51 protein-coding genes and 6 pseudogenes are annotated in these 56,161 nt (G+C 72.7%); 41 read left to right on the plus strand and 16 right to left on the minus strand.

Features of this window, described 5'->3' with window-relative positions:
* Window positions 1-1,140 (plus strand): cation:proton antiporter (locus ACIA6B_RS30000; RefSeq protein WP_396778507.1); only part of this gene is annotated, 1,140 nt, incomplete at its 5' end.
* Window positions 1,141-1,344: 204 nt separating this feature from the next.
* On the plus strand, window positions 1,345-2,673 hold the full coding sequence (gene nhaA, locus ACIA6B_RS30005; RefSeq protein ID WP_396778509.1) for a Na+/H+ antiporter NhaA: 1,329 nt from the start codon (window positions 1,345-1,347) through the stop codon (window positions 2,671-2,673).
* Window positions 2,674-2,941: 268 nt separating this feature from the next.
* Here nhaA (ACIA6B_RS30005) and ACIA6B_RS30010 read toward each other — a convergent pair whose 3' ends face one another.
* Window positions 2,942-3,529 (minus strand): MarR family winged helix-turn-helix transcriptional regulator, encoded by a 588-nt coding sequence (locus tag ACIA6B_RS30010; RefSeq protein ID WP_396778511.1) that lies wholly within the window; start codon window positions 3,527-3,529, stop codon window positions 2,942-2,944.
* 14 nt (window positions 3,530-3,543) lie between these two features.
* Between ACIA6B_RS30010 and ACIA6B_RS30015 the strand changes: the two genes are divergently transcribed.
* Both ACIA6B_RS30015 and ACIA6B_RS30020 read left to right on the plus strand, forming a co-directional pair.
* Window positions 3,544-4,347, plus strand: a complete 804-nt coding sequence (locus tag ACIA6B_RS30015; RefSeq protein ID WP_396778513.1) for a potassium channel family protein — start codon at window positions 3,544-3,546, stop codon at window positions 4,345-4,347.
* Complete coding sequence (locus ACIA6B_RS30020) at window positions 4,340-5,440, plus strand: PP2C family protein-serine/threonine phosphatase (protein WP_396778515.1); 1,101 nt, start codon at window positions 4,340-4,342, stop codon at window positions 5,438-5,440. The genes ACIA6B_RS30015 and ACIA6B_RS30020 overlap by 8 nt, the downstream gene beginning before the upstream one ends.
* 30 nt (window positions 5,441-5,470) lie before the next feature.
* On the opposite strand, the gene ACIA6B_RS30025 is transcribed toward ACIA6B_RS30020, so the two are convergent.
* Window positions 5,471-7,159 carry a serine/threonine-protein kinase gene (locus ACIA6B_RS30025; RefSeq protein ID WP_396778517.1) on the minus strand — a complete coding sequence of 563 codons (1,689 nt, stop codon included), beginning with the start codon at window positions 7,157-7,159 and terminating at the stop codon, window positions 5,471-5,473.
* A gap of 225 nt (window positions 7,160-7,384) precedes the next feature.
* Between ACIA6B_RS30025 and ACIA6B_RS30030 the strand changes: the two genes are divergently transcribed.
* Genes ACIA6B_RS30030 through ACIA6B_RS30040 form a run of 3 tightly spaced genes read left to right on the plus strand, consistent with a single transcriptional unit; the run spans window position 7,385 to window position 8,530 of the window.
* Complete coding sequence (locus ACIA6B_RS30030) at window positions 7,385-7,654, plus strand: BON domain-containing protein (protein ID WP_396778519.1); 270 nt, start codon at window positions 7,385-7,387, stop codon at window positions 7,652-7,654.
* Between the two features lie 34 nt (window positions 7,655-7,688).
* A complete protein-coding gene (locus ACIA6B_RS30035; RefSeq protein WP_396778521.1) occupies window positions 7,689-8,060 on the plus strand; it encodes a DUF1330 domain-containing protein in 372 nt (123 codons plus the stop codon).
* Window positions 8,061-8,098: 38 nt separating this feature from the next.
* Window positions 8,099-8,530 carry a hypothetical protein gene (locus ACIA6B_RS30040; RefSeq protein ID WP_396778523.1) on the plus strand — a complete coding sequence of 144 codons (432 nt, stop codon included), beginning with the start codon at window positions 8,099-8,101 and terminating at the stop codon, window positions 8,528-8,530.
* Window positions 8,531-8,547: 17 nt separating this feature from the next.
* Here ACIA6B_RS30040 and ACIA6B_RS30045 read toward each other — a convergent pair whose 3' ends face one another.
* A complete protein-coding gene (locus ACIA6B_RS30045; RefSeq protein ID WP_396778525.1) occupies window positions 8,548-9,756 on the minus strand; it encodes a DUF2254 domain-containing protein in 1,209 nt (402 codons plus the stop codon).
* A 309-nt stretch (window positions 9,757-10,065) separates the two neighbouring features.
* Between ACIA6B_RS30045 and ACIA6B_RS30050 the strand changes: the two genes are divergently transcribed.
* Entirely contained in the window at window positions 10,066-10,749 is a 684-nt protein-coding gene (locus tag ACIA6B_RS30050; protein ID WP_396778527.1) for a peptidoglycan-binding protein, read from the plus strand.
* Window positions 10,750-10,890: 141 nt separating this feature from the next.
* On the opposite strand, the gene ACIA6B_RS30055 is transcribed toward ACIA6B_RS30050, so the two are convergent.
* Both ACIA6B_RS30055 and ACIA6B_RS30060 read right to left on the minus strand, forming a co-directional pair.
* Window positions 10,891-11,571 carry a hypothetical protein gene (locus ACIA6B_RS30055; protein WP_396778529.1) on the minus strand — a complete coding sequence of 227 codons (681 nt, stop codon included), beginning with the start codon at window positions 11,569-11,571 and terminating at the stop codon, window positions 10,891-10,893.
* Window positions 11,572-11,678: 107 nt separating this feature from the next.
* Window positions 11,679-12,965 (minus strand): low temperature requirement protein A, encoded by a 1,287-nt coding sequence (locus ACIA6B_RS30060; RefSeq protein WP_396778531.1) that lies wholly within the window; start codon window positions 12,963-12,965, stop codon window positions 11,679-11,681.
* A gap of 138 nt (window positions 12,966-13,103) precedes the next feature.
* On the opposite strand from ACIA6B_RS30060, the gene ACIA6B_RS30065 reads away from it, so the two are divergent.
* The 22 genes and pseudogenes from ACIA6B_RS30065 (at window position 13,104) to ACIA6B_RS30170 (ending at window position 34,417) form a co-directional block, all read left to right on the plus strand.
* Window positions 13,104-13,538 carry a phage holin family protein gene (locus tag ACIA6B_RS30065; protein ID WP_396778533.1) on the plus strand — a complete coding sequence of 145 codons (435 nt, stop codon included), beginning with the start codon at window positions 13,104-13,106 and terminating at the stop codon, window positions 13,536-13,538.
* Between the two features lie 52 nt (window positions 13,539-13,590).
* Window positions 13,591-13,996: pseudogene (locus ACIA6B_RS30070) on the plus strand (ChaB family protein).
* Window positions 13,997-14,045: 49 nt separating this feature from the next.
* Window positions 14,046-15,260 (plus strand): cation:proton antiporter, encoded by a 1,215-nt coding sequence (locus ACIA6B_RS30075; protein WP_396778535.1) that lies wholly within the window; start codon window positions 14,046-14,048, stop codon window positions 15,258-15,260.
* Window positions 15,261-15,606: 346 nt separating this feature from the next.
* Window positions 15,607-16,188 (plus strand): annotated as a pseudogene (locus ACIA6B_RS30080) (cbb3-type cytochrome c oxidase subunit I); the annotation flags it as partial.
* 68 nt (window positions 16,189-16,256) lie between these two features.
* Complete coding sequence (locus ACIA6B_RS30085) at window positions 16,257-16,607, plus strand: NADH-quinone oxidoreductase subunit A (RefSeq protein ID WP_396778537.1); 351 nt, start codon at window positions 16,257-16,259, stop codon at window positions 16,605-16,607.
* Complete coding sequence (locus tag ACIA6B_RS30090) at window positions 16,598-17,755, plus strand: hypothetical protein (protein WP_396778539.1); 1,158 nt, start codon at window positions 16,598-16,600, stop codon at window positions 17,753-17,755. The genes ACIA6B_RS30085 and ACIA6B_RS30090 overlap by 10 nt, the downstream gene beginning before the upstream one ends.
* Before the next feature lie 38 nt (window positions 17,756-17,793).
* Window positions 17,794-18,675 (plus strand): NADH-quinone oxidoreductase subunit H, encoded by an 882-nt coding sequence (locus ACIA6B_RS30095; protein ID WP_396778626.1) that lies wholly within the window; start codon window positions 17,794-17,796, stop codon window positions 18,673-18,675.
* A gap of 1 nt (window position 18,676) precedes the next feature.
* Window positions 18,677-19,198, plus strand: a complete 522-nt coding sequence (locus tag ACIA6B_RS30100; protein ID WP_396778541.1) for an NADH-quinone oxidoreductase subunit J — start codon at window positions 18,677-18,679, stop codon at window positions 19,196-19,198.
* A gap of 8 nt (window positions 19,199-19,206) precedes the next feature.
* Window positions 19,207-19,500 carry an NADH-quinone oxidoreductase subunit NuoK gene (gene nuoK, locus ACIA6B_RS30105; RefSeq protein ID WP_369700202.1) on the plus strand — a complete coding sequence of 98 codons (294 nt, stop codon included), beginning with the start codon at window positions 19,207-19,209 and terminating at the stop codon, window positions 19,498-19,500.
* Window positions 19,497-21,416, plus strand: a complete 1,920-nt coding sequence (locus ACIA6B_RS30110; RefSeq protein WP_396778543.1) for a proton-conducting transporter membrane subunit — start codon at window positions 19,497-19,499, stop codon at window positions 21,414-21,416. The genes nuoK and ACIA6B_RS30110 overlap by 4 nt, the downstream gene beginning before the upstream one ends.
* A gap of 3 nt (window positions 21,417-21,419) precedes the next feature.
* Entirely contained in the window at window positions 21,420-22,901 is a 1,482-nt protein-coding gene (locus ACIA6B_RS30115) for a NuoM family protein (RefSeq protein WP_396778545.1), read from the plus strand.
* Entirely contained in the window at window positions 22,898-24,310 is a 1,413-nt protein-coding gene (locus ACIA6B_RS30120) for an NADH-quinone oxidoreductase subunit N (protein WP_396778546.1), read from the plus strand. The genes ACIA6B_RS30115 and ACIA6B_RS30120 overlap by 4 nt, the downstream gene beginning before the upstream one ends.
* A gap of 110 nt (window positions 24,311-24,420) precedes the next feature.
* Window positions 24,421-25,914, plus strand: coding sequence for a potassium/proton antiporter (locus tag ACIA6B_RS30125; RefSeq protein ID WP_396778548.1), 1,494 nt, complete (start codon window positions 24,421-24,423; stop codon window positions 25,912-25,914).
* A 55-nt stretch (window positions 25,915-25,969) separates the two neighbouring features.
* The gene (locus tag ACIA6B_RS30130) at window positions 25,970-26,152 is read left to right on the plus strand and encodes a hypothetical protein (protein WP_396778550.1); all 183 of its coding nucleotides are present in this window, start codon (window positions 25,970-25,972) and stop codon (window positions 26,150-26,152) included.
* 15 nt (window positions 26,153-26,167) lie between these two features.
* The gene (locus ACIA6B_RS30135; RefSeq protein ID WP_396778552.1) at window positions 26,168-26,659 is read left to right on the plus strand and encodes a DUF421 domain-containing protein; all 492 of its coding nucleotides are present in this window, start codon (window positions 26,168-26,170) and stop codon (window positions 26,657-26,659) included.
* 152 nt (window positions 26,660-26,811) lie between these two features.
* A complete protein-coding gene (locus ACIA6B_RS30140; RefSeq protein ID WP_396778554.1) occupies window positions 26,812-28,578 on the plus strand; it encodes a thiamine pyrophosphate-dependent enzyme in 1,767 nt (588 codons plus the stop codon).
* Window positions 28,575-31,652 (plus strand): FAD-binding and (Fe-S)-binding domain-containing protein, encoded by a 3,078-nt coding sequence (locus tag ACIA6B_RS30145; protein ID WP_396778555.1) that lies wholly within the window; start codon window positions 28,575-28,577, stop codon window positions 31,650-31,652. The genes ACIA6B_RS30140 and ACIA6B_RS30145 overlap by 4 nt, the downstream gene beginning before the upstream one ends.
* The gene (locus tag ACIA6B_RS30150; protein ID WP_396778557.1) at window positions 31,649-32,737 is read left to right on the plus strand and encodes an enolase C-terminal domain-like protein; all 1,089 of its coding nucleotides are present in this window, start codon (window positions 31,649-31,651) and stop codon (window positions 32,735-32,737) included. Before ACIA6B_RS30145 ends, ACIA6B_RS30150 begins: the two co-directional genes overlap by 4 nt.
* Before the next feature lies 1 nt (window position 32,738).
* Window positions 32,739-33,098 (plus strand): hypothetical protein, encoded by a 360-nt coding sequence (locus ACIA6B_RS30155; RefSeq protein WP_396778559.1) that lies wholly within the window; start codon window positions 32,739-32,741, stop codon window positions 33,096-33,098.
* Window positions 33,095-33,535, plus strand: coding sequence for a PPC domain-containing DNA-binding protein (locus ACIA6B_RS30160; RefSeq protein WP_396778561.1), 441 nt, complete (start codon window positions 33,095-33,097; stop codon window positions 33,533-33,535). The genes ACIA6B_RS30155 and ACIA6B_RS30160 overlap by 4 nt, the downstream gene beginning before the upstream one ends.
* A gap of 116 nt (window positions 33,536-33,651) precedes the next feature.
* A complete protein-coding gene (locus ACIA6B_RS30165; protein ID WP_396778562.1) occupies window positions 33,652-34,119 on the plus strand; it encodes a hypothetical protein in 468 nt (155 codons plus the stop codon).
* 31 nt (window positions 34,120-34,150) lie between these two features.
* On the plus strand, window positions 34,151-34,417 hold the full coding sequence (locus ACIA6B_RS30170; RefSeq protein ID WP_396778564.1) for a transcriptional regulator: 267 nt from the start codon (window positions 34,151-34,153) through the stop codon (window positions 34,415-34,417).
* A gap of 60 nt (window positions 34,418-34,477) precedes the next feature.
* Here the strand turns inward: ACIA6B_RS30170 and ACIA6B_RS30175 are convergent, their stop codons facing one another.
* Complete coding sequence (locus tag ACIA6B_RS30175) at window positions 34,478-36,244, minus strand: glycoside hydrolase family 15 protein (protein WP_396778566.1); 1,767 nt, start codon at window positions 36,242-36,244, stop codon at window positions 34,478-34,480.
* 150 nt (window positions 36,245-36,394) lie between these two features.
* Here ACIA6B_RS30175 and ACIA6B_RS30180 point away from each other — a divergent pair, with 150 nt between their 5' ends.
* Window positions 36,395-37,408: an SDR family oxidoreductase gene (locus ACIA6B_RS30180; protein ID WP_396778568.1), complete on the plus strand. Its 1,014-nt coding sequence runs from the start codon at window positions 36,395-36,397 to the stop codon at window positions 37,406-37,408.
* Between the two features lie 108 nt (window positions 37,409-37,516).
* Here ACIA6B_RS30180 and ACIA6B_RS30185 read toward each other — a convergent pair.
* A pseudogene (locus tag ACIA6B_RS30185) lies at window positions 37,517-39,069 on the minus strand (phytoene desaturase family protein); the annotation flags it as partial.
* A 67-nt stretch (window positions 39,070-39,136) separates the two neighbouring features.
* Window positions 39,137-39,673, minus strand: a complete 537-nt coding sequence (locus ACIA6B_RS30190; RefSeq protein ID WP_396778570.1) for a DUF421 domain-containing protein — start codon at window positions 39,671-39,673, stop codon at window positions 39,137-39,139.
* 562 nt (window positions 39,674-40,235) lie between these two features.
* Here ACIA6B_RS30190 and ACIA6B_RS30195 point away from each other — a divergent pair.
* Window positions 40,236-40,472 carry a hypothetical protein gene (locus ACIA6B_RS30195; protein WP_396778572.1) on the plus strand — a complete coding sequence of 79 codons (237 nt, stop codon included), beginning with the start codon at window positions 40,236-40,238 and terminating at the stop codon, window positions 40,470-40,472.
* A 98-nt stretch (window positions 40,473-40,570) separates the two neighbouring features.
* Window positions 40,571-41,860 (plus strand): ArsB/NhaD family transporter, encoded by a 1,290-nt coding sequence (locus ACIA6B_RS30200; RefSeq protein ID WP_396778574.1) that lies wholly within the window; start codon window positions 40,571-40,573, stop codon window positions 41,858-41,860.
* Between the two features lie 3 nt (window positions 41,861-41,863).
* Here the strand turns inward: ACIA6B_RS30200 and ACIA6B_RS30205 are convergent, their stop codons facing one another.
* The 6 genes and pseudogenes from ACIA6B_RS30205 to ACIA6B_RS30230 all read right to left on the minus strand — a co-directional run bounded on the left by ACIA6B_RS30205 (window position 41,864) and on the right by ACIA6B_RS30230 (window position 47,062).
* Window positions 41,864-42,310, minus strand: a complete 447-nt coding sequence (locus ACIA6B_RS30205; RefSeq protein WP_269691005.1) for a CBS domain-containing protein — start codon at window positions 42,308-42,310, stop codon at window positions 41,864-41,866.
* 69 nt (window positions 42,311-42,379) lie between these two features.
* A complete protein-coding gene (gene nhaA, locus ACIA6B_RS30210; protein ID WP_396778628.1) occupies window positions 42,380-43,663 on the minus strand; it encodes a Na+/H+ antiporter NhaA in 1,284 nt (427 codons plus the stop codon).
* A gap of 109 nt (window positions 43,664-43,772) precedes the next feature.
* Window positions 43,773-44,144, minus strand: a complete 372-nt coding sequence (locus ACIA6B_RS30215) for a hypothetical protein (RefSeq protein ID WP_396778576.1) — start codon at window positions 44,142-44,144, stop codon at window positions 43,773-43,775.
* A gap of 153 nt (window positions 44,145-44,297) precedes the next feature.
* Window positions 44,298-45,118: pseudogene (locus ACIA6B_RS30220) on the minus strand (S-methyl-5'-thioadenosine phosphorylase).
* Between the two features lie 38 nt (window positions 45,119-45,156).
* Window positions 45,157-45,639, minus strand: coding sequence for a hypothetical protein (locus tag ACIA6B_RS30225; RefSeq protein WP_396778578.1), 483 nt, complete (start codon window positions 45,637-45,639; stop codon window positions 45,157-45,159).
* Window positions 45,640-45,694: 55 nt separating this feature from the next.
* The gene (locus ACIA6B_RS30230; RefSeq protein ID WP_396778580.1) at window positions 45,695-47,062 is read right to left on the minus strand and encodes a molybdopterin-dependent oxidoreductase; all 1,368 of its coding nucleotides are present in this window, start codon (window positions 47,060-47,062) and stop codon (window positions 45,695-45,697) included.
* 115 nt (window positions 47,063-47,177) lie between these two features.
* Between ACIA6B_RS30230 and ACIA6B_RS30235 the strand changes: the two are divergent.
* A pseudogene (locus ACIA6B_RS30235) lies at window positions 47,178-48,240 on the plus strand (NAD-dependent epimerase/dehydratase family protein).
* A 26-nt stretch (window positions 48,241-48,266) separates the two neighbouring features.
* Here ACIA6B_RS30235 and ACIA6B_RS30240 read toward each other — a convergent pair.
* Entirely contained in the window at window positions 48,267-49,679 is a 1,413-nt protein-coding gene (locus ACIA6B_RS30240) for a hypothetical protein (protein ID WP_396778582.1), read from the minus strand.
* Window positions 49,680-49,822: 143 nt separating this feature from the next.
* Between ACIA6B_RS30240 and ACIA6B_RS30245 the strand changes: the two genes are divergently transcribed.
* The 3 genes and pseudogenes from ACIA6B_RS30245 to ACIA6B_RS30255 all read left to right on the plus strand — a co-directional run bounded on the left by ACIA6B_RS30245 (window position 49,823) and on the right by ACIA6B_RS30255 (window position 51,995).
* Window positions 49,823-50,497 carry a glycosyltransferase family 2 protein gene (locus ACIA6B_RS30245; RefSeq protein ID WP_396778584.1) on the plus strand — a complete coding sequence of 225 codons (675 nt, stop codon included), beginning with the start codon at window positions 49,823-49,825 and terminating at the stop codon, window positions 50,495-50,497.
* Window positions 50,494-51,141, plus strand: a pseudogene (locus ACIA6B_RS30250) (TIGR04282 family arsenosugar biosynthesis glycosyltransferase); the annotation flags it as partial. The gene ACIA6B_RS30245 and the pseudogene ACIA6B_RS30250, both read left to right, overlap by 4 nt.
* Window positions 51,142-51,350: 209 nt before the next feature.
* Window positions 51,351-51,995, plus strand: a complete 645-nt coding sequence (locus ACIA6B_RS30255) for a class I SAM-dependent DNA methyltransferase (RefSeq protein ID WP_396778630.1) — start codon at window positions 51,351-51,353, stop codon at window positions 51,993-51,995.
* Between the two features lie 174 nt (window positions 51,996-52,169).
* Here ACIA6B_RS30255 and ACIA6B_RS30260 read toward each other — a convergent pair whose 3' ends face one another.
* Window positions 52,170-52,982 carry a hypothetical protein gene (locus tag ACIA6B_RS30260; protein WP_396778586.1) on the minus strand — a complete coding sequence of 271 codons (813 nt, stop codon included), beginning with the start codon at window positions 52,980-52,982 and terminating at the stop codon, window positions 52,170-52,172.
* A gap of 179 nt (window positions 52,983-53,161) precedes the next feature.
* On the opposite strand from ACIA6B_RS30260, the gene ACIA6B_RS30265 reads away from it, so the two are divergent.
* The 4 genes from ACIA6B_RS30265 (at window position 53,162) to ACIA6B_RS30280 (ending at window position 56,056) form a co-directional block, all read left to right on the plus strand.
* A complete protein-coding gene (locus tag ACIA6B_RS30265; protein WP_396778587.1) occupies window positions 53,162-53,950 on the plus strand; it encodes a hypothetical protein in 789 nt (262 codons plus the stop codon).
* Window positions 53,951-54,173: 223 nt separating this feature from the next.
* Window positions 54,174-54,653: a class F sortase gene (locus tag ACIA6B_RS30270; protein ID WP_396778589.1), complete on the plus strand. Its 480-nt coding sequence runs from the start codon at window positions 54,174-54,176 to the stop codon at window positions 54,651-54,653.
* 60 nt (window positions 54,654-54,713) lie between these two features.
* Entirely contained in the window at window positions 54,714-55,328 is a 615-nt protein-coding gene (gene sigK, locus ACIA6B_RS30275; RefSeq protein WP_396778591.1) for an ECF RNA polymerase sigma factor SigK, read from the plus strand.
* Entirely contained in the window at window positions 55,325-56,056 is a 732-nt protein-coding gene (locus ACIA6B_RS30280) for an anti-sigma factor domain-containing protein (protein WP_396778593.1), read from the plus strand. The genes sigK and ACIA6B_RS30280 overlap by 4 nt, the downstream gene beginning before the upstream one ends.
* The last annotated feature ends 105 nt before the right edge of the window (window positions 56,057-56,161 follow it).

Below are 56,161 nucleotides of genomic sequence, written 5' to 3' on the forward strand. Positions count from 1 at the left end.
GAGCTGGCGCTGTTCGCGGTGCTGTTCACCGACGGGATGCGCGTCGGTTGGGCCGACCTACGGTCGGCGTGGCGGCTACCGGGCCGGGCCCTGGGCTGGGGACTGCCGCTGACGTTGCTCGTCACCGCGGTGCTGGCCCACTATGTCGCCGGGCTCGACTGGCCGGAGGCGCTGCTGGTCGGGGCGATCCTCGCCCCCACCGACCCGGTCTTCGCCGCCGCGCTGGTCGGCAACGACAAGGTGCCCGCCCGGCTGCGGCACCTGCTCAACGTCGAGTCCGGCGTCAACGACGGTCTCGCCCTGCCCTTCGTGGTGGTGCTGCTGGCGGTCGCGGCCGGCTCCGACGACCTGCATCTAAGTGAGTTGGGCACCGAGCTGGCGGTGGGACTGCTGATCGGTGTGCTGGTGCCGCTGGCCGCCATCGCGCTGGAGCGCACCCGCTGGTTCGCCGCCTCCGCGGCGTACGCCCCGCTCAACGGGGTGGCGATCGGGCTGCTGGTGCTGGCGCTGGGCAAGGCCACCCACGGCAACCTGTTCCTCGCCGCGTTCGCCGCCGGCATCACCGTGGCCACCTTCGGGCCCCGGGAGCGGGCCGCCTTCGAGCACTTCGGGGAGAACGTCGCCGAACTGCTGAAACTCGCCGCGCTGCTGGTGTTCGGCGCGCTGATCTCGCCTGCGTTCCTCGGGGAGATCTCCTGGACCGGCTGGCTCTTCGCCGTCCTGGCCATCGTGGTGGCCCGACCGGTGGCGCTGTGGATCTCCTTCCTGCGCTCCGGGCTGGGCCTGCGGGAACAGGCCGCCGCAATGTGGTTCGGCCCGAAGGGCTTCGCCTCGGTCGTCTACGGGCTACTGGTCCTCGAATCCGGCATCGCCGCCGGCGACGAGGTCTTCCACCTCGTGGCGCTGACCATCGTCATCTCGATCCTGGCGCACTCCTCCACCGACGTCGTGGTCGCGCGGGCCTTCGACGAATCCCGCGAGACACCCGCCTGGCACGGCGTGCTGCGCCGGATCGGACACGCCCGCCGCCCGGCGGTGACGCCACCACCCCGAACCGACCGGACGGACCGCGAGAGCCGGACCGCTCCGGTCACCGGCTCCCACGGCAACGGACCCGACGATCCCGCCGAGCCGAGGTGACGCCGATCCGGTGGCGACCGCTGGGCAACGAGGACGCCGGCCGGTGGCCTGCCGCAGGGCGCCGGAGACGACCGTTCGGGCGGGCGGCGGCTGCCTGACCGGCGAAGATCGATACGTCCGGCGCCGGGGCGGATAGGCTGGTCACGGTGTGCCGGGAAGCCTGGTCGGCGAGGTGATGGTCCCTGCCTGCCGACGAGGAGTTCCGTGTCTGACGCCGACCGCCGCAGCACCAGCCTGTTCGCCCGCCGCTCGTGGAGCGAGACCAGCCGCATCTCCACCATCCTCCGAAAGGAAACCGTCGGTGGCGCCCTGCTACTGGTGGGGGCGGTGCTGGCGCTCCTCTGGTCCAACTCACCGTGGGCGGAGAGCTACCACTCCCTGCGCGACCTGCGGGTCGGGCCCGCCGCGCTGCACCTCGACCTCAGTCTCGCCACCTGGGCCGCGGACGGCCTGCTGGCGATCTTCTTCTTCGTCGCCGGGCTGGAACTCAAGCGCGAATTCGTCGCCGGTGACCTCCGCGATCCCCGCCGCGCGGCCATACCGGTCGCCGCCGCGGTCGGCGGAGTGGCGGTGCCCGCGCTGCTGTTCGTCCTGATCACCGCCGACGCGGGGGAGGGCGCCGCGCGGGGGTGGGCCGTCCCGACCGCCACCGACATCGCCTTCGCCCTCGCCGTGCTCGCCGTGGTCGGCCGGATGCTGCCCTCGGCGCTGCGGACCTTCCTGCTCACCCTGGCCGTCGTCGACGACCTGCTGGCCATCATCATCATCGCCGTGTTCTACACCTCCGACCTGTCCATCGGGCCGCTGGCCGGGGCGCTGATCCCGCTGGCGGTCTTCGGCCTGCTGGTGCAGCGCCGGGTGCGCTCCTGGTGGCTGCTGCTCCCACTGGCGGCTGCCACCTGGGTGCTGGTGCACGAGTCCGGCGTGCACGCGACAGTCGCCGGGGTGCTGCTCGCGTTCACCGTCCCGGTCGTCCGCAGCGCCGCAGCCGGCGGTCCGGACGCCGGACCAGGGCTGGCCGAGCACTTCGAGCACCGGATCCGGCCGCTCTCCGCCGGGGTGGCGGTGCCCGTCTTCGCCTTCCTCGCCGCCGGGGTGACCGTCGGCGGCCTGGCCGGGCTGACCACCGCGCTCACCGACCGGGTCGCGCTCGGCATCGTGGTCGGCCTGATCGTCGGCAAACCGATCGGCATCATGGCCGCCACCTGGCTGGCGTCGCGCGTCACCCGAGCCGACCCGGAAGACGGCCTGAACTGGTACGACGTGCTCGGCTTGGCGCTGCTCGCCGGCATCGGGTTCACCGTCTCCCTGCTCATCGGCGAACTCGCCTACGGCCTCGGCAGCGAACGCGACGACCACGTCAAGGTCGCGGTACTCACCGGATCGCTGCTCTCCGCGCTGCTCGCGACCGTCGTCCTACGCGCCCGCACCCGGGTCTACCGACGGGTCCGCGAACTGGAGACCACCGACCGCGACCAGGACGGCGTGCCGGACATCTACCAGCCACGGCCCGGCCAGGCGTCGGGACACTGAACCGGACCGCCGCCGGGCGGCCGGTACGGCGGAACGAATCGACCCGACGACGACGGCAGGACCACCGCGAGGCGGCTTTGGCCGGCCCGAGGGGGCAAGCGCGAAGAGGTGCCAATCATCCTCGGTGCTCCGCACGTGGCGGTAGCGACCGTGCTGATCGCGATCATGACCCCTACCGCCGCCCGCCCCGCCCTTGGCGCGGTCACCGACGCTGACCGATGACCCTGAGGCGCAGGAGCGCGCTCAGGGCTGGTCGGCTGTGGCGTGATCAGCCCGCCGGGCTGCTGTGGTGGTCGAGTTGCATGACGATCGCGCTCGGTCGACAGGGGACCGGGTCAGGACCGGCCTCGCGGTGGGCGCTGTCCGCCCAGGTCCGCCACCACGTGTCCTCGGTCGGCTCGCCGGCGGCCGCCACGAGGGCGCCGATCAGATCCGTTTCGGTCGTGGCACGGACCGTATCCGCGGCGCGGACGAGGTCGCGGATCCGTTCGGTCCGCCCACGGACCACCTCCCCGACCAGGTCACGCCCGGCCCCGGTGAGGGCCAGCCAGGCCACCCGCCGATCGGTGGTGCCCTGCCGCCGGGCCACCAGGCCGCGGCGGACCAGACGGTCGCAGGTGCGGGTCGCGGTCGACGGGTGCACCGCGAGGGCGGCCGCGAGGTCGACCGTTCGAAGCGGTCCCCGTGCGGCGAGCAGCACCATCGTGCGGTACTGGGAGAGGGTCAGCTCCGTGTCGAGGCCGGCCAGCGTCCGTGCGGTGAAGCCCACCAGCACCCTGCTCAGCGCGGCCAGACCGTCGACGAGCGCCGACTCGGGCTCCGTCGCCGGCGCGTCGGGCGGGACGTAGAGTTCCACCACACAATGGTTGCATGGGTGCAGGAAAGGCGGTGGGGACGGTGTCCGGCCAGCGCGACGGATCCCGGCAGCGGGCGACCGGGCGCTGGGAGCAGCTCAGCGCCGCCCCGCTGACCCTGCTGTCCGTGGTCTTCCTCGCCGCGTACGCCTGGCCCATCCTCGTGCCGCAGCTACCCCACCGGTGGGCGGTCGCCTGCGAGGTGACCGGTGTGGCGATCTGGCTGCTCTTCTGGGCCGACCTGCTGGTACGGCTCGCCCTCGCCGGTGACCGGCTGCGGTTCCTGCGCACCCACCTGTTCGACCTGACCGTGCTCGTGCTGCCGTTCCTGCGTCCGCTACGGGCCCTCCGACTGGTCACCGTCGTGCTGAACCTGACCCGGCGCACGACCGACTGGGCCCGTGGCCGCCTCGCCCTGTACGTCAGCGCCACGACCGTGCTGCTGGTGGTCGTGTCGGCTCTGGCAGTGCTGGACGCGGAACGGGGCGCCCCGGACGCCTCGATCACCTCGTTCACCGACGCCCTCTGGTGGTCCGCGGTGACCATCACGACCGTCGGGTACGGCGACCTCTACCCGGTGACCACGGCGGGCCGGCTGGTCGCGCTCGGCCTCATGGTCGGCGGGATCGGCCTGATCGGTTTCGTGACCGGGTCGCTCGCGACCTGGATCGTCGAGCGGGTCGCCGACCGGAACCGACCGGAGCCGGCCACCGCCGCCGACGTCGCGGCCCTGCGGGACGAGATCGCCGCGCTGCGGGCGGTGCTGGACGCAAGATCTTCCGCCGCCGGGAGGCATGATCGGCTCGTCGTCGATGACTGAGCCGGGGCGCTCCGCCGAGTCGGTTCACCGGTCGTGGCTCGGACTGCCTGCGGCGTTGGCGTTCATCGCCGTCGTGCTGCTGGTCGACGTGGCGGCCGCCGCGCACGCCGTCCTCATCGGTTTCCTCGCCCTGGCCCCGCTGCTGGCCGCCGCCGTGGACACCCCGAGGCGTACCGCCGTCGCGTCCGCCGCGGCGACGGTCGCCGCCGTCCTGGCCGGGCTGCCCAGTCAGACCCTGGGCAGCCTCGACCACGTCCTGCGCGTGGCGGTGGTGACAACGGTGAGCGTCGCGGCGCTGTACGTGGCCCGGGCTCGCACGCTGCGCGAGGAGCGGATCCGCCAGATGAGCGAGATCGTGCGGGTCACCCAGAAGGCCATCCTGCGGGAGGTCCCATCCAGGGTCGGCGCCGTGGCGCTGGGAGCCCGGTACGTCTCCGCGCAGCGGGGCGCGGGGGTGGGCGGCGACCTCTACGAGGTGGTACCGGGACCGGACCGGCTGCGCGTCATCATCGGCGACGTGTGCGGCAAGGGACTACCGGCGGTGCAGCTCGCCTCTGCGGTGATCGGCGCGTTCCGTCAGTCCGCGATCGTGCGTGACCGGCTGGAGCAGGTCGCCATCGACCTCGACGCCCTGGTCGCCCGGGAACCGAAGCCGGCCTACGGGTTCACCTTCGTCACAGCGGTCCTGCTGGAGGTCCGTGGACCGGACCTGTGGGTGATGAGCTGCGGACATCCCATGCCGCTACGACACCGGCCCGGGCGTACGCCCGTCGTGCTCGACGAGCGCGAGCCGGACCGGCCGCTGGGGCTGGGTGGCCGGCGCAACCCGCCGACGCGCCACACCTGGGCGACCGGTGATCGTCTGCTGCTCTACACCGACGGGCTGATCGAGGCGCGTGACGCCGGTGGCCGGTTTTTCCCGCTCCCGCTCCTCGACCGGCCGCTGTCCGCTCCGTCCCTGTCCAAGGCGCTCGACGCGGTCTGGCGCGCGGTGCGGACCCACGTCGACGGTGAGCACCGCGACGACCTCGCGTTGCTGCTGATCGAGCGGCTGCCGGTCGACGACGACGAGGTCGGCCGTGGCGGTCGGTGACGGTTCGTCTCGTCCGCCGAGGGTGAGCGGTCAGGCAGAGGCGTCGGCGTCGGTGGATGCGGGGGCGCCGGACGGGGTGGGGGAGACCGGCGTGGCCGATGTGTCCGTGCCGGGTGCGTCCGTGGCGGGTGGGGACGAGGGGGTGGCGGGCGGGCTCGTGGTCGGGTCGGATGCGGTCGGGCTGCCCGTCGGCTCGGGGGTGGATGTCGACGGCGTGACGTGACCGGTGGGTCTTGCGGTCACGTGTGGTGGAGTCGCCGGAGTCTCGACCGTGCCTGGCGCGGGCGGTGTCGTCGTGGGCGCGGTGGTTCGGGGTGTCGTCGGTTCGTCGGTCCGGACAGGCGGTACGCGGGTGGTCGGCGTGCTCGTCCGCCGGTCATCGGCGTCCGCGATGGTGACCAGTGCCGACGACCTGCGGCACGGCACGCCGGCGAGCGTGAAGCCGTCCGGGCCGGCCCCGGCGGGCTCGGTGTAGGTTCCTCGCAGCGGCACCCGGAGCAGCGACGAGGATTCCAGCGGGACGGGCAGCCGCACCAGCCGCCCCGACTGCCGCGCGTCCATCGGCGTGTCCAGGTGCTGGCCGGGCGACAGCCGGAACCGCAGCACGGGCCGGTCCGTCGGCTGCCTCCCAGTCACCTCGACGGCCACCTCGGCGTCGAAGGTGCCCCGGGCACGTTCGGCCGAGTACGTGACGGTGCAGCCGAAGGCCGCGCTCGGCGTCGCCTCCGACGCGCCGTAGGCGTCCTGCGTCGAACCGGAGCCGGGAAGCTGGGCGACGAGCACCGCGCCCGCCAGGACCGCCGGGAGACCGCCCACCAGGGCCGCGCGCCGCAGCGGTGTCCGGCGGCGGCTCCCGGGCAGGACGGGAGCCGTGGGCCGAAGGTCCGGACGAGCACCGGCGGCTGGCCGCACCCGCACCACCTCGGGAAGGGCCGTGGTGGCGAGCACCCGCGCCATGGTGTCCGCGCTCGGCCGCCGGCCGGGATCGTGCGCGAGGCAACGGCGCCGCAGCTCTTCGACTGCCTCGGGCACCCCCTCGATCCGCAGCGTCGTCTCGTGATCGCGGCGGTCGGCCCGATCCGGGCGGGCGGGGGCCTGCCCGGTGAGGCATTCGGTGAGTAGGAGGCCGAGGGCGTAGATGTCACATGCGGGTGCGGCGGGCTCGCCGCGCAGTTGCTCCGGTGCCATGTAGGAGGGCGTACCGCGGATCTCGCCCCGGCCGTCGACGGTGGCGGAGCCGGCGGAGAGCGCCACGCCGAGGTCGACCAGTTTCGCGCCATCGGGCGCGAGCAGCACGTTGCCCGGCTTGACGTCGCGGTGGACCAGCCCGGCCCCGTGGACCGCGGCGAGCCCGGCCGCCACGTCCGCGCTGATCTGGCCACCGGTGGGCCACGCCAGCGCGCCGGTCCGGCGCAGCCGGTCGGCGAGGGTCTCGCCGTCGACGTACTGCAGCACCAGGAAGGGCACGCGTCGCAGCCCGGACAGCCGGGCCTCGCCGTAGTCGTAGACCGCGGCGACGTTCGGGTGGTCCAGCCGCGCCGCGGCCCGCGCCTCGCTGCGTACCGCCCCGCGCCATCTGCGGTCCTCCGCCGGGCCGGGGGCGAGCAGCTTGACCGCGACGGTCCGGTCGAGCAGTTGGTCCACCGCCTGCCAGACCACGGCCGACCCACCCCGGCCAACCTGCCGCACCAGTCGGTAGCGTCCCGCCAACACCCGCATCGGGCACCCCCTCACGGTGACTCCCGGCCGCGCAGCCCACGCGGCGGCACGACCGCCCTCCTAGCCGGGGCCCCAGCAGGAAAAACGACGGCCGGCGCGGGGCGGGGCGGTTCACGGCAAGGTGTCACACGGGTGGGTGCAGATCGTCATGGAGCTGTCGTATTGCCTGTCGAACACTGGGGTAGGGGCGTGAGGGACGCCGATGGAGACGTGAGGAGACGAGTCGTGAGCTACCCGTGGTTCTTCCCGGAAGGGCTGCCGTCGCTGTTTCACGACGGTCCGGTCGCTGACGACACCCGGTTGGCGTGTCGCGTCGTCGAGCAGATGAACCGGGATCCGCTGCTGCGCCGCGAGCGCATCTGCGTCGAAGCGCAGAATCGGGTGGTCATCCTGGAAGGGCGGGTCACGTCCTCCGACGTGTCGACCCGCGCCCGCGTTCTCGCCTGGGCCGTGCCCGGAGTGCACGACGTCAACGTCCGGCTGCACGTGATCTGATGTCGCCACCGGCGAGACGACAGGAGAGTGGATCATGACAGTCGATCCCACCGGCCGGGACCTCAAGGAGTTCCTCGCCGCCGACCCCGACGCCCCGGTGGTGATGCTCAACCTGCTGCGTTTCGTCGAGGGCGGACGGGGGCCCTACGAGCGTTACGCCACTGCGTTGCGGGAGACGTTCCTACCCCGCTACGGCGGTGAGGTGCTCTACGCCGGTGACGGGGGACCGGCGCTGGTGGCCGAGGAGGGACAGGCATGGGACGCGGTGCTACTGGTGCGCTACCCGAGCCGGAGGGCGTTCAGCCGGATGGTCGCCGACCCGGAATACCAGGAGGTGACCCGGTGGCGGACCCTGGCGCTGGAGGAAGCCGTCCTGCAACCCACGGCCCCCTGGACCCGGAGTTGAGTCGGAACCGGCTGCGACGACGGAGCGGGCGACCGCGAGTGGACCGGCGACACGCCCTGGTGCGTCCGGCGCTGGTGGCGTTGTCGACAGCGGCCATGCTGATCACCGGCTGCGCCAGCCGGCCGGCGGACCCGCAGCCGACGCCGGAGCCGACCTCCACCGTCCGCCTGGGCACGGCCGCCCGCGCCGAGGTGGGGGCGCGGCTGACCGTGACCGCCTCGATCGACCGCGTCCTCACCAGGGCCGCCTTCGTCGTGCGAGACGCCGACCTCACTAAGGGGAGGCTACTCGTGCTGTCCGGTGATCCCGCCCCGGCGGAACCGCCGCAACTGGTGACCGTGAGCGGCACCGTGATCGAGTTTTCGTACCGTGACCTGTCGGCCCGCTACGATCTCGGATCCTTCGGCCCGTACCGGGACTTCGAGGGCGGTCGGGCGCTCGTCGCCGAGGAGGTGACCATCTGGAAATGACAGCTGGAGCCGCCTACTCAGGCCTGCCGGTGCACGGTCCTGCGGGCGATGTCGGGCAGGTGCTCCGGCAGCGCCACGGCACGCAGGTCGGCCAGCACGTCGTCCAGGAGGCGGGTGATCCGCGGCTGGTCGCGTCCCGCCCGCCGGACGTCGTCGACCGCGATCGCGAGGAAGCCGTCGAAGTCCTGTGCCCGGGCCCGTACCCGTGGCGTGCCGTCGGGGTCGTCGACGAGCAGCCGGTGACCGGGCCGGCCGGCCAGACGACGCAGCAGGTCGTGCATCTCCTGGACGCTGCGCACCGCGGTGGTGGTGTCGTTGATCCCGGGTGACAGGGCCCGTTCGGCGATGTCGGTCAGCTGCCGGAAGCCGAACCCGACGTCCTGACCGAGGGTCCGTTCCACGCCGAGGTTCACCGCGACGCAGGCCCGTGACTCCGGCACGGTCGCCGGGAGCGGGTCGCCGGGCATCGGATGGACCGCGATCAGCGGTTGCCCGGCCACCACGAAGTCACCCGGCGCGGGCAGGACCGACAGGGCGCAGTCGTGTGCGCGGGCCAGCGCGGCGAGGCGGCCGAGGTCGACGTGCTGGACCATGCCGGGCTGCACCGCATTGATCACCTGCACCGGCGGGGCCAGCGGCGCGGCGGGCGCGGCGGTCGGGCCGACCGGATACTGCTCCTCGATGACCCGGCGGGTCTGGGCGCCGACCGCGGCGATGATGTGTGAGACCCGCATGACGGTGGTGACGTGGTGCAGGTAGTAGACGAACAACCCGCTGCTGGCGAGCACGAGCGTCATCGTCACGGCGAGCGAGAGCTCCGGCAGCCGGGCGTCGGAGCCGGCCGGCAGTGCCGCCAGCACCACCATGGCGAACAGCGCGGTCGCCAGGAACGTGCCCAACGCGGCCTGCGTGATCCGGTCCTGCAGGAAGGTCCGCAGCACCCGGGGGGAGTACTGGCTGCTGGCGAGTTGCACGGCGACCACGGTGATGGAGAAGACCAGCGCGGTGAACGAGATCATCGCGGTGATGATCGACGATAGCAGCGACCGGGCGCCGGCCACGCTGCTGGGCAGGAACCCGCCGGTCGGCAGGCCCAGTCGCAGCTCGGCCACCGACAGGCCGAGGGCCAGCAGCACGGCCCCGGCGGCGAACGCCGCCGGCACCAGCCAGAACCCCGACCACGCGGCCGCCAGGCGGGACCGAAGGGTACGCGGAGCAGTGCTCATCCCGCGCTAGTCCCCGGTACGCGCCTTTTGCATACCTGCCGACGGGTCTGTTTACCTGGAGGCGGACCTCGACCGGACGCACGAAGGAGGTGGGGCCGGGACCCCGGCGCGCTGATCATGAAGAGTCGACACATCACGGTATCCGTCGCCTCCGCCGCCCTGCTGGCGCTCGCGGCAGGGTGCGGCGACGGTCGGGAACCGGCACCGGCCTCGTCCGGCTCGATCCCGGCGGTGACGTCGACGCCGGGCGCATCGACCGCCCCGACGGGGGGCGGGGTGCCGACGGCCGCCCCGACCACGGCCCCGCCCATGCCGACCACGGTCCCGCCCGCCCCGACCACGGCCTCGCCCTCGTCGAGCGCGTCGCCGTCGGGCACGCCCGGCGCCGGGGCGGGGGAGGCGCTGCGTCGCGGTGACACCGGCGACGCGGTCCGGGCGTTGCAGGAGCGGCTGGACCGGCTCGAATACTGGGTCGGCGAGTCCGACGGCACCTTCGGCCTGCTCACCGAGCAGGCGGTCTACGCGCTGCAGAAGGCCGCCGGCCTGCGCCCCGACGGGATCGTCGGCGCGAAGACCCGGGCCGCGCTCGACGACGGGAAACGCCCGGCCGCCCGCAGCAAGGACGGCCACCTCGCCGAGGTGGACCTGGACCGGCAGCTGCTGATGATCGTCGACGACGGTGCGGTGAGCCGGATCTTCAACACCTCGACCGGCACGTTCGAGCACTACACCTACCAGGGCGAGACCTATCTGGCCGACACCCCGCGCGGTCGGTGGACCGTCGACTGGCAGGTCGACGGCTGGCGCGACGGCCCGCTCGGCCGGCTGTACCGGCCGAAGTACTTCCAGGAGCAGGGGATCGCGATCCACGGCTACACCAGCGTCCCGCCGTACCCGGCGTCGCACGGGTGCGTGCGGGTGACGTTGCCGGCGATGGACTGGTTGTGGGCGCAGGACGTGCTGCCGAAGAAGACCCGCGTCTGGGTGTACTGAACGACCGGGCCACAGCGGGTAGCCCGTGGTGACCAGCGCGGCCGAGGACAGGGGCGATGTGATGACGCCGCACCACAGCCCACCCATGGCGCGGCCCGCGTGGGCGGACGCGCCGACCGTCCTGGCCCCTGACGCCGGCAATCACTCCTCCGGTTGGCGGCGCTCGTCCTCGGCCCGCTCCCGGCTGAGGAAGAACGCGCCGAGCGCCCCTGCCAGGGTGCCGAACACCGCCACCGAGTACGTGGCCAGCACCAGCTCCAGGACCTGCGCGAACGCGTCGTTCACGCGCAGCGGCTCACCGGTGATGGTGGCGAAGGCCGCGTCATGCAGGGCCCGGGGCAGGCTGCGGTAGGAGCCGGTGACCACGAGCAGTTGCCCGGCCGCGAGGATCACGGCCAGGGTCACCACGGCGAGCCAGGCCAGCCGGTCGGTGAGCAGCCGGCCGGCGGAGCGGGAACCGCGGATAGCGGCGGCGACCACGCCACCGCCGCGCGCGGCCCGCAGTGCGCTCGCCGCCCGCAGGAACCGCAGGAACGGCACGGCCAGGAAGATCAGTTGCCACCAGTTGTGTTTCCAGAACTCGCCGGCGCGGTGGCGGGCGATCCAGGCGCGGAGCGTGAACTCGGCGACGAAGACGGCCCACAGGATCCAACTGGTTACGGTGAGTACGGTGCTGAGCGGCTCGTCGTGGATGAACGCCTGGGCCAGGACGAGCAGCAGGAAGAGCAGCCCAAGGACGCCCATCGGCTTGTCCAACCGGTGGGCGAGGCCGTTGAGGCGGGCCTCGTCCTCGCGGCGTCGGCGGCCGGGATCGTCGCTCACCCTGCCGCAGCCTACCCGCGCCCGGGGCCGGGAACGGCCGCTCGCGACACGACCGCCGACCCCGCGAATCCGGCGAGCCTACACGGCGGTCCCGCAGCGCGAGCGCCTCACAGATACTGCTTCCGCCAGGCGCTGACCGCCTCCTCGACGGCGTGCTCCTCGCGGCGCAGGGATGCCTTGATCCGTCTGCGTTCGCCGGTCATCCGTTGGAACACCGCGAGCGCGCCACAGGACACGACGAGCGTCGTCAAGGCGGCCAGCGGCGCGACGAGCGCGCCGGGCACCGTCAGCGCGGCGATCAGCACGGCGGCGATGAGGGCGGAGCGGCTCGTTCGACGAAAGGCGCGGCGGGCGATCGCCGCCTGACTCACCAGGTAGATCACGACTCCGCTGTGCAGGACCGCGCTGACCGGACCGGACAGCGGGGAGTGCCGCATGGCGACCGCTTCCAGCAGCAGCTTGAGGCCGAGGGCGGTGGTCACCACGCCGAGGATGGTCAGCAGGTGCAGGTAGGTGTAGACGTCGCGGGCCAGCGGCACCCGGACGCGATCTCGGACGCCGTGCAGGATCTGCTCCACCCCGGCGGCCAGGCTGTCGAAGTGCAGCCACCACATCGCCGCGACCAGTGCGATGCCCAGCACGGACGCGGTGATCACCCGGGCGGTCAGCGCCAACCGGTCGAACCGGCCCGGTCCGATGCCCAGCGAGATGACCACCTCGCCGAGGGCGACGAGCACGATCAGGCCGTGCCGCTCGGCCCAGTGCCCGGCCGACGGCAGCGACCAGTGCGCGTAGGGCAGGACCAGCCCGACCGCGTACTCGACGAGCAGGGCGGCGGTCCACAGGACCAGGCGGGCCTCCAGGACCGCGTTGGCCGGGACCCACCACGGTACGGCGACCGAGAGCCCGATCAGGACGGCGGCCAGCACCGGCGGAACGGTCACGGCGGCGAGTTGGACGCGGGTGTGACCGGCCCGGCTGAAAACGAACAGGAATCCGGCCGAGGTCAGGGCTCGCACGATCAGGTATGCGACGGCGAACACCAGGGGGCCCGGCAGATCGTCGGGCTGGTCGACGAACGCCTGCGGGATCGAGATCGCCAGCACGAACACCGCGGCCATGATCCCGAAGCCGAGCACCGGAAGGACGCCGTGATCGGCGCGGACCACGTTGCCGAGCGCGACGAAACCGGTCCAGCACCACCACAGCAGCGCCACGACTACCACGCCCGCCACCAGCTCCGAGGCGGTCAGGTTACGGGAGACGAGCCCGGTGACGTTGAGGAAGGCGAAGACGAAGATCAGGTCGTAGAACAGCTCCAGCCGCGTGACCCGACTGCCCGGGGCCACCGGAATCAGCCACCGGGACCGGCGCAGATGGGGTGGGCTGCTCACCCGGCCAGTCTCCGGCATCCGGCGGTGGCGGGCCCCGGCTTTGGCCGTCGCACCCGCCGACCGAAAGCCGCGCCGTCGCGGTGTGACGCCCGCCCGCCCGGGTACGCCGCGAGCACGCGGGACGCAGTGGGAGGTGTTGTGAGCGCGGGGACTGGAGGAGGGGACGGGCGGCGAAGCCCGACCGAGCGACTGGCCGAGGACGTGGCCGACGCCGTTCGCGAGGAGGTGCGAGCCGTACGCGCGCAGGTGGGCGAGGCGGCCCGACCGGCGGGCGTGGGCGTCGTCCTGCTGGCTGCCGCCGGTGGTTGTCTGGTGCTCGGCGCCGGTGCGGCGTCGACCACGGTGCTGCGCGTGCTGGAGACGATGCTCCCGCGCCGGCTGGCCGCTGCCGGTCTCACCGCCGGCTACCTCGTCGCCGCCGTGGTCCTGGGGCGGGCAGGGCTGGCGCAGCTCCGGGCGGCTGGAGGTCCCTCGGCGCGGCTCGCCGACGGCGTGCGCGACATGGTCACCGGGACCGCCGGTCGGGTGCTGCCCGCCGGCGCCGACGCCGCCCGCGACGAACTGGACAGGTGACACCGGAGCAGGAGGCAGCGACATGCCGGACAAGCACGAGCAGGCCGAGGAGATGCGCGACGACGTCCCGTCGACCATCGCGCGCTCGGTCGACAAGGCGGTTCGCACCTACAAGAAGACGCTGGAGTCGGCGGAGGAGAGCTACGGCGACGGCGAGCGGGCGCACCGTGCCGCCTACGCGTCGCTGAAGCACACCCACGAGAAGGTCGGCGACCACTGGGAACCCAAGGAACACAAGGGTCCATCCGACCCCCAGGCGGCCCAGGGCACCCCGGCCTCGCGCGACCGCGACCGGCCCACCGCCCCAGGGGGTGGACGCCAACGCCAGCAAGGGGCACCTGGACGACGTGGCCCGCAAGGTCGGCATCGACGACCCGGAGAACATGAACAGGGGTGAGCTGGTCGAGGCGATCGAGAGGGCAAACGCCCGGGCCACCGCCCGCGCCCGGCGCACATGACCTGGCGAGACGGCCGAGCGGGCGCTGCCCCGATGGGTAGCGGGCGGGCATGAGTCCGCTACTGCTCGCGTACGCCCTCGTCGGGGGTCTCGGTGTCCTGCTCGCCTTCTGGTCTAGCGCCATCCGCCGGACCGTGCTGTCCGAGCCGCTGCTGGCGCTGGCTCTGGGGGCACTGGCGGGCCCGGTGCTCGGCCTGGTCGACGTCGGCGACCGGCTCGGCGCCGAGCTCAACCGCGAGGTGAGCCGAGCCCTGCTGGCGGTGTCGTTGACGGCGGTTGCGCTGCGCTTCCCGCTCGCCGGCTACCGGGCGGTGCTGCGCCCGGTGCTCGTGCTGCTCTCCGCCGGCATGGTCGGAATGGCGCTGCTCAGCACCGGCCTGTCCTGGCTGGTACTCGGCGCGCCGCTGGGCCTGGCCGCGCTGCTCGGCAGCTGCCTGACCCCGACCGACCCGGTCCTGGCCTCCAGCATCGTCTCCGGCGGCCCAGCCGAGCGGCAACTGCCCGACCGGCTCCGGCAGGTGGTCAGCGGCGAGTCCGGCGGCAACGACGGCCTCGCGTTTCCCCTCGTCGTGCTCGCCCTGGCCGGCATCGGGGCGCAGCCGTGGGTCGACCAGGTGACCGTGGCGGTGTGGGGTGTGCTCGGCGCGGTAGCCGTCGGCGTCCTGCTCGGTTGGCTGGCCGGTCACGCCGTCCGGGCGGCGAGCCGCCGGGAGACCCTCGACCAGGGCTCGCTGCTGGTCTTCGCGGTGCTGCTCGGCATCGCCGCGCTCGGGGTCGCGCGGGTGCTCGACACCGACGGCATCCTCGCCGCGTTCGTCACCGGGCTGGCCTACAACCGCGTCGTCGGCGATCAGCCCCGCATCGCGGAGCAGAAGCTGGACGATTCGCTCACCCGCTACCTGGTGCTGCCACTGTTCTTCCTGCTCGGCGTCGAACTGCCGTGGCGCGACTGGCTCGACGCGGGCTGGCGGTTGCCGCTGTTCGCCGTCGCGGTCCTGCTGGTGCGGCGGCTGCCGGTGGTGCTGGCGCTGAAGCGGTCGCTCGGGATGCCCTGGCGGGATCTGGTCTTCCTCGGCTGGTTCGGCCCGATCGGCGTGTCGGCGCTGTTCTACCTGGCCTTCAGCGCCGACGAGGGGGCGGGCGACCCGCTGCTCTGGACCGCCGGCAGCCTCGTCGTCGCGCTCAGCGTCGTGGTGCACGGCGCCACGGCGATGCCGGGCCGTCGGTGGTACGCCGCCGGACACCACGAAATCTCGAAGCGGTAACGGTCGACGAACCGGCGTTTGCTGCCGGCCTCCCCGGAAAGCGGTCGAGGTAGCTCGCGCTTCGAAGCCGCGGCTGTCGACGAACGGCACCAGGACGAACCACGTCCACCCTGACGGCTCAGCGCGCACCTCCGGCGCTCGACCCTGCCCGCACGCATGATCATGACTCGCGGCGGCGGCCTCGTGACCGCTGATCCGCTGCCTTCCGTGAAGGACGTCCATGACCATGTCCGTGCTGCGCCCCGACGACGGCGTCGACGAGCTGTTCACCCTGCTGCACGATGCTGTCGGCCCGGCCGCCCGGCGCTGGGCATCGCCGCGCTGTTAATGAGCGTGTAGGCGCCCCTTCGAGACGCCGATGCTGATCGCGCTCGGCTTCCTGGTGACGTTCCTGCTCGGCGGCCTGACCGGGGTGCTGCTGGCCAGCCCGCCGGTGGACTTCCACTCGTGCACGACTCGTACTTCGTGGTGGCGCCGCGGTCTTCGGCGTCGTCTACTTCTGGTTCCCGAAGATGTTCGGCCGGATGCTCGACGAGCGCCTCAGCAAGATCCACTTCTAGCTGACCATGATCGGTTTCCACACCACGTTCCTGGTGCAGCACTGGCTCCGCGCCGAGGGCATACCCCGCCGGTACGCCGACTACCTGGCCCAGGACGGCTTCACCACGCTGAACACGATCTCCAGGATCGGGTCGTTCGTGCTCGGCATCTCGTGTGGAACGTCTGGCGCTCCTACCGCTTCGGTCCGGTGGTGCGGGAGCCCGAGCCGTGGGGTCACGGTCTCTCGCTGGAGTGGGTGACGTCCTCACCGCCGCCGCTGCGCATCTTCGACCGGATGCCGCGGATCCGCTCCGAGCGGCCCGCGTACGACCTGCGGCAGGAACGGGCCGCGGCGGCGCTGCCCAACCCGCGCGCCGAGGCGGACTGACCGATACCGGGCGGGAACGTCGGCTGGCTGGCAGGGTGGAGGCACCTGATCGGGAAGGACCAGGACGGATGGGACGGTACGCGCCGGTGCTGGCCATGCTCGGGCTGGCCGCCGCCGGAGTGGGCACGCTGTACCTGGCGCACCTGCGGACCGCGGTGGCCGCCGCGCCGTCGACCGTCGCCGCGTTCCGGTCCGGACTGCCGCCCCGTGAGCACGCCGTCTCCCGGTTCCACGTCCGCTGGTACGTGGTCAGCCTGCTCTTCCTCGCCTTCGACGTGGAGATGCTGTTCATGTACCCGTGGGCGGTGGTGGTCGCCGAGGTCGGCGCACCCGCCGTGGTGGAGATGTTCGTCTTCCTCGGCCTGCTGATGGCCGGCGTCGTCTACGCCTGGCGGGAGGGCGCGTTGCGGTGGGCCTGACCGGTGATGTCCTGGCTCGCTGGGCGGCCCGCCGGCCGCACCTGCTGGTCGCGGCCGTGCCCGGCGCCACCGGCGCCCGCCTGGCTGTGGAGGCGCACGCCGACCGGGCCGGGTGGCCGCTCGCGGCGTCCCCGGCGGACGCCGACCTGCTGGTGGTCGCCGGGGAACCGGGAGCGGAGCTGGCGGCGGCGATCGAGCGGGTGTGGGACCAGTTCCCGGCGCCTCGGGCACGGGCGCGGGTCACCGACCCGACCGGGGCGGCGCCCGGGCTGCGCGCAGCGGTCGCCCGGTTGACCGGGGCCGACGGCAAGCCGCCGGACCCGGGGCCGGGGTGTGCGCGGGAGCACACGCGCCACGAGCCGGAGGTGAACGACGCGCGGCCGGCGGGTCACGGGCAGCACGGCGGCGGGTCGGCGCGGCACGACCACGACGCGATGTCCATGCCGGGTGGGCTGATGATGGCCGAGCGGGCCGAGGACCGCGACGGTTTGAAGCTGGACGTGCTGCACCTGGCGCTCGGTCCGGTGCTGGCGGACTGGCCGGGCGGCCTGGTCGTCGAGCTGGCCGTGCAGGGCGACGTGGTGCAGTCGGCGAGCGCCCGTGTGCTGCCCCCGGCCGACCCGTCGGCCGTCCGGCCGTACCCGGACGTGGATCACTCCGGGCTGCGGCGGCGCCGGCAGGCCGTGGCGCACCTCGACTCGCTGGGCCGGCTCTGGGCGGTCGTGGGCTGGCCGGCCGGCGCGACCGCCGCGCGGCGGCTGCGCGACGCGCTCGTCGACAACGTGCCGCTCGCCGTGGCGTATGCCGGCTTCCGACCGCTCGCCCGCCGGGCCCGGCGCTCGCGCGCGTTACGCCTCGCCACCGACGGTCTGGGGGTGCTGGCTCCGCTGGTGGCGGCCCGCGCCGGCGTGCAGGTCCCGGCGACGGTCTGCGGCGACGCGACCGCCCGCTGGGAGCGCCGACTGGCCGAGACGGACCGGCTGCTGGCCGGGGGCGAGCCCGCCGCCGCGCCGGAGCCCGACGCGACGACGGTGCTGAAGCTGGCGACGCGGCTGGTTGTCGGGCTGGACCTGGCGGCGGCTCGGGTGGTGCTCGCCTCGATCGACCCCGACCCGGACGAGTTGCCGACCACCGGGATGCCGTCGTGACCGCCGCCCCCTGGTGGGGTGTCCTGCCCGCCGCCGGGATGCTGCTCACGGCGGCGCTGGCCGCTGCGGTGCTGGCGGGCCTGCTCGACCCGGCCGGCGGCCCGACGCTCGTGCACCGCGCCGGGCGGCCGCTGTGGGAGACCGCCCGGCTGCTGCGGCAGCGACGGCGGGCGGTGGTGGCGGCGGATCTGCTGCTGTGGCGGCTCGGGTTGGCCGGGCCGCTGGTGGTGGCGCTGCTCATGGTCGTGGTGGTGCCGCTGGGCGACCGGGTGGTGGCCGACCTGCCGGTCGGGGTGGTCTGGTTCAACGCGATGGACGTGCTGCTCTGGGCGGCGGTGTGGCTCGCCGGATGGGGGAGCAACAGCGTCCACGGCCTGGTCGGGGGCTACCGGTTCCTGGCGCAGGCGCTCGGCTACGAGCTGCCGCTGATGTTCGCGCTGACCGCTCCGGCGGCGGCGGCCGGCAGCCTGCGGATCGCCGACGTGGTGGCGGCGCAGCGGGAGCTGTGGTTCGTGGTGTGGATGCCGGTGGCGTTCCTGGTCCTCCTCGGCGCGGTGCTCGCGTTCAGCATGTCCGGGCCGTTCGCCTACCCGGACGGGCGGGACGTGGCCGGCGGGGTGCTGGCGGAGCCGTCCGGCGTGGACCGGCTGGTCCTGCTCGCCGGCCGGTACGCGTTGCTGGTGGCGGGCGCGGCGACGGCGGTGGCGCTGTTCCTCGGCGGCGGTTCGGGGCCGCTGCTGCCGGCGTGGCTGTGGAGCCTGGTGAAGACGCTGGCCGTGCTGGCCGCCCTGGTGGCGGTGCGCGACCGGGTGCCGGTGCTGCGGGCGGACCGGTTGATGCGCGTGGCCTGGCTGGTGGTGCTGCCCGCCACGCTGGCGCAGGTGCTCGCGGTGGCGGTGATCGTGGTGGGGAGGGGTTGAGGTGGCCGTCGTCGTCTTCGTCGTGCTGGCGCTTGTGGCCGTGGCGTCCGGCGTGGCGGTGTTCACGGTGGACTCGATGGCCCGGGCGACGTTCGCGCTGGCGCTGTCGTTCGTGGCGGTCGGTGGTGAGCTGCTCCTGCTCGACCTGGGCTATCTCGGCGTGGTGACCGTCCTGATGATGGTCATGGAGATGGCGATCATGGCGGTCTTCATGGTCATGTTCATGATGAACCCGGCCGGTCTCATGCCGATGTCGATGCTGCACAACCGCCGGGGCGCGCTGGCGGTCTCGGTGGGGGTGTTCGTCGTGCTGGCGGCCGGTTCGGTGCTCGTGCCGTGGCCCACCCGCCGCGGCGGGCCGCCCGCCGACCCCACCCGGGCCCTGGGCGAGGCGATCATGGGCTCGAAGATGCTGGTCATGATGGCGGTCTCCGCGGTGCTGTTCGCCACCATGGTCGCCGCTCTGGTGCTCGCCACCGCGCGGGGCCGTTACGACCGCGCGGGCTCTTCGGAGCGGCCGTGACGCTGCCGATGTTCCTGCTGCTCGCCTCCGCGCTGTTCAGCGTCGGCCTGTACGGAGCACTGAGCCAGCAGGCCGCCGTGATGGTGATGATGGGCCTGGAGCTCATGATCAACGGGGTGATCGTGGCCGCCGCCGCGCTCTGGTGGTTCCTGGCCCCGCAGCAGCCCGACGGGCAGGTCCTGGTCCTGGTGGTGATCGCCGCGATGACCGTGGAGATGGCGATGGGCTTCGCCGTGGTGACCCTGCTGTTCCGGTCGAGCGACGCCGACATGACCGACATGGCGGGGGAGCTGCGGGGATGAGCGTGGCGTTGTGGACCCTGGTCGTGCTCCCGGCCGTCGCCGGCGGCGCGCTGCTGCTGGGCGGGCGACGGGCGGACCGGACCGCTCCGGTGCTGGGACTAACCGTGGCCACGCTGGTGACGGCCTTGGCCGTCGCGGTGGCGCTGACCCGGCCGGCCGTCGACGCCCCGTTCCTGGCCGGTGCCCGGTGGGCCCTGACCGTCGACGGGCTCGCCGCGCTCGTCGTGCCGGCGGTGGCCGCGGTGGCGCTGCTGGTGCTGGCGTACGCCGCCGTCGAGATCCGTGCCGACCGGTCCCGGTTCCACGGGCTGATGCTGCTCTTCCTCGCCGCGGTGCTGCTCACCGCCACCGCGACGACGCTGCCCGTGCTGCTGCTGGGCTGGGAGGTCATGGGCGCGATGTCGTACGCGCTGATCGCGTACCACTGGCGGCGCGACGACGCGGTCGCGGCGGGCGGCACCGCGTTCCTCACCACCCGCGCCGGCGACCTCGGGCTCTACCTGGCCGCGGGTGCCGGACTGGCCGGCGGCGCGCTCGACCTGACCGGGCTGGCCGGGCTGCCGCCGGGTTGGCGGGATCTGGCCGCCGCGGGCGTGCTGGCCGCCGGTTTCGGCAAGGCGGCCCAACTGCCGTTCTCGTTTTGGCTGTCCCGGGCCATGCTCGGCCCGAGCCCGGTCAGCGCGCTGCTGCACTCCGCCGCCATGGTGGCGATGGGCGGCTACCTGCTCGTCCGCCTGCACCCGCTGCTCGTGGCGACCGGCTGGGCGGTGGACGTGGCGGCCTGGGGCGGCGCGCTGACCGCCCTGGCGCTCGGCGCGGTCGCGCTGGCCCAGACCGACCTGAAGCAACTACTCGCCGCTTCCACCAGCGCCCAACTGGGGTACGTGGTGCTGGGCGCCGCCGTCGCCCCGGCCGGCGCTGTGGCGCACCTGGTCGGGCACGCGGCCACCAAGGCGCTGCTGTTCCTCGCCGCCGGGGCGTGGCTGACCGCGTTCGGCACCCGGCGGTTGTCCGCGCTGCGCGGGGCAGGCCGCCGTTATCCGCTGGTGGGAGGCATGTTCGCGGTGGGCGCCCTGGCGCTGGCCGGGGTACCGCCGCTGGCGTTGTGGGCCACCAAGGACGAGGTGCTCGCCGGTGCCCGCGAGCGGTCCCCGGCGCTGTACCTGGTCGGTCTGGCCGGCGCGCTGCTCGCCGCCCTCTACGCCGGTCGGGCGCTCGCGGTGGTCCTGCGCCCGGTGCCGCCCGGCGTCGAGGCCGGGTACGACACCGAGCGCGACGGCACCCGGGAGGTGGCTCGGGGGCAGCTCGCGCCGCTGGTGGCGCTGGCGGTCGGCGCGGCGGTGCTCGGCGCGCTGGCGTTGCCGCCGCTGTCCGGGGCGGTGGCCGACGCGGTCGGTGCCGGTCCGGCCCCGCCGACCCGGGCCGCCGAACTGGTCCTGTCCGGCCTGCTCGCGGTCGCCGGTGTCACGGTGGCGGTTGTCGCGCCGGCCCGGCTGCCGGCACCGGGCTGGGCGCGGGTCTGGCTGGGGCTCGACCGGGCCGCCCGGCTGCTGGTGGTCCGGCCGACCCTCGCGCTGGCCCGGGGGTTGGCCTGCTTCGACGACCGGGTGCTCGACCGGGCCGTGCACGCGGTGCCGGACGCGGCCTTGGGCGTGGCGCGAGGGCTGGCGAGGTTCGACGACGCCGGGCTCGACCGCGCGGTCGGTGCCGCGCCGATCGTGACCCGGCGGTTCGCGGTCGCCCTGGCCCGGGTGGACGACCACGGGGTGGACGCCCTGGTACGCCGGCTCGCCCGGGCGGCCCGCCGGCTCGGCGCGCTGGCCCGCCGGCCGCAGACCGGCCTGATCAACCAGTACTACGTCCAGGCGGTCCTCGTGCTGGGCGCCGCCGTGCTGATCCTGCTGCTGGCGAGGTGAGTCGTGCTGTCCCTGATCGTCTTCGCGCCGCTGGCGGTGGCCGTGCTCCTGCTGCTCTGGCGTGGCCTGCCGGCGCGGGCGGTGTCGTGGGTGTGGATCGCGGTCGCCGGCGTCGAGGTCGCGGCGGTGCTGGGCCTGTGGTGGGCGTACCCCGGGGAGGGGTTCGCGTACGAGGTGGACCAGCCGTGGATTCCGGGCGCCGGGGCCGGCTACCACGTCGGGGTGGACGGCCTGTCGCTGCCGCTGCTCGCGCTCACCACCGTCGTCTTCGCCGCCTGCGCGGTGTACTCGCTGCGCCGCCAGCACCGGCCACGGCAGTTCGCCGCGCTCTTCCTGGCCCTGCAGACCACCTGCCTCGGGCTGTTCGTCGCGCTCGACCTGATCCTGTTCTTCGTCTTCTTCGACCTGTCCATCGTGGGCATGTACGCGGTGATCGCCGGCTGGGGGCACGGCTCGCAGGCCCGCCGCTCGGCGTTGACGTTCTTCCTCTACACGTTCCTCGGCTCGCTGGCCTTGCTGCTGGGCTTCATCGGCCTCTACGTCGCCGCCGCGCCGCACACCTTCGACATGGTGGCGCTGACCCGTGACCCGCCGACCCAGGGCGTGGCCGGCGCGCTGGTGCTGCTGGCGGTCCTGCTCGGGCTGGCGATCAAGACGCCGACGTTCCCGTTCCACACCTGGCTGCCGCCGGCGCACACCGACGCCCCGGCCGCCGGTTCGGCCGTGCTGGCCGGGATCCTGCTCAAGATGGGCACCTACGGGTTCGTGCGGATCGCCATGCCGATGCTGCCGGACGCCTGGCGGCGCTACGCCTGGGTGGTCGTCGTGGTCGGCGTGGTGAGCGTGCTCTACGGGGCGCTGGTGGCGCTCGCCCAGAGCAGCTTCAAGCGGATGGTCGCGTACACGTCGGTGAACCACATGGGATACGTGGTGCTGGCCGTCGGCGCGGCGGGCCTGGTCGCCGGCTCGGACGCGCAGGCCCGCGCGGTCGCGGTGACCGGCGCGGTCACCCAGATGGTCAGCCACGGGCTCATCACGTCGGCGCTGTTCCTGCTCGCCGGCGTCCTCTACGACCGGGGCGGCACCTACCGGATGGACGCCTACGGCGGGCTGGCCGGCGACACGCCCCGGTTCGCCGCGCTGACCGCGGTGGCGGCGTTCGCCAGCCTCGGCCTGCCCGGCTTCTCCGGGTTCATCGCCGAGTTACAGATCTTCGCCGGCAGCCTGGGCTCCGCGCCGGTGGCGGTGGCGATCGCGCTGCCCGGGATCCTGGTCACCGCCGGGCTGTTCCTGTGGGCGCTGCACCGGGTCTTCCTCGGCCCGGCCCGGCACCGCCTGTCCGCGACCGCCGACGTCACCACCGCCGAGACCGCAGCGGTGGTGCCGCTGCTGGCGCTCGCGCTGCTCGTCGGGGTCTTCCCCCGGCTGCTGCTGGACGTGGTGGAGCCCGCCGCCCGGGCGGTCACCGACCTGGTGGCCCGATGACCGAACGTCCGCTCGCCCTGCTGCCGGAGCTGCTCCTGCTGGCCGGTGCGGTCACCACGCTGCTGACCGGGGCGTTCCTGTCCCGCGACCGGCAGTGGGTGGCCCGGCTGGTCGCCGCCGGGGCGCTGCTCGCGACCGTCCTCGCCACGCTGCCCGTCGTGGGCGAGCGGACCACCGTCTACGCGCACAGCTACGCCCTCGACCCGGCCACCACCACCGCGCGGCTGCTGATCCCGCTGGCCGGGCTGCTGGTGGTGGGGATCGCCGCCGGCCGGGTCGCCGGCAACCGGCGGGAGACCGAGTTCTACGTGCTGACGCTGCTCGCCGTGCTCGGCGCGGTGCTGCTCGCCGGCGCGTCGGACCTGCTGCTGCTGGCCGTGGCGTACCTGCTGTCGTCGGTGCCGCTGGCCGGGCTGGCCGGCTGGGGGCGGGACCGGCGGGGCGCCGAGGCGGCGCTCAAGGTCTACCTGATGGGCGCGCTGGCCGGCGTCGGCCTGCTGGCCGGCGCGGCGCTGCTGACCGCGCTCGGCGGCGGGACGAGCGACTACGACCGGCTCGCCGCCGGACTGGCCGGGGCCCCGTCCGCCGCCGTCGCGGTCGGGGTGGTCGGGGTGCTGGCCGGCCTGCTGTTCAAGATCGGCGCGGTGCCGGGGCACTTCTGGGTGCCCGACGCGGTCCAGGGCGCGTCGGTCCCGGCCGGCGCGCTGCTGACCACCGTGCCGAAGCTCGGCGGACTGCTGGCGGCGTACCGGCTGTTCGCCATTGCGGTGCCCGCCGACGTGGTGAACTGGCCGCTGCTGGTCGCGGTGCTCGCGGCGGTCACCATGACGCTGGGCAACTTCTCCGCGTTCGGCCAGGCCGACCCCCGCCGGCTGCTCGCGTACTCCACCGTGGCGCAGGTGGGCTACCTGCTGATGGCCGTCGCGGTCGCCGGCCGCGCCGAGCGCGCGCTGCCCGCCCTGCTGGTCTACCTCACCGGGTACGCGGTGACGAACCTGGGCGCGTTCGCGGTGCTGGCCGCCGAGCCGCATGACACCCTCGACGGCTACCGAGGGCTGGCCCACCGCCGGCCCTGGCTCGCCGCGGCGCTGGCGATCTGCCTGCTGGGACTCGTCGGCACGCCGCCGACGGCGGTCTTCGCCGGCAAGCTGACGGTGTTCACCGCGGCCTGGGACGGCGGGCTGGCCTGGCTGGTCGTGGTCGCCGCGGTCAACACCGTGGCCAGTCTCTTCTACTACCTGCGCTGGCTGGTACCGGCCCTGTCCTTCTCGTCCGGTCCGCCGCCGCTGCCCACCCGGTCGCCGGCGGGCTCCCGGGTCGCGGTGGCGGCCGCCGCGGCGGCGGCGCTCGCCGGGATGGCCGGCACCTACCCGCTGTACGGCCTGGTCGAGCTGACCCTGCAGCGGTGACCTGCCCCGCCCCGTTCGGGCTACCCCGCGTCCCGGCCCAGGATCGCCTCAAGACGGCGCCGGCCGGCCTCCCGGTTAACCGGGACCGGAGCGGGTAGCGGTAGCCCACGGTGGCTACCGGGGCCGACCGGACCAGGGACGGGGTGGCGGTGGAGGGGTTCGCGCTCTACGTCGCCGCGCTGGGTGCGGTGGCGGTGCTGGCCGTGCTGTCCAACCGGCTGGCCGACCGGCTGCGGCTGCCCGCGCCGGCGCTGTTCCTGTTCGCCGCCGCGATCGTCTCCGACCTTTTCCCGAAGCTGAACGAGCTGTCCCTCTACGCCGTCCGGCACCTGGTCGAGATCGCGCTCGTGCTGGTGTTGTTCAGCGGTGGGATGAGCATGGGCTGGCGGCGGCTACGACCGTCGCTCGGGCCGGTCGCGCTGGTGGGTGTGCTCGGGACGCTGCTCACCGCCGGCGCGCTGGCGCTGGTGTTGCGCTGGGTGTTCGGTTTCGACTGGCTCGCCGCGCTGCTGGTCGGCACGGCGCTGTCCCCGACCGATCCGGCCGCCGTCTTTTCCGTGCTGGGGCGGCGCACCGTGGTGGGGCGCAGCGGCACGATCCTGGGGGGTGAGTCGGGCGCCAACGACCCGGTCGGGATCGCGTTGATGGCGAGCCTGCTCGCCGCCGGGACCGCCGGCGGCTGGTCGGCGGTGGCCTCCGGCGTGGGCGAGTTCGCGCTGCAACTGGTGGTCGGCTCGGTGGTCGGGTTGGCCGGCGGCTGGCTCATCCTGCAGCTGATGCGCCGGGTGTCCCTGCCCGACGAGAGTCTCTACCCGCTCCAGGTGCTCTTCGCCGCCGCGTCGATCTACGGCGTGGCGACGCTGGCCCGGGGCTCGGGATTCCTCGCCGTGTTCCTCGCCGGCATCGTCGTCGGCGATGCCCGCGCACCGTTCAAACGGGAGATCCAGCGTTTTCACGGCGCGCTGGCCAGCCTCGGGGAGATCCTGGCGTTCGGGCTGCTCGGCCTGATCGTGTCGCTGCGCAGCATGGTGACTGAGCGGGCCTGGCTCACCGGCCTGGTGCTGGCGGTGCTGCTCACGTTCGTGATCCGGCCGATCGTGGTCGGCGGGCTGCTCAGCACGATCCGGCTGCGGTGGGGTGAGCGGATTTTCGTGGTCTGGTCCGGCCTCAAGGGCGCGGTGCCGATCCTGCTGGGCACGTTCATCCTCACCGCCGACCTGGATCAGGACCTGCGGCTGTTCGACATCGTCTTCGCCGTGGTCGCTTTCTCGATCGTGGTGCAGGGCGGACTGGTTCCCCTCGTGGCCCGGTGGTGTCGGGTACCGATGCGGACCACGCCGCTGCAACCGTGGGCGGTCGGCATTCGGGTGCAGGGTGAGCCGGTCGGCCTGCGGCACTACACGGTCGCGTCCGGCGCGCCGGCCGACGGGCGGCCGTTGTTCGAGCTGAGCCGGGACGAGGGGGTGTGGGTGAGTCTGGTCAGCCGCGACGGCGAGCAGGTCCAGCTCGGGCGGTCGACGGTGCTGCGGGCCGGCGACGAGGTGCTGGTGGCCGGTGGTGAGCAGCCCGCCGCGGAGCGGGTCTTCACCGGTCGTGACGCGTGAGCGTTTGGCGGGCGTGCCGCCGGGTAGCCCGCGCCTCTCGGAAAGGTGGTGGACCATGGACCGCGGCAGGCTCGGTGACGTGGTGGTGGGGGCGGCGGGTGACGTGGCTGGTAGCGTGGTCGACCCGAGGGCGGGCGTGAGCAGGTTGCGCTCCGCGATGACCGCGCGTGGGGTGGCGATGCTGTCCGTCGGTGCGCTCCTCGGCTATCTCGCGGCGCGGTCGATGCGGCGGTCCTGACCTCGGCGCTCGGTGATGGACGCCGTCGCCGCTCTCGTCGGTCACCCGGGCTGGCTGGTCTGGGTGGCGGTGAAGGCGTTCCTGCTCTACCTGACCGCCGTGCTCGCGATGCGCCTCGGCGGACGCCGGACCCTCGCGGAGCTGTCCGCGTACGACTTCGTGGCGGCAGTCGCGGTGGGCGCGGTCGTCGGGCGGCTGCCCAGCGCGCCTGACGCCAGCTACCTGTCCGGCGCGGTGACGCTGGTGGCCATCCTGGCCGCCCACGCGCTGATCACCTGGGTGCGTCTGCGGCCCGCCGGGCGGCGGCTGATCGAGAAGGGGCCGGTGGTGGTGGTCGCCGGGGGCCGGGTGCTCACCGGCAACCTGCACCGCGCCGGTCTGACCCGGGCCGACCTGGACGGACTGCTGCGCGAGCACGGGGTGGGCGAGGTCGACGCCGTGCATCTCGCCGTGCTGGAGGGGCGGGGACGGCTGTCCGTGCTGCCCGGGCACGGGAGGCGCGGGTGACGGCGGCCCGAAACCGGCAGCCCTGGTGGGTTTGTGGCGGGGGAGGCCGGGTAGCCGCCGCCCCGTCCGCCCTGCTCCGCGGTGTCCGGTGGGACAGGTGAAAGCCCGCTGACGCGGACGAGGACGGGTGAACCCCGGAAGAGGAGGACGACGTGCAGGAGATCGTGGGCGAGAGCCTGGCCCGACGCCTGGTGGAATGGGGGGTCGACACCGTGTTCGGCCTGCCCGGCGACGGCATCAACGGCCTGATGGAGGGATTCCGCCGGCAGCGGGAGAAGCTGCGGTTCGTACTGGTGCACCACGAGGAAGCGGCGGCGTTCATGGCCACCGGCTACGCCAAGGCCACCGGCCGCCTCGGGGTCTGCTGCGCCACCTCCGGACCGGGGGCGATCCACCTGCTCAACGGGCTCTACGACGCCAAGCTCGACCACGTGCCGGTGCTGGCAATCACCGGCATGCAGGAGACGTCGGTGTTGGGCTCGCACTACCAGCAGGAGGTGCACACCACCCAGCTCTACCAGGACGTGGCCTCCTACAACCTGATGGTCACCAACCCGCAGCAGATGCCGGCGGTGGTGGACCTGGCGATCCGCGACGCGATGAGCAAGCGGACGGTGGCGCACCTGACCTTCCCCAACGACGTGCTGGTCGCGCCGGCCTCCGACGACCCGTACCGGCACGTGAGCCCGGGCAAGCCGCCGATGAGCGCGACCACGGTGTCGTACCCCCGACTGCCGGCCGACCCGCGGGAACTGGCGAAGGCGGCCGAGGTGCTCAGGGCCGGCCGCAAGGTGGCCATGCTGGTCGGCGTGGGCGCACGCGGCGCCCGCGAGGAGGTGCTGGCGGTGGCCGACGCCCTGGCCAGCCCGATCGTCAAGACGCTGCCCGGCAAGCTGGTGGTGCCCGACGACCACCCGCTGACCACTGGCGGGCTCGGACTGCTCGGCACCGCGCCGAGCGAGGAGCTGATGGAGGAGTGCGACACGCTGCTGATGATGGGCACCTCCTTCCCGTACGGGAAGTACCTGCCCGGCCCGGGGCAGGCGAAGGTGGTGCAGATCGACGTCGACCCGAGCCTGATCGGGATGCGGCTGCCGGTCGAGGCCCCGGTCTGCGCCGACGCCCGCCTGGCGCTGCGGGACCTGCTACCGATGCTGGACCACGCCCCGGACCGGTCGTTCCTGAAGAAGTACCAGGGCAAGATGAACACCTGGCGGTCGGAGATGAGCAGCCTGGTCGACCCGGAGCGGTCGCCGATCGCGCCGCAGTACCTGATGGGCTGCATCGACTCCGCTGCCGCCGACGACGCGATCCTCACCTGCGACTCGGGCACCATCGCCACCTGGTCGGCGCGGCACTGGACGATCCGCGGCGACCGGGAGTTCTACCTGTCGGGCAATCTGGCGACGATGGCGCCCGGCCTGCCGTACGCCATCGCCATGCAGCACGCCTACCCGGGCCGGCAGGTGATCGCGTTCGTCGGCGACGGCGGCTTCGCCATGCTGATGGCCGAGTTCCTCACCGCCGTCCGGCACGACCTGCCGATCAAGGTGGTGATCAACAACAACAACTCGTACGGGCAGATCCTCTGGGAGCAGATCATCCTCGGCTACCCCGAGTACGCGGTGCGGCACCGGCAGCCGGAGGCGGACTTCTCCACCTGGGCGCGCGGCTGCGGCGCGTTCGGGGCGAAGGTGACCGACGCGAAGGCGTTGCCGGGCGCGATCCGGGAGGCACTGGCGCACCCCGGGCCGGCGCTCGTGGACTGCGACGTCAACCCGAACGAGCCGCCGATGCCCGGCAAGATCAAATATGACCAGGCGAAACACTTCACCGAGGCGTTCCTCCGTGGTCAACCGCACAAGGTGGCCACGGTGGCGTCCGTCGCCCGCGACAAGATCAACGAGCTGCGCTCATGACCGAGGTGCTGCCCGACCCGGTCCTGCGCCCACCCGAGCCGACCCGCGACGTCGACCTGACCGCGCTCGACGCCGACCTGCGGGCGGAGGTCGACGGCGAGGTCCGCTTCGACGCCGGCTCCCGCGCCGCGTATTCCACCGACGCCTCCAACTACCGCCAGGTGCCGCTCGGGGTGGTGGTGCCCCGCACGGTAGAGGCGGCGTTGGCCGCGGTGGCGGTCTGCCGCCGCCACGGCGCGCCGCTGACCTCGCGCGGCGGCGGTACCAGCCTGGCCGGCGAGTGCACCAACACCGCCGTGATCCTCGACTGGTCCAAGTACTGCCATCGGCTGCTGGAGGTCGACGAACAGGCCCGAACGTGCCTGGTCGAACCCGGCATCGTGCTCGACGAGCTGAACGCCCAACTGGAACCGACCGGGCTGGAGTACGGGCCCCGACCGGCAACCCACAACCACTGCACGCTCGGCGGCATGATCGGCAACAACTCCTGCGGCGCCACCGCCCAGCGCACCGGCAAGGTGGTCGACAACATCGTCGAGCTGGAGGTGCTGCTGCACGACGGAACCCGGATGTGGGTGGGGGAGACCAACGACGAGGAGTACGCCCGCATCCAGCGCGACGGCGGCCGCAAGGCCGAGATCTACCGGCAGCTGCGGGCGCTGCGCGACGAGTACCTCGCCGACATCCGCACCCGCTACCCGCACATCCCCCGCCGGGTCTCCGGCTACAACCTGGACAGCCTGCTGCCGGAGAAGAACTTCCACGTCGCCCAGGCTCTCGTCGGCTCCGAGGGCACGCTTGTCACCGTGCTGCGCGCCCGGCTCAAACTCGTTCCCCGGGTCAAGGCCGACGCGATGGTGTTCCTCAGCTACCCGGACATCGCCTCGGCCGGTGACGACGTGCCGCAGATCCTGGAACACCAGCCGATCGCGCTGGAGGGCATCGACGACAAGCTGGTCAGCTTCGAGCGGCGCAAGAACCTGCACCCACACGCGCTGCACGAGCTGCCCGAGGGCGGCGCCTGGCTGATGGTGCAGCTCGGCGGCGACACACCCGACCAGGCGCAGGCCGCCGCCGACCGGCTGATCGCCGCCGTCCGCCGCGACGGCGGGCCGCGCGTGCACGAGTTCGCCGACCCGGCCGACGAGAAGCGGATGTGGGAGGTCCGCGACTCCGCGCTGGGCGCCACCGCCCACGTGCCCGACTCGGCGAACACCTGGCCCGGCTGGGAGGACTCGGCGGTCGCCCCCGACCGGCTCGGCGACTACCTGCGGGATCTCCAAGCGCTCTACCGCGAGTACGGCTACCAGCAGGCCTCGCTGTACGGGCACTTCGGGCAGGGCTGCGTGCACACCCGGATCCCGTTCCGGCTCCGTACCGCCGACGGCGTCCGCGACTTCCGCACCTTCGTCGAACGCGCCGCCGACCTCGTGGTCTCCTACGGCGGGTCGTTCTCCGGCGAGCACGGCGACGGGCAGGCCCGCGGCGAGCTGCTGCCCAAGATGTACGGCGAGCGGCTGATCCGGGCGTTCGGCCAGTTCAAGGCGATCTTCGACCCGGACGACCGGATGAATCCCGGCAAGGTCATGCCGCCCTACCCGCTCGACAGCCACCTGCGCCTCGGCGTCGACTACGACCACGGCGGCGTGCAAACCACCTTCGCCTTCCCCGACGACGGCGGCAGTTTCGGTGACGCGGTGCTGCGCTGCGTGGGAGTCGGCAAGTGCCGGCGGCACTCCGGCGGGGTGATGTGCCCCTCGTACATGGTGACCCGGGAGGAGGAGCACTCGACCCGGGGCCGCTCCCGGCTGCTGTTCGAGATGCTCGACGGCGCGACCCGGGGCGGCGCCATCGGTGACGGCTGGCGCTCCGACGCGGTCCGCGACGCACTCGACCTCTGCCTGGCCTGCAAGGGCTGTAAGGCCGACTGCCCGGTCAACGTCGACATGGCGACCTACAAGGCCGAGTTCCTGTCCCACCACTACGCCGGCCGGCTGCGCCCCCGCGCGCACTACTCGATGGGCTGGCTGCCGCTGGTGGCTACCGTCGCCGCCCGGCTGCCCCGCACGGTCAACGCCCTCGCGCACGCCCCGGGCCTCGGCCGCCTGGCCAAGGTCGTCGGAGGGATCGACCGGCGACGGGACATCCCGCTGTTCGCGCCGGAGTCGTTCCAGCACTGGTTCTCCCGCCGTACCCCGACCGGCGACGGCGCCCGGGGCGAGGTCGTGCTCTGGCCCGACACCTTCAGCAACCACTTCCATCCGGCCGTGGCCCGCGCCGCGGTCGAGGTGCTGGAGGCCGCCGGCTGGCGGGTCCGCGTGCCGGACCGGCCGGTGTGCTGCGGGCTGACCTGGATCTCCACCGGCCAGCTCGACGTCGCCAAGCGGGTGCTGCGCCGCAGCGTCGACGCGCTGCGACCCCACCTGCGCAACGGCACCCGGGTCGTGGGGCTGGAACCGAGCTGCACCGCGGTGTTCCGCAGCGACGCCCACGAGCTGTTCCCGGCCGACGACGACGTCACCCGGCTGCGGGAGCAGACCGTCACGCTCGCCGAACTGCTGCACGACCACAGCCCCGGCTGGCAGCCGCCCCACCTGGACGCGCACGCGCTGATCCAGACCCACTGCCACCACCACGCGATCCTCGGCACCGCCGCCGACCAGGCCGTCCTGTCCGCGGTCGGCGTCGACGCCGAGTTCCTGGACTCCGGCTGCTGCGGCCTGGCCGGCAACTTCGGGTTCGAGCGGGGCCACCACGAGGTGTCCGAGGCGTGCGCCGAACGCGTGCTGCTCCCCGCCGTCCGGGACGCCGCCGACACCGACGTGATCCTCGCCGACGGATTCAGCTGCCGTACCCAGGTCGAGCAGAGCGCCGCCGACGGCCGCTCCGCGATCCACCTGGCCGAACTGCTGCGCGCCGCCCTGCACAACGACCACGTCCCCCGACGGCCGGAACAGAGCTGGGGCGACCGGCCCCGACCGCCCGGCCCGGTCACCCGCTGGACGACGGCCGGCCTGGTGGCGGCCGCCGGGCTGACCGCGGCGACCGCGCTGGCCCGCCGGTGGCTGCGGTGACGGGCGTCGGCCTCACCGCCGAGGCGTACCGGATCCCCACCGACGCCCCGGAGGGCGACGGCACCCTCGCCTGGACCGCCACCACGCTGGTGCTGGTCCGGGCGCGGACCGACGGGCACACCGGGATCGGCTGGACCTACGGCCCGGCGGCCACGGTCGCGGTGGTGGCGGACCTGCTCGCGCCGCTGCTCACCGACCTCGACCCCGACGACGTGCCGGCGGCCTGGGACCGGATGCGGCGCCGGCTGCGCAACGCCGGCCGCCCCGGCGTCGCCGGGCTCGCCCTGTCGGCCGCCGACTGCGCGTTGTGGGACCTGAAGGCACGCCGACACAACCTGCCGCTGGCCCGGCTGCTCGGCGCCGCCCGCCCGGAGGTGCCGGTCTACGGCAGCGGCGGCTTCACCACCTATGACGCGCAGCGGCAGCACCGGCAGCTCGCCGGCTGGGTGCACGAACAGGGCATCCCTCGCGTGAAGATCAAAATCGGGGAGTCCTGCGGCACGGAGGTGGCGCGTGACCTGGAGCGGATGACGGCCGCGCGCCGCACCATCGGCGACGACGCGGAGCTGTTCGTCGACGCCAACGGCGCGTACCAGCGCAAGCAGGCGATCCGCGTCGCGCACGCCGCCGTGGACCTGGACGTGCGCTGGTACGAGGAGCCGGTCAGCTCCGACGACCTGCCCGGCCTGGGCCTGGTCCGCGACCGGGTCACGGCCGACGTGACGGCGGGGGAGTACGGCTACGACCTGGTCTACTTCCACCGGATGGCCCCGTACGTCGACTGCCTCCAGATCGACGTCACCAGGTGCGGCGGGATCAGTGAGTTCCTCCGCGCGGCGGCGGTCGCGGATGCCGCCGGGATCCAGGTGTCCGGGCACTGCGCCCCGCACCAACATCTGCCGGTCGCCGCCGCCACGCCGAACCTGCGGCATCTGGAGTGGTTCCACGACCACGTCCGCATCGAGGCGATGCTCTTCGACGGAGCGCAGCCGGCCACCGGCGGTGCGATGCCGGTGCGAACCGACCAGCCGGGCAACGGACTGGAGTTCCGTGCCGAGCAGGCCCAGCGGTTCCGGGTGGCCTGACATGGGTCGCCGACGAGCGCTGCGCCGCGCGGTATTGACCGGCCGTGTGGCCTGGGGAACTCTGTTGCTGCTCGCCCCCGGCGCGCTGCTGCGGCCGGTCGATCCGACCACCCCCGCCGCTCTGGGGACGCTTCGTCTGCTCGGCGCCCGACATTTGACGCAGGCTGCGGTCACCCTGCGGTGGCCCGAACCGGGAGTATTCGCCGCCGGTGCGGCGGTCGACAGCGTCCATGCACTCGCCACGCTCGCCCTCGCCGCCGCGGACCGGCGGCAGAGGCACGCCGCGCTGGCCGATACGGCCGTCGCCGCCGTCTGGGCGGTGCTGGGCGCTACCACCGCACGACACGAGGAGAAGCCATGAGGGCCGAGGAACTGCATCAGCCGACCGGACGGGTGCTGGTCGTCGTCTGCGACAAGGGCGACGAACCGGTGACCGCGATCGGTGAGGCACTGCGTCGGCACGACCTGCGCGCCGGCCGGGTCACCGCCGTGGGCGGTTTCCGGGAGGCCGAGGTCGGCTGGTTCGACCGGGAGAAGGGCGACTACCTGCATATCCCGGTCCGGGAGCAGGTGGAGGTGCTGTCGCTGGTCGGGGACGTGGCCGCCCGGGACGGCGAGCCGGCCCTGCACGTGCACGCGGTGCTCGGCCGGCCCGACGGCAGCACGGTGGGCGGGCACCTGCTCTCGGCCCGGGTGTGGCCGACGCTGGAGGTGATCGTCACCGAGGTCGCCCCCGAACTGGCCAAGCGGGTCGACCCGGAGACCGGGCTGGCGCTCATCGCCGGTCCCGGCCGTTAGGGCGTGTGCCGAAGTCGTTCACGGTGAGAGGTTGGGAGTTGGGACCCGGATCGGCTCCGCTGGAGCACACACGGCATCACTTGCCGAACCGGAAAGACACTCTTAGGCTTGCCGTCATGGAAAACGACTTTGAGCGTCCAGATCGAGAGGCCGCCGCCGAGGCCCTGAACACGCTCCACGCCGACCGGGAGCGACTCGCGAACGCCGTCGAGGTGCCTCGGCTGCTGCTGTTCGCCTTTGGCGCCCTCGGTGCATGGTGGGTCGCCGCAGCAGCCACCACCGACCCGGGCGCCGACTACCAGCCACCGACCTCGGGCTGGCTCGCCCTGGTGGGCGGGCTCGTCATCGCGTATCTCGTCCGGCGCGAGACCGGTATCCGATTCCGGGTCATGGGGGCCCGCGCCGGCTGGGCGGTCGCCGGAATCGTCGCGACCTGCCTCGCCCTGTTCAGTGTCTCGCTCGGACTGGTCTCCTTCGATCTGCGTTGGGCAGTGACCTTGACCAGCACCGCCGCGTTCCTGATGACGACCTGGCTTGCGGGAGTCGCCCACCGGTCGGCGATCGCCGAACTGCGCCGTGGCTGAGGCGAGGTTCGACGACACCATCCATGCCCCGGTGCGACTGCGCATCTGCGGGCTCCTGAACAGCACCGACCGCCTGGACTTCGCCGTGGTGCGCGACACCCTGAGCGTCTCGGACGCGACCCTGTCCAAGCACGTCAAGACTCTGGCGGATGCAGGGCACGTGACGATCAGCAAATCCGCGTCCGCCAATCGCACCGATGCCCGTCGCGTCACCTGGCTGTCGCTCAGCCCAACCGGCCGATCGGCGTTCGCCGCCCACATACGCGCGCTACAGGACATTGCCGGCAGCCGCACCTGACTCTCTGAGAAGCGAGTGCTGGCCGAACAGCCGTACAGGTCCAAAGCCAACCGGGCCTACCTACGCCGGCGCGCGGCAGGGGTCGACCTGGCCGAGCGTCACCGCGGTCTCCAACATCAGCGCGTGCACGAAACCCTGAGGGAGATTGCCGCGGAGCTGGCGCTGCCGCACGTCGTACTCCTCGGTGTAGAGACCCGGCGGTCCGCAGGCGGCCCGGTTGCGTTCGAACCACCGGTTGGCGCCCACCGCATCGCCGGCCTGCCACGCGGCCAGCGCGGCGGCGAACCCGCACAGCAAAAACGCGCCCTCGGCGTCGCCGAGCGGTCGCCGGTCCGGACGGAACCGGTAGAGATACCCGTCCTGAGCGAGGTCGGCGACGACCGCCCGGCGGGTCCGATCGGTGCGCGGGTCCTGCGGCGGCAGCGCACCCCGGATGCCGGGCAGCAGCAGCGCGGCGTCGACCCGGTCGTCGTCGTAGGCGCGACGCCAGTGCCCGTCTGCAGCCAGGCCGTGCTCCGCGGTGTCGGCCAGGATTCGGTCGGCCAGCGTCGACCAGCGCGCGACGAGACCCGCCGTCGCGGTACGCGCCGCCGCCCGCAGTCCCGCCACACAGGTCAGCTTCGAGTGCGTCCACTGCCGGGGCGGCAGTTCCCAGATCCCGGCGTCCGGCTGTGACCAGCGCCGCGCGATCACCTCGGCGGCCACCCGCATCGCCCGCAGGCCGTCGCTGTCGAGCCGGTCGTGGCGCTGCGCGGCGGCCAGCACCATCAGGACCTCGCCGAACGCGTCGAGCTGGAACTGGCCGCGTACCCAGTTGCCGGTGCGAGCGCCCGCGCCCGGATACCCGGGCAGGCCGTCCAGCGGCTGCTCCTGCGGCACCGGACCGCCGCCGACCGTGTACGCCGGCGCCATGCCGTCGCCGTCGGCCAGCACCCGATCGGTCAGGAACGCGACGGCGTCGTCGAGCAGGTCGTACCGCCCGACCAGCGCGGCGGCCTGCCCGGCGAAGGACTGGTCGCGGATCCACGCGTACCGGTAGTCGTAGTTACGCCCCGCCATGGCCCGCTCCGGTAGGGCGGTGGTGGCGGCGGCGACCATGCCCCCGCCGGCGCGGGTCATGCCGCGTAGCACCGCGTAGGCCAGCGTGGCGTCCCGGGCGGCCGGCCCGTCCAGCGACGGGACCGTCGACGCCCAGCGGTGCTCGGTGGTGCGCCACAGCTCAGCGGGCGGCTCGGCAGGCTGGTCGAGCGGGCGGGCCGCCAGCTCCAGCACCAGGTCGTGCCGGCCGCCGGCCGGAACGGTCAGCTCACCGGCCAGGAAGCCCTGCCGGTCCCGACGCAATCGGCCACCGCCCTGCAACCGCAGGTGCAGCCCACCGGTACGGGCCAGCCACCGCTCTCCGTCGCGGGTCACGTCCCGCACGGGCTCCCGGCCGAAGCCGGCCCGCGGGTCAAGCACCACCCGCACCCGTGCCGGTCGGTCGAGCGCGCGGACCTGGCGCACCAGCACCAACCGGTCCGCTTCCCCGGGGAAGACCAGCGCCTCCCGCGACTCGACGATCCCGTCCCCGGTGACCCACCGGCTGCGCCAGATCAGCGAGCCGGGCTCGTAGTGCCCGCCCCAGACGAACCGGCCGGCCGCCGGCGCGACCAGGTACCGGCCGGCGCCGCCGAGCAGCGCGCTGAACACCGCGGGGTCGGACCAGCCGGGCGCGCACAGCCAGGCGACGTCTCCGCCGGGGCCGACGAGCGCGCCCCGGTGCCCGTCGGCGAGTAGCGCGTAGTCCCGCAGCACCGCCGGTGTGGTGCCGCCGGCCGGCTGGTCCATGGCTGTCGCCCCTTTCCTCGGCGTCCGTGGCGGCGGTACCCGTCCGTCCCGGTCTGACACGTCCGGGTTGCGCGAATCAGACGCGCCGGGGTGACTGGGCCGACCGGTGACGGGTAGTGCGGCAGCAGGACTCGACGATCGGGAGGCGAGATGGGCATGCGGCGGCAGGACATCAAGGTGGCGGTGGTGACCGGCGCCAGCGCGGGAGTCGGCCGTGCCACGGTACGGCTGCTGGCCCGGCGCGGGATCGCCATCGCGTTGCTGGCCCGCGGGCGCGTCGGGCTTGACGCCGCCGCCGAGGAGGTGCGCGCCGCCGGCAGCCGGGCCCTGCCGATCGAGGTCGACATGGCCGATTACGACCAGGTCGTCGACGCGGGCCGGCGCATCGAGGCGGAGCTGGGCCCGATCGACCTGTGGATCAACGACGCGTTCAGCTCCGTCTTCGCGCCGTTCCAGCAGACCCGGCCGGAGGAGTTCCGCCGCGCCACGGAGGTCACCTACCTCGGCTACGTGCACGGCACCCGCGTCGCGCTGTCCCACATGACCCCCCGCGACCGGGGCACCGTCGTCCAGGTCGGTTCCGCGCTGGCCTACCGGGGCATCCCCCTGCAGGCGGCCTACTGCGGGGCGAAACACGCCATCGTCGGGTTCACCGAGTCGCTGCGCTGCGAGCTGCTTCACGAGGGCAGCAACGTCAACGTGACCATGGTGCACCTGCCGGCGGTGAACACCCCGCAGTTCGACTGGCTGCTGTCCCGGCTGCCCCGGCACGCCGAGCCGGTGCCGCCGATCTACGAGCCGGAGGTGGCCGCCCGCGCGATCGTCGGCGCCGCCGACCGGCCCCGCCGGCGCGAGTACTGGGTCGGCGCCTCCACCGCGCTGACCATTCTCGGCAACCGTGTCGCGCCTGGGCTGCTGGACCGCTACCTGGCCCGCACGGGCTACCGATCGCAGCAGACCGGCCGTCCCGCCGACCACGACCGGCCGAACAACCTGTGGCATCCCCTCGACGGGCCCGGCGGACACGACTACGGGGCGCGGGGCGACTTCTCCTCCCGGGCGCACGGCCACAGCCCGCAGGCCTGGCTCTCCCGGCACCGGCTGGGCGTGGCCGCAGGCTTGCTCGGGACCGCGGCCGGTGTCCTCGCCTGGCGCCGCACCTGATCAGCCGTCACCGGTCGTACCGGGGCCACCGACCGCGCCACCCCGATTGGTGGCCTCGGGCAGCTCGGCCACCGGCGGTGGCAGCAGACCACGGTCCGGCGCGGTGCTGATCCGGCGCACCGCCGCGCGCACCGCGACGGCCCGCAACCGGCCGCCGGCGTGCAGCAGCGCCGCCTTCGCCGCGTTCGCCCCCGGCCCGCCGTGCACGCCGCCGCCCGGGTGCGCGCCGGCACTGCCCAGATACAGCCCCCGGATCGGGGGTTTCCGCCCGTCCCAGGCCCGGCAGTGGTCGGAACACCAATTCCTGGTAGATCTTCGTGGTGCCGCCGTTGATCGCCCCGCCGACCAGGTTCCCGTCCGCGCCCACCAGGTCCGCAGGCGTCTGGACCACGCGGTTGAGCACCCGGTCGCGGAAACCGGGCGCGTGCCGCTCCACCAGGTCCTCCACCGCCGCCACCTGCCGTCGCACCACCTCGGGATCGAAGGCCACCCCGCGCGGCAGGTGCGTGTACGCCCACACCACCTCCGTACCCGCCGGCGAGCGGGTGGCGTCGGCGGTGGTCATCTGCCCGAGCAGCAGGAACGGCCGGCGCGGCGCACGGCCGACGGTCAGGTCCGCCGCGTAGTCCGTCAGCCCGTCGAGCCCTTCGCCGAGGTGGACCGTGCCCGCGCCGGCGACCTCCCCGGCGGTCCACGGCACCGGCCGGGACAGCGCCCAGTTCACCTTCAACGTGGCGGGATCCCAGTCGAACCGGCGCAGGTCCGACAGGACCCGGTCGGGCAGCCGCTCAGCACCGACCAGATCCAGGTAGAGCGTGGGCACGTCGACGTCGGCGACCACCGCCCGCCGCGCCAGGATCCGACCGGCGCTGGTCAGCACACCCCGGGCCCGGCCACCCACCACGATGATCTTCTCCACGCGCACGCCGCAGCGCAGCTCCCCGCCGGCCACCCGCAGCCGACGCACCAGCGCCTCGACCAGCTTCCCGGACCCGCCGCGCGGGACCGGGAAACCGGTCCGCTGACCGACCATCGTCATCAGCCACCCGAACAGTCCACTGCCCGGCTCGTCCGGCGACATGTCCGAGTGCAGCGCGGTGCCCGCCAGCAGCAGCCGCGCGCCGTCGCCGCGGAACTGCTCCATCCCGAGGCGCCGCACCGGCAGGGGCGTCCGCCGGGCCCATCCGGGTCAGCAACCGGACCCCGGAGCGCACCGGCGGGAACGGGCTGAACAGCGCCCGGCGCACGTCGTCGCCGTAGCGGTCCCACCGCTGCGCCAGCGCCTGCCAGGCCGCGCCGTCGCCCGGCGCGAACCGCTCGACGGACGCCGCCGTCTCGACCACGTTCCGGGACAGCACGACCGACCGGTCGTCCGGCAGCAGGTGCGCCAGCGGGGCCGGAGCGCGACTCCACAGGAGCCCGTGCCGCTCCAGGTCAAGTGCCCGCAGCACCGGCGATGCCGCGCCCAACGGATAGAACGCGCTGAACAGATCAGTGGTGAAACCGGGCCCGAGCACCTCGGCGGACCGCACGGCCCCGCCGGGCGCGTCGTCCGCCTCCAGCACGAGGACGTGCCAGCCGGCGTCGGCCAGCAGGTTGGCGGCCACCAGCCCGTTGTGCCCCGCGCTGACGACGACCGCGTCGTACCCGCTGCTGCTCATCGCGCCCACCCTGTCCGTTTGCGCATGGTCCTGGCGTTCCCCCACGACATCCGCCGAAACGGACGGGTCACCCGCCTTGCCGCGGCGACGTGTCGGGTACGTCGGGCACGTCGGTGAGGCTGCTGCCGTCGCCGAACCGGCTGCGGGTGATGATGCTGAGGGTCCCGTCGGTCTCCAGCACCACCGCGGCGAGGTCACCGAGGTCCCCGGTGCCCTGGCTGCGGGCGGCCTGCCGGATCTCGCTCTCCGCCACCCGGACGCTGCGCATGGTCTCGTACCGCAGTTGCCCGTCGCGCAGCAGCAGGGTCGGTCGGGCCTTGAGCAGCCGCTGCGACGGTGGCCAGCGGACCGCCAGCAGCGCGGCACCATACTGCAGGCCGACCAGCAGCACCAGCGCGAGGATCCCCTCGACCAGCGAGACGTCCCGGGACAGCAGGATCGTCGCCAGCGTTGAGCCCAGCGCCACCGTGACCACGAAGTCGAACGCGTTGAGCTTGGACAGCGTCCGCTTCCCAGAAACCCGCAGGATCACCACCAGCACCGGGTAGACGAGCAACGCGACCACGAGCAGGCGGAGAAGGTCCGCGGGGCTTTGCCACATCATCCCCGGGAGCTACCCATCAAGTTCGGTCCCTACCCGGGGCGAGCCGCACCATCTGACGCGGAGGGTTCGAGGTGTGTCGTGATGGGTTCGGTACACGGTCAACCGCAGCGGATATGCTGCTTCTCGCAGCTGGCGTCTCCGGTCGCTTCCGATGGCCGCGACAAACGTGCCCGGAAGTTGGGTACCGTCGAGGCGAGCGCCAGATTCGCCACCGGCCTGCCCTTCGGCAACCTTGGCGGGGTGTACGTGGGGCAGGCGGTGGCCTGGTGCCGAAGGTACCGGTCCTTCGTACGGCGGGAGCCCCCGTGCGTCCCGGTCGGGTCGGGTCGGTGACCGTTCCAGCCGGAAACCGGGGTCACCCCGGCCATCGATGCGCCTTATGTGTGATCAGGCTTCTGGCGACCCGCGAGCCGTCAGTCGTTCCTGCGTGGAGCCAGGCTGGTCCGGAACAGACCCTATCCTGGCGTGATCAAGTCTTGTTTCGTCGAAGCATTGACCGGCCGGCGCGTTCCGCACCCGGCCGGCGGGGCGGGAACTGCGCGGGCTCGAAGGCGCTGAACCCATGCCGCTGGCCGTGTCGGTGCTCTACCTCGGCGCCACCCGCCACCTGCGGGTCGACGACGACATTAGCGTCGGCGGCACCGGCACGGCACAGGTCAGCCTCAATCGGAAGGTCATCGACGAAACACCGTCCGTGGATGCTGCGGCGCCGTCCGCCACCCTGGCGGCCCGCTGGAGTTGTGCGCTGCACAGCATCGGCGTCTGGCCGCCGGCGGCCTCGTCGCCGAGGCCCTCGTGAACGGTGGATGACCGCCCGGACTGATAGCTTGATCTCGGTGTGCCGGGAAGTCTGGTCGGCGTTGCGGTGACGGCTGACCAGAACCGGAGAAACGCCGAATGAGCATCCTGGCCTGGATGGCGGTGGCGGTGTTCGCCGCCGCGTACGTCCTGATCGCCTCCGAGAAGATCAACCGGGTGACGGTGGCGGTCGGCGGTGCGGCGATCATGCTGGCCATCGGCGCCACCGATGCCGAGCACGCGTTCTTCTCCGAAGAAGCGGGGATCGACTGGAACGTCATCTTCCTGCTGCTGGGCATGATGCTGATCGTCGGTGTCCTGAAGCGCACCGGCCTGTTCGAGTACCTGGCGATCTGGAGCGCCAAGAAGGCTCGGGGTCGTCCGTTCCCGATCATGGTGATCCTGGTGGTCGTGACGGCCGTGGTCTCGGCGGCGCTGGACAACGTCACCACGGTGCTGCTGGTGGCGCCGGTGACGCTGCTGGTCTGTGAGCGACTCGACGTGCCACCTGTTCCGTTCCTCATCGCCGAGGTCATGGCGTCGAACATCGGTGGTGCGTCCACCCTCGTCGGCGACCCGCCGAACATCATCATCGCCAGCCGGTCCGGGTTGAGTTTCACCGACTTCCTGAACGTCATGGCTCCGCTGGTGCTCATCGTGATCGTCGTGTTCGTCGGCCTGTGTCGGATCATGTTCCGCAGGGCGTTCCGGTACGACGCCGAGCGTGCCGCACGGGTGATGGCGCTCCGGGAGGCGGACGCGATTCGCGACCGCCGCCTCGTCGTGATCAGCCTGGTGGTGCTCGGCGCGGTGCTGCTCGCGTTCAGTCTGCACACCGTGCTGCACCTGGAGCCGTCGGTGGTGGCGCTGCTCGGTGGACTGCTGCTGCTGGTGTTGTCCCGGCTGGACGCTCAGGAGGTGGCCAAGGACGTCGAGTGGCCGACGCTGGTGTTCTTCGCCGGCTTGTTCGTCATGGTCGGCGCCCTGGTGGCCACCGGGGTGATCGACAGCATCGCCCGGTCGGCGACCGGGGCCGTCGAGGGCAAGCTCTGGCCGGCGACCATGTTGCTGTTGTGGGCTTCGGCGGGGTTGTCAGCGATCGTGGACAACATTCCGTACGTGGCGACGATGAGCCCGATCGTCAGCGAGTTGGTGAACGCCGAGGGCGGGCTCGACAAGGCTCAGGTGCTGTGGTGGGCGCTCGCCATCGGCGCTGACTTCGGCGGCAACGCCACTGCCGTGGGGGCGTCGGCGAACGTGGTGGTGCTCGGCATCGCGGACCGGGCCGGGCACAAGATCACGTTCTGGGGCTTCACGAAGTATGGCCTGATCGTGACCGTGATCTCGGTGGCGATCGCGGTGCCGTACCTGTGGTTGCGGTTCTTCTGACTCTCAGGTGCCGAGGATCCGGTCGAGCAGCCCGTCGAGGGTGATGGCCCCGGTCATCACCTGGTCGCGGTCCACGACCGCGACCAGCGGCACGTTCGTGCGGGCCATCACCGAGGCAACCTCAAGCAGGGTGGCGTCGGCGCTGACCGCCGGCAGGCCCGGGCGGTTGCGGGGAAGCAGGTCCGCGACGGTCCGGTTACCGATCCCCGCCAGGACCACGTCGGCGGCGGCCTCGTCGATCACCCGCGCCAGCGCCGGATCGTCCTGGCAGTAGGACGGCAACGCCATGCGCAGTACCTGCGTGCCCGCCAGGACCGTCGACGGGCGACCCGCGGTGTCCACCACGATCAGGCCGGGCAGATCCTGCGCCGCCAGGATTCGGGCGGCCTCTCGGGCCGGCATGTCCTCGGTGACCGTGTCCATCGAGATCGCTACGTCGCTCGCGCGCATGCACCGACGATACGCCGGGCCGTCGCCTCGGTCGCGCGCATGCCGCCGGACCCGCCATCGGCAGCGGGCCTACCTCTGGTAGACGTCCGGGATGTCGTCGTGGTCACGGTCGACCTGCTCGGCCTCGAAGATCTGCCGATACACCCGGTTCCGCCCGCGCAGGATGACCATGGCCAGCGTGGCGGCGATCAGTGAACCCGCCAGCACCGCGATCTTGACCAGGTCATCGGCCTCGCTGCCGATGCCGAAGGCGAGTTCGCCGATCAGCAGCGACACCGTGAACCCGATGCCGGACAGCACAGCGAGCCCGATTACGTCGATCCAGGCCAGCCCTGCGTCAAGTTGGGCGCGGGTGAATCGGGCGACGAACCAGGTTGCCATCAGGATGCCGATCGGCTTGCCGAGGACCAGGCCGAGCACGATGCCCACGGCGATCGGATCGGTGGCCGCCTGCCTAAGGCCGTCGAGCCCGCCGACGGCCACGCCGGCGGACATCAACGCGAACACCGGCACCGCGACGCCGGCGGAGATCGGCCGGAATCGGTGCTCGAAGTGCTCGGCTAGGCCGACTCCCGCAGCGGCGCCCTCGCGGCGCAGCACCGGCACGGCGAAGGCGAGCAGTACACCGGCGACGGTGGCATGCACTCCCGAGGCGTGCACCAGCGCCCAGGTCGCGAACGCCAGCGGCAGGAGCAGCCACCACGAACGCACCCGCCGCTGCACCAACAGGGCGAACACGCCCAGCGGCACCACTGCGGCCAGCAGGGGAAGCACCGCCAGGTGGGCGGTGTAGAAGACCGCGATGATGACGATCGCCAGCAGGTCGTCCACCACCGCCAGGGTCAACAGGAACGTGCGCAGCGCGGCCGGCAGATGCCGGCCGATCACCGCCAGCACAGCGAGGGCGAACGCGATGTCGGTCGCGGTCGGCACCGCCCAACCCTTCAGCGCGCCACCGGAGTTCACCACCACGTACAGCAGGGCCGGTACCAGTACGCCGCCGATGGCGGCGGCGACGGGGACCGCGGCTCGGCGCGGATCGCGCAGGTCGCCGGCGACGAACTCGCGCTTGAGCTCGAGACCGGCGACGAAGAAGAAGATCGCCAGTAGCCCGTCGGCCGCCCACGTCGCCAGCGACAGGTCAAGGTGTAACGACTGAGGCCCGACGGTGAGAGCCGTCATCGCCTCGTAGCGATGCGCCCACGGGGAGTTCGACCAGATCAGCGCCACGGCGGCGCCGATCAGCAGCAGCGCGCCGCCGATCGTCTCCTTGCGCAGCACCTCGGCGATGCGACGCGCTTCGGCCCAGGAACCACGGCCGAGGACACGAGGGGGTGACTGCGGGTTGGACATCATAGGCGAGCACCTTTCGGAAGGCGGGTCGGAGCCATTTGCCGACCAGACTTCCCGGCGCACCGGAACCCATCGTACCGGCCCGCACGGCTGGAACGCCCGCTGCCAGCTACGGCCGGCGGTGCCCCTCCTCCCTGCGGCTTAGCAGTCGCAGGAGTCGGTTTCCCATCCCGAGTACCACCGCCACCAGGAAGATCGGCGTGAAGCCCCAGGCAGTGGGAGTCGGTGGCGCGCCGTCGGCGAGGATGCCCACGAAGACGCCGACGGCCACCGCCGTCGTGACGATCGTTGCGCGCCAATCGCTGAACCAGGCGGCCAGCAGGCCGCACACGACTGCCATCACCAGTACGCGACCCACCGGCTCCTCGGCCGGGAACATCACCACTGCGGCGAACGTGGCCAGCACGACCGCGCCCGCGCCCGCGATCAGCTGCCTGATCAGGGCGACCCGGCGATCCTCCGCGTCCGCGGCAACGCTCACGGCCTCAGCCCTATCCCGCACTTACCGCAGCGCCGACGCCACGGTGGCCCAGTTACCGGGTCCACGATACGTGCCTTCTGGTGGGTAGTCCGTACCGGTACTCGTACGCTCGCCGGCGGCGAATCCGAGACTTCATAGCGGCGCAATCGCCGGTCAGGGCAGGGTGACCGGAAGCGGGACGCCCTCGTGCCCCTGGGCGCAGGCACAGTCGGATTCGTGGGGCAGCGCCGGAACCGCCTGGTAGAGCACCTCGCGTAGTCGCTCGACGTTCGCGGCGAAGATGCGCAGCACCTCGGCGTGGTTGACCGCGCCGGCGGCGTCGACTCGGCGTCGAGGTCGGTGACCAAGGCGATGGGGGTGTAGCACAGTTCCAGTTCACGGGCGAGGACCGCTTCCGGGTGCCCGGTCATGTTGATCAATTGCCAGCCCTGGCGGGCGTACCACTGCGACTCCGCTCTGGTGGAAAAGCGTGGGCCCTCCACCACCACCACCATCGTGGCGCCGATGACGGGTTCGTATCCGGCGTTGCGGGCGGCGGCGGCGACGATCGCGCGTCCCGTCGGGCAGTACGGGTCGGCGAACGACGTGTGGACCGCACCGTCCTCGAAGTAGGTGCCGGCCCGTCCGCTGGTCCGGTCGACCATCTGGTCGGGAAGGACGAGGGCTCCGGGGGCCAGTGCCGGGGTGAGCGATCCGACGGCGCAGGGTGCGAGGATCTGGCGTACCCCGAGCCCACGTAGTGCCCAGAGGTTGGCCCGGTAGTTGATGCGGTGCGGGGGGAACCGGTGGTCGACGCCGTGCCGCGGCAGGAACGCCACTGTGCGACCACCGATCTGACCGACGGTGATCGGATCGGAAGGGCTGCCGTACGGGGTGGATACCTCGACCGCCGTGCCGCCGGCGACCAGTTCGTAGAGGCCACTGCCACCGATCACCCCCACGTCGGCCCGGGGTGTTTGCGCGTACCTCGTCATGTTCTTGCCTCCCTCGGGACAGCGGGCCAGGAACCCGTTCAACGCGGCGAAATGCCGACCCGTCGCCAGCGGAATCGGCGCACCAGGTACCAGCCTGCGCTGACCAGGAACAGCGTGGCGCTGAGTGCCAGCCAACGGACCAGGTATGGCTGCTGGTTCTGGCCGGTGGCGGCGACATAGGTTTCCTGGCCCTGGCGCAGGATGCCGGGGAGGTACACCAGGAACAGCAGTCCGCTGGCGAGCGCCGGCACCCGGATGTGATTAAGGGCCGAGGGCCGCAACGACGCCTGCTCGGCTCGTCTCGGCACCGAGCGTTGTGCACCGGCCGTCAGGCCGTCCTCGCCACGGTGGCCGCGCCCGAGCGTGCCGCGCAGCACCCGGTCGGCCGACGCGTAGATCGGGAAGAGGACGAGGTCGTGAGCGACGGCCGCGCCGACGAACCAGAGCAGCATTCGGCCGGCCGTCGCCTCTTGGCTGAGTCGCAGTGCGACCCAACCGGTGAGGGCGAAACAGGCGATCATGACGACGAGGTGCTGTGGGGAGGACCCGTAGGCCGTCCGGAACCAGGGGAGGGGCCTATCCATCGGTGCCGGTCCGGAAGGTGATCTCGGCGACCCATTTCGTGCAGTGCACGCCGGGCAGGGCGGGGACGATCACCCGGGCCGGAAATCCGTGGTCGGCGGAGAGGTCGGTGCCGTTGACCCGCAGAGCGAGCAGGGAGTCGGCGTCGAGCACCTGGTTGGCCTGGAGGATCGCCTGGTTGAACAACCCGGCCTTTTCCAGTGAGCGCACCTGTGCCGACGCCGGATCGCCCACACCGACCAGGGTGGCGAGGTCGCGTAGTCGTACGCCCGACCAGCTTTGCTCCGTCGACCACCCCTCCACGCAGGCGATCGGCAGACGGGCGGTGTGCTGGCCCATGGCGAGCAGGCGGGGACGGTCGAGGGTGACGAGGCGACCGCCGCCCCGCAGTGTCAACCGCCATCGTTGCCCGGTCTCGTCTGGTTTGATGTTCGCGGCGGCGGCGGTGCGGTTGATTGGGAAGCCGTTCGGTCCGGTGCCGGGCTCACGTCCGCGGGGCAGCAGTAGCGCGGTCCGACGCCAGAACCCGTCGAGGGTCTGCCCGACCGTGAGGGCGCCGAGTAGCAGGGACAGGCCACCGACCAGGGCCAGCGCACCGCGTCGGCTCATCGTCGGCGCGCCGGGTGCGGCGGCCACCAGGTCGTCCGGATCGGGTGGCTCGGACCGGGTGGCGGCCACCGGGGTACGCAGCTCGGCCCGCATCGGCTCGCGCTGCCCCGGTCTTCGGCGGTCCCGCAGAGCCGGCCGGGATCGGAGTGCGCTGACCATCCGGGGCAGCTTCAGCGTCACGTGTGCTACGAACGCGGCGATGAAGACCCAGGCTCCGAAGTAGTGCGCGGTGTAGAAGTCGAAGCCGAACAGGTATGCGTACTGGATGTTGAGCAGACCGGTCGCGATCTCGAAGAGGATGCCGCCGACCAGCAGCAGCAGGGACAGCCGCTCCAGCACCTGGGCCAGGGAGCGGGCCGGTGGCCAGATGAAGAGTTTCGGGATCACCGACCAGAGTTTCGCCAGCACCACGGGGATCAGGATGATGCCGAGCGTCACGTGCAGCCCCTGGGTGACTCGGAACAGCCAGGACGGCCGGGTCGGCCAGTCGAACGGCGGCAGCCGTAACCACCCCACCTCGCGGGGGAGGGCCTGGTCGAACTGGGGGCCGTAGGCGGCGAAGTCGAGTAGCCCGGTGATGATCGCCAACGGCAGCCCGACCAGGAGCACGGCCCCGTAGACGGCGGTGAGCCACGGACCCCGCAGCGGACTGCGCCACCGGTCTCCGCCCAGACCGGGGATCGGTGGGGGGTGCCGTTCCAGGGCGCGCCACCACCGCTGAGGGAAACCCGGTCGCCGGTCTGTCACACCCATACCCCGGGACGCTAGACGCGACGGGTCCCCAATTTGGTGCATACCGGGATACCGATCGCCTGGCAGGCGGGCGAACCGGCCTCGCCGCGCCCCAGTGCGGTCTACGGTCACCGGGATGCGGGTACTGCTCACCGGCGCGGCCGGTTTCATCGGATCGCAGATCGCCGATCTGCTCGTCGCCGAAGGCCACGAACTGGTAGCGCTCGACGCGTTGCTGCCTCAGGCGCACGGCGGGGAACTCCCCGAGTGGTCCCGGCGACATGACCCGGTGGTGGGTGACGTCCGGGATGCCCGCCTGCTGGACCGGCTGCTGACCGGTGTGGACGCGGTGTGTCACCAGGCGGCGATGGTGGGACACGGGCTTGATCCGTCCGACGCCCCCGACTACGTCAGCCACAACGACTTCGGGACGGCGGTGCTGCTCGCCGCGATGCACCGTGCCGGGGTGAGCCGGCTGGTGCTGGCCAGCTCGATGGTTGTCTATGGCGAGGGCCGGTACGACTGTGCGATGCACGGCACCGTGCGGCAGGTTTCCCGCGGTGTCGCCGACCTGGCCGCCGGCCGGTACGAACCAACCTGCCCGGACTGCGGGGGCATTCTCTCGCCAACTCTGGTGCCCGAGGACGCCCTGCTGGAGCCGCGGAGCACGTACGCGGCCACCAAGCTTGCCCAGGAACACCTGACTGCCGCGTGGGCGCGGCAGACCGGCGGGAGTGTCTGGGCGCTGCGTTACCACAACGTCTACGGCCCCCGGATGCCACGGGACACCCCGTACGCCGGTGTGGCTTCGATTTTCCGGTCCGCGTTGGCGGCGGGGCTGCCGCCGAGGGTGTTGGAGGACGGTCGGCAGCGTCGCGACTTCGTCCACGTCACCGACGTCGCGCGGGCCAACCTGCTGGCGTTGACCGCGTCGCCACCGCTGGGCCTCGTGCCGGTCAACGTCTGCTCCGGTGAGCCGCACACTGTCGGTGAGCTGGCCGTCGCCCTCGCCGAGGCGATGGGCGGGCCGGCGCCGCTTGTCGTCGGTGGCGGCCGGGCGGCCGACGTGCGACACGTGGTCGCCGACCCCCCGGCGGGCGACGGAGCTGCTCGGTTACACCGCCCGGGTGAGGTTCGCCGAGGGGGTGGCCGCCTTCGCCGCGGATCCGCTACGGGAGCCGGCCGCCCTTACCGCCTGAGATCCGTCGCCCTGCCGGCCGCGAGATCAGGACACCGTCCAGAGCAGGTGGCTGAGCGCGAGAGCGGTGACCGCCTGCCCTGCCAGCCAGAACCGTCGGGCCGGCGGTGGCAGGTGAGCGGCGGCCACCAGCAGCCAGACCACGAACGGTAGCCAGATCCGTTCCACCTCCGCCTTGCTCAGCCCAGACACGTCAGCAGCGCCGACCGCCAGTGCGGCGGCCAGCGGCAGCAGCACCGTGGGCCCGGCTGCCCGCAGGGCGGCTGACCAGGCGATGAGCGGGGCTCGGAGAGGTCCGCGGGTTCGCGTCGCGACGGTCCGCGATGGACCGGCCGACGCGAGTGCGGCCCGGCGCAGCGCGGGCCCGAGCACCGGGCCTGCGCAGAGCAGAAGCGCCGCCACATTCGCCCACACCCAGTAGGCGTATGGGCGCTCCGCGGCCCAGCCCTGGTGGTACCGCTCGACAACGAGGTGGTACCCGTCGAGCCACCAGAAACCGCTCACCGTGAAGGTGGACACCACCGCACCGACCCCGGCCAGTGCCACGAGCAACGCCCCCCACCGGTCCCGCGACCGCAGCGCCACCACCGCCAGGGCCAGGATGCCGACCAACACGAATCCGTACGACAGGTAGAGCGCGAAGCCGAGCAACAGGCCACCGACCGCGGCGGCGACCAGTCCGCGTACCGCCAGCAGGGCCAGCCCCGCCGCGACCACACCGGCGAAGATGCCGTCGGCCGAGACTCCCACCCAGATCGCACCGGGCAGCAGCACCAGGAACGGCAGCACGTGACGGGCGGCATCCTCCGCACCGAGGGCCCGCAGCGTCACCGGCACCGACACGGTCACTGTCGCCCCCACCAGCACGCACGCCACCGCTGCGGTGGTGGGACCGCCGAGGCCGATTCGGTCCAACCCGACGAAGACCAGCAGTGCCCCCGGCGGATGACCGGCGGTGTGGGTGGACCACGCGTGCGGCTGGAAGTCGAGGATCCGGGTGCTGAAGCCGGCCAGCATGGCAGTGACGTCGGTGATGCGGGGTACCTCGTGCAGGTATTCGGCCTGCGGGGTGAGTCGCCGGGTGAAACCGGCCGACCAGCCGTCGACCAGCGCCAACGACATTGTCCACGCGACCCCCGCAAGGTAGGCCGCGAACAGCAGCCGACCCCACCCGGCGGTGCGGGCCCACCGGACGCCCCAACCGAGCACCCCCGCGGCGACCAGCAGCGCGGCCGGAGTGCCCCAGCCCAGGTGCGGGCGCCAGGTGGCGTAGAGCGGCGCGGCGTCGGCGTGCAAACCGACACCACGCGCGTTGAGCAGCACGCCCACCGCCACCGCGGCGGCGACCACCACCACCTCGACGCCGAGCACCACCAAGTCGGCGTCGACGCGTCGGGCGGGTGCGTTCGATCCCCGACGCAGAGGCGCGAGCACGTTCATGAGGACCGCACAGTACGACCATCGCTGTCCCGGCGGGCGGAAACAGGCTGGCCATCACTCTTCGATGAGGAAGTGACGCCGGCAAGGGCACCGATGGTCCGATTCGCCCCTCGGGGGTGGCTTGGCGTCCTAGCGTTTCCGGTATGCCATCACCGATCGACGTGGTGCTTCCGTGTCTCGACGAAGCCGCGGCGCTGCCCGGCGTCCTGACCGCCCTGCCTCCCGGTTACCGGGCGATCGTGGTGGACAACGGCTCCGGGGACGGCTCACCCGAGGTCGCGGCCCGGCACGGCGCGCGGGTCGTTCACGAAGCGCGCCGGGGCTACGGCGCCGCCGTACACACCGGTCTAGAGGTGGCCGAGGCTGAGCTGGTCTGCGTGCTCGACGCCGACGGCTCCTTCGATCCCACCGAGCTCCCGGCGCTGGTCGCGCCGGTGGCCCTCGGAACGGCGGATCTGGTGGTCGGTCGTCGGCGGCCCGTCGCCGCCGGCGTCTGGCCCTGGCATGCCCGCGCCGGCACCGCGCTGGTCGCGGCGCTGCTGCGGCACCGGGGGGTGCCGCTGCGCGACCTCAGCCCGATTCGGGTGGCCCGCCGCGACGCGCTGCTCGGCCTCGGCGTCACCGACCGCGCCTTCGGCTACCCGCTGGAACTGCTCATCCGCGCCGCCGCCGCGGGCTGGCGGATCCAGGAACTCGACGTGCGGTACTCGCACCGCGCCGCCGGCACCCGGTCGAAGGTCTCCGGCTCGGTACGTGGCACGCTGCGCGCGACCCGGGACTTCGCCGGGGTCCTGCGCACTGTGGAGCGGACGCGGTGACCGTCCTGCTGGTGATGGCGAAGGCACCCGTGCCCGGGGCGGTGAAGACCCGTCTCTGCCCACCGGCCAGCCACCTTCAGGCGGCCCGGATCGCCGCAGCGGCACTGCTGGACACCCTGGACACCGTACGCGCCACGCCCGGCGTCACACCCGTCCTCGCCCTGTCCGGCCGGCTGGCCGACGCCGAGGAGGCCGCCGACCTGACCGCTGCGCTCGCCGGTTGGCAGGTGATGCCGCAGCGCGGCACCGACCTCGGTGACCGTCTCGCCAACGCCCACGCCGACGTGGCTGACGCCTACCCGGCTCGGCCGGTGCTCCAGATCGGCATGGACACGCCACAGCTGACCCCGGCGCAACTCGACGCTGCCGTCCAGCGTCTCGCCCTGACCGACGCCGTGCTCGGCCCTGCCGTCGACGGCGGGTGGTGGGCGCTGGGTCTGCAGGACCCTCGGCACGCCGCCGTGCTGGGAGCCGTGCCGATGTCCACCGCGCTGACCGGACACCACACCATCACGGCCTTGCGCAAGCAGAGTCTGCGCATCGATCCCCTACCGGTACTGCGCGACGTTGACGACTGGTCCGACGCGCTGGCGGTGGCCGGGCCGACGTCTGCCGATCGGTTGGCGTGGTCAATCGATGTGCTGGTCACCGGGCGTCCTGAACGAACTGCGGCTGACGTGCCTGAGCAAGGCGAACGCCAGGCCGCGACCCGTCTGGAGGAGCGCCTGCCGCGGCGCGGCACGTGCGGCCGGTTTGCGCGTCAGGTCGCGGCGGTCCGGTGCAGTGTGACCCCCGAGATGCCACGGTGAGCCGCAGCGTACGGGCCAAACCGGCCGAAGCGTTCGGCAGCCCGCTGCGGCGCCGCACCGACGACCACTGGCTGGTGCACGGCGACAACGGTTCGCGCCGCCGCCTACCGGTACGCCGATGGCACGGCCCGGCCGAACCGGCGGTGGCCGCACTCGTCGCCCGGTGCACCGGGCCGACCCTCGATCTGGGCTGCGGTCCGGGCCGACTGACACTGGCACTCACCCAGGCCGGGCTGACGGCGGTCGGGGTCGACATCTCCGCGCAGGCGGTCCGGTTGACCCGGGCCCGCGGCGCGATCGCCCTCCACGGGGATGTGTTTGCCCCACTACCGGCGGAGGGACGCTGGGCGCACGTGCTCCTGATCGACGGAAACATCGGCATCGGCGGCGACCCCGTCACCCTGCTCGGCAGGTGCCACGACCTGCTGCGCCCCGGCGGCACCGTGCTCGTCGAACTCGAAGCACCAGGTCCCGGGCTGTGGCGCGGTCAGGCCCACCTGGCCATCGAGGCCGCCGGAGGTGGCTCGCGCCTCGGGCCACCCTTCCGGTGGGCCCGGCTCGACACGGTGGCGGTCGCCGGGGTGGCGTCGGCGGCCGAGCTCACGGTGCGCGAGGTGTTCCGCCGTGATCACCGCTGGTTCGGCGAGCTGGCCACAGATAGCTCTGGCGCGAGCAATTCATCGCGGTGAGGTCAGTTGCCACCGAATCGTTCTCGGCCACAGCTTGCGGCCCTTGCCCCGTGTCGGTCTGCTCGTCACCCGACGCACCCCGGGAGGAGTGGTTGGGATGGTTCCCCGGCAAGTCGTCCGCCCGGGCGATTGCATCGAAACTCGTAGGGTTTCCGTCGACGTTGCCTAGCTTCGCTACGCCACGAGGTTCGCGACCTCCCTCACCCCGTGAACGGCGGCTGCCCGCCGCACCAGCCGGAGACCGTCGAGGCCGGGAAGCCGGTGGATGCGCTCGTCGAGCTGGTCGATCACCGTCGCGCCCGACGGGCCGCCGAGCAGGTAGCCGATCAGGTGTGTCGTCTCGGCCGGGGGCATCACCCCGGAACCGACCGGCGCCCAGAACCGGCGCAACGCGAATCGGGCCAGTCGCCGGGCTCGTGACGAACGCAGCAGCGGGTCCCGGGCCTGCGTCGCGTAGAAGGCGATGTGCCGGGTCTCCTGCCGCATGATTCGGTCCAGTACGTCGGTCAGGATGGGATGTTGCTCACGCTCGGCGAGTCGGGAGTACCCGGCGTGGGTGGACCATTCGTTGACCGCACCCCAGGTCATGTGGACGGCGACGAAGTCGACGCCGACGAGATTGGCGGCCAGCGCCTGCTGGATGGGCGCCCAGCGGTCGCGCCAGCCGAGGCCGGCCCGGACGGCGGCGATGTGCGCGTTGCCCGTCGGCATGTCGTGGGCGTCGAGGACCTTCGCCAGCACCTCGCCGTGCCAGTACTCCTCGTACGCCCACATGGTGAGGAAGGCCGTGACGTCGGGGTCGGCGTGTGACGGGGTGACGAGCAGGTCCCGCAGGTAGCAGACGGTGTGGCTTTCGATGTCGCACATGTAGCGCAGACACCGCAGCGCCGCCGGCGAGAGCGGACGGTCTCGGAAACGGCCGTACTCGATGTCGCCGTCATCGATCTTGGCGGCTGCATGCTTGTAGGAGTCAAGGTCAAATGCCATACCCGTTCTTCGGCGCCGACCGGCCCGCGGACTGCTCACGACGGCAGTAACCGAGTGGCTCACCGCCAGGGCCGCAGAAGTCTTTCCGGCCCGGCACCAATCCGGCGACCCCCGAGCCACGAATCCCTCCCGACTGCACGTGAATACCGACGCCGTACCGGCGGAGACGGAGATCTGTTGTGAGATTGTCCCGAGCCCTGCTCGCCCTACCCGCGGCCGCGCTGGTCCTCGCGTTCCCGGGGGCCGCGCATGCCGACGAGAGCGTGCAGGTCCAGTTGCAGGACCTCAACGAGACCGGCGCGACGGGAACCGCGACGTTGACCGCGACGAGCGGCGGTGACCTGAAGGTCATGATCCGGTCGAAGGGCATGACGCCGAACTCACCGCACGCCCAGCACGTGCACGGTGCCGCGAACGGCATGGACTTCCACTGCCCGGACAAGTCCGCCGACACCAACGGCAACGGCTACGTCAGCACCGAAGAGGGCCTGAAGATGTACGGGGACATCTTCATCTCGCTGACCACCACCGGCGACACGACCAAGGCCAGCGGCCTGGCGGTGGACCGGATGCCCAAGGCCGACGCCAAGGGCAACCTCAGCTACGAGCGCACCATCCCCGCCGCCGACCTGCCCAAGGGCACCATCGAGCACCTCAAGGACCTGCACGTCGTGCAACACGGCATCGACGCGAACAAGAACGGTAAGTACGACATGGAAGCGCTCGGCGAGTCGACATTCGCCAAGTCAATCGGGGTCAACGGCATCCCCGCCGAGGCCACCGACCCGGCGACCTGCGGCATGGTCAGCGGCGCGGCCGCCGGCTCCGTACCCGCCGGTGGTGTCGCGACCGGCGATGGCAGCACCTCCGGTGGGTCGCCGATGGTGATGTACACCGTGGGAGGCCTCGCGTTGCTCGGCGCCGCGGGTGCGGTAGTCGCGCGACGCCGGCTCGCCGGCGAGCGCTGAGCCGGACGCATTCGTCATGGATACCGGCGACGCACCAGTGCCGGCCGGCCACCGCCGGGGGCGCTTCGCGCTCCTGGCGGTGGCCGGCGTCCTCGCAGTGACGGCGGCTGTGACGATCGGTCTCGCGGTCGCGGGTCGCGGCGGGGACCCACCCCAGCCCGAGACGTCCGCTGCGGCACCGGCCGCGAACGCCTCGCCTGTCCCGGCGACCAGCCCGGGCGAGTTGACCTCGGGGCCGCTGATGGTCAGCTCGCCGCCGACGCGGGTGTCGATCCCGTCGCTGAAGGCGGCTGCGGCAACGGTCGCCCTGGGCCTGCAGCCGGACGGGGCGATGCAGGTGCCGGACAGCGCCACCGAGGTCGGGTGGTTCACCAGGGCGCCGACACCCGGCGCGCTCGGCCCGGCCGTGCTGGCCGGCCACGTCAACTGGAAGGGTCGTCGTGGGACGTTCTTCGACCTCGCTAGGGTCAAGGTCGGGGCCGCGATCACGGTCGACCGTCAGGACGGCAGCACCGCGATGTTCACCGTCAGCAAGGTCGAGCAGTACCCGAAGGACCGCTTTCCCACCGACGAGGTCTACGGGTCCACCGACCACGCCGCGCTGCGCCTGATCACCTGCGGCGGGGAGTTCGACGACAGCACACAGCACTACCGCGACAACATCATCGTGTACGCCCGCCTCGCCCACGCTCACCCCGCCTGATGTGCGCTGTCCGCCTCCGGTGGCGCGTCGACGCGTCGCCCGCACAGGAAAGGACCTGCCGTGAGCGGTGAGTCGGAACAGGCGCGACGGTTACGGTCGGTGCCGCAGGACACCGCAAGCCCCACCGGCGACGAGCTGCTCTCGCGGGTGGCACGTGGTGACGAGGCCGCGTTCGCGAAGCTGTACGACACCATGGCGGGCCGGGTCCTCGGGCTGACCCGCCGCGTCGTGCGCGATGCGGCGCAGGCCGAGGAGGTGACGCAGGAGGTGATGGTCGAGGTGTGGCGCACCGCCGGCCGCTTCGACGCCGCGCGGGGTTCCGCCTCGGCGTGGATCCTGACCATGGCGCACCGTCGGGCGGTGGACCGGGTGCGCTCCGAACAGGCCCGCACCAACCGCGTCCAGCAGGTGGCCGCGACCGAGACGCACGTCCCGTACGACGAGGTGGTCGAGGATGTCACCGCCCGGTTGGAGCGCGAACAGGTCCGCCGGTGTCTGGGCCGGTTGACGCCGGTGCAGCGGGAGGCGGTGACATTGGCCTACTACGGCGGTCACACCTACCGTGAGGTCGCCGAGAAGCTGGGGACACCGCTGCCGACGGTGAAGACGCGGATGCGCGACGGACTGATCCGGATGCGCGACTGCCTGGGCATCGAGATGGAGGGACGGGCATGAGCGCCGACGTCCACACCCTCGCCGGCGCGTACGCCCTGAACGCGGTCGACGACCTGGAGAGGGCGGCGTTCGAGCGGCACCTGGCCGAGTGCGAGCCGTGTCGGGTCGAGGTGGCCGAGTTGCGGGAGACCGTGGCACGGCTCGCCGACGACACCGCCGTCGAGGCGACCCCGCCGGGGCTGCGGGAGCGGACCCTGGCCCAGGCGGCCCGGACCCCGCAGCTCCGGGCCGGCGTCGCGGGTACCAGCGGCAGACGGCAGGCCGGCGGGTGGCGGCAGCTCGCCGTGGCCGCCGCCGCGGCTGTCCTGGTTGCCGGCGGCGCGAGCGCGGTCACCTGGACCGTCAGCAACGATCGGATCAGCGACGAGCGGGCCAGCAGCGACGAGGCTCGGCAGATCGCCGCGATCCTGGACGCCCCGGACGCCCGGGTGTTCGAGCGGTTGCTGCAGCCTGCCGGTGCCGCCACCGTGGTGGTCTCCCGCGACCGCGACCGGGGTGTGGTGCTGCTGCGCGACCTGCCCGCGCCGGGTGCCGGGCGGATCTACGAGCTCTGGCTCATCCGGGGCACCGAGCCGGCCCGTTCAGTGGGGCGACTCGCCGAGGGGGACAGGGCGTCGACCACGGTCATCGGCCCGATCACCGAGGCGGGCACATTCGGCATCTCCAACGAGCCCGTCGGCGGTTCCGTAACGCCCACCCGGATCGTGGGCACGGTCAAGCTGAGCTGAGCTGGGGCCGGCCGTCGTCACACCGACGGCCGGCCGGCCCGCTTCCTGAACCTGGTGCTTCTGGTCACCTTCACCCATCCGGACGACGAACCGCTCCGAATCACG

It is taken from the genome of Micromonospora sp. NPDC051141 (assembly GCF_044455765.1).
Lineage (GTDB): Bacteria > Actinomycetota > Actinomycetes > Mycobacteriales > Micromonosporaceae > Micromonospora.

What these genes read in the sequence shown, in the direction of transcription:
- ACIA6B_RS30160 (WP_396778561.1), top strand. Translation starts at nt 33,095, where the DNA reads ATGAGGGCCGAGGAACTGCATCAGCCGACCGGACGGGTGCTGGTCGTC.
- ACIA6B_RS30135 (WP_396778552.1), top strand. Translation starts at nt 26,168, where the DNA reads ATGGACGCCGTCGCCGCTCTCGTCGGTCACCCGGGCTGGCTGGTCTGG.
- ACIA6B_RS30130 (WP_396778550.1), top strand. Translation starts at nt 25,970, where the DNA reads ATGGACCGCGGCAGGCTCGGTGACGTGGTGGTGGGGGCGGCGGGTGAC.
- ACIA6B_RS30025 (WP_396778517.1), bottom strand. Translation starts at nt 7,159, where the DNA reads ATGCGGGTGTTGGCGGGACGCTACCGACTGGTGCGGCAGGTTGGCCGG.
- ACIA6B_RS30180 (WP_396778568.1), top strand. Translation starts at nt 36,395, where the DNA reads ATGGGCATGCGGCGGCAGGACATCAAGGTGGCGGTGGTGACCGGCGCC.
- ACIA6B_RS30145 (WP_396778555.1), top strand. Translation starts at nt 28,575, where the DNA reads ATGACCGAGGTGCTGCCCGACCCGGTCCTGCGCCCACCCGAGCCGACC.
- ACIA6B_RS30075 (WP_396778535.1), top strand. Translation starts at nt 14,046, where the DNA reads ATGAGTCCGCTACTGCTCGCGTACGCCCTCGTCGGGGGTCTCGGTGTC.
- ACIA6B_RS30155 (WP_396778559.1), top strand. Translation starts at nt 32,739, where the DNA reads ATGGGTCGCCGACGAGCGCTGCGCCGCGCGGTATTGACCGGCCGTGTG.
- ACIA6B_RS30280 (WP_396778593.1), top strand. Translation starts at nt 55,325, where the DNA reads ATGAGCGCCGACGTCCACACCCTCGCCGGCGCGTACGCCCTGAACGCG.
- ACIA6B_RS30200 (WP_396778574.1), top strand. Translation starts at nt 40,571, where the DNA reads ATGAGCATCCTGGCCTGGATGGCGGTGGCGGTGTTCGCCGCCGCGTAC.
- ACIA6B_RS30050 (WP_396778527.1), top strand. Translation starts at nt 10,066, where the DNA reads ATGCCGACCACGGTCCCGCCCGCCCCGACCACGGCCTCGCCCTCGTCG.
- ACIA6B_RS30245 (WP_396778584.1), top strand. Translation starts at nt 49,823, where the DNA reads ATGCCATCACCGATCGACGTGGTGCTTCCGTGTCTCGACGAAGCCGCG.
- ACIA6B_RS30225 (WP_396778578.1), bottom strand. Translation starts at nt 45,639, where the DNA reads ATGATCGCCTGTTTCGCCCTCACCGGTTGGGTCGCACTGCGACTCAGC.
- ACIA6B_RS30045 (WP_396778525.1), bottom strand. Translation starts at nt 9,756, where the DNA reads ATGAGCACTGCTCCGCGTACCCTTCGGTCCCGCCTGGCGGCCGCGTGG.
- ACIA6B_RS30175 (WP_396778566.1), bottom strand. Translation starts at nt 36,244, where the DNA reads ATGGACCAGCCGGCCGGCGGCACCACACCGGCGGTGCTGCGGGACTAC.
- nhaA (WP_396778628.1), bottom strand. Translation starts at nt 43,663, where the DNA reads ATGTCCAACCCGCAGTCACCCCCTCGTGTCCTCGGCCGTGGTTCCTGG.
- ACIA6B_RS30020 (WP_396778515.1), top strand. Translation starts at nt 4,340, where the DNA reads ATGACTGAGCCGGGGCGCTCCGCCGAGTCGGTTCACCGGTCGTGGCTC.
- ACIA6B_RS30085 (WP_396778537.1), top strand. Translation starts at nt 16,257, where the DNA reads ATGGGACGGTACGCGCCGGTGCTGGCCATGCTCGGGCTGGCCGCCGCC.
- ACIA6B_RS30015 (WP_396778513.1), top strand. Translation starts at nt 3,544, where the DNA reads ATGGGTGCAGGAAAGGCGGTGGGGACGGTGTCCGGCCAGCGCGACGGA.
- ACIA6B_RS30230 (WP_396778580.1), bottom strand. Translation starts at nt 47,062, where the DNA reads ATGGGTGTGACAGACCGGCGACCGGGTTTCCCTCAGCGGTGGTGGCGC.
- ACIA6B_RS30095 (WP_396778626.1), top strand. Translation starts at nt 17,794, where the DNA reads ATGCTGCTCACGGCGGCGCTGGCCGCTGCGGTGCTGGCGGGCCTGCTC.
- ACIA6B_RS30260 (WP_396778586.1), bottom strand. Translation starts at nt 52,982, where the DNA reads ATGGCATTTGACCTTGACTCCTACAAGCATGCAGCCGCCAAGATCGAT.
- ACIA6B_RS30165 (WP_396778562.1), top strand. Translation starts at nt 33,652, where the DNA reads ATGGAAAACGACTTTGAGCGTCCAGATCGAGAGGCCGCCGCCGAGGCC.
- ACIA6B_RS30110 (WP_396778543.1), top strand. Translation starts at nt 19,497, where the DNA reads ATGAGCGTGGCGTTGTGGACCCTGGTCGTGCTCCCGGCCGTCGCCGGC.
- ACIA6B_RS30190 (WP_396778570.1), bottom strand. Translation starts at nt 39,673, where the DNA reads ATGATGTGGCAAAGCCCCGCGGACCTTCTCCGCCTGCTCGTGGTCGCG.
- nuoK (WP_369700202.1), top strand. Translation starts at nt 19,207, where the DNA reads ATGTTCCTGCTGCTCGCCTCCGCGCTGTTCAGCGTCGGCCTGTACGGA.
- ACIA6B_RS30195 (WP_396778572.1), top strand. Translation starts at nt 40,236, where the DNA reads ATGCCGCTGGCCGTGTCGGTGCTCTACCTCGGCGCCACCCGCCACCTG.
- ACIA6B_RS30035 (WP_396778521.1), top strand. Translation starts at nt 7,689, where the DNA reads ATGACAGTCGATCCCACCGGCCGGGACCTCAAGGAGTTCCTCGCCGCC.
- ACIA6B_RS30240 (WP_396778582.1), bottom strand. Translation starts at nt 49,679, where the DNA reads ATGAACGTGCTCGCGCCTCTGCGTCGGGGATCGAACGCACCCGCCCGA.
- ACIA6B_RS30205 (WP_269691005.1), bottom strand. Translation starts at nt 42,310, where the DNA reads ATGCGCGCGAGCGACGTAGCGATCTCGATGGACACGGTCACCGAGGAC.
- ACIA6B_RS30120 (WP_396778546.1), top strand. Translation starts at nt 22,898, where the DNA reads ATGACCGAACGTCCGCTCGCCCTGCTGCCGGAGCTGCTCCTGCTGGCC.